This is a genomic window from Streptococcus mitis, from assembly GCF_946190275.1.
Taxonomy (GTDB): domain Bacteria; phylum Bacillota; class Bacilli; order Lactobacillales; family Streptococcaceae; genus Streptococcus; species Streptococcus mitis_DC.
In genome coordinates this window covers 1-57,671 of sequence record NZ_CAMHZQ010000002.1, presented here as the reverse complement: position 1 = coordinate 57,671, position 57,671 = coordinate 1, and the positions used below count along the sequence as shown (strand labels likewise).

Annotated in this window: 54 protein-coding genes, 2 tRNA genes, 1 pseudogene and 1 other annotated feature (1 of these 58 running past the window's edge); of the genes and pseudogenes, 52 read left to right on the top strand and 5 right to left on the bottom strand. The window is 40.9% G+C overall.

Going from position 1 to position 57,671, the window contains the following annotated elements; translation table 11 throughout:
• The 6 genes from deoC to N8M20_RS01700 all read left to right on the top strand — a co-directional run.
• Nucleotides 1-423: the 3' portion of a deoxyribose-phosphate aldolase gene (gene deoC / locus N8M20_RS01725; protein ID WP_261078855.1), read on the top strand. The gene continues 240 nt to the left of window position 1, outside the view; only the last 423 of its 663 coding nucleotides appear in the window; its start codon lies off the left edge, out of view; it ends in the stop codon at nucleotides 421-423.
• Nucleotides 410-799 carry a cytidine deaminase gene (locus N8M20_RS01720; protein ID WP_000246088.1) on the top strand — a complete coding sequence of 130 codons (390 nt, stop codon included), beginning with the start codon at nucleotides 410-412 and terminating at the stop codon, nucleotides 797-799. The genes deoC and N8M20_RS01720 overlap by 14 nt, the downstream gene beginning before the upstream one ends.
• Nucleotides 800-887: 88 nt before the next feature.
• On the top strand, nucleotides 888-1,940 hold the full coding sequence (locus tag N8M20_RS01715; RefSeq protein WP_049539385.1) for a BMP family lipoprotein: 1,053 nt from the start codon (nucleotides 888-890) through the stop codon (nucleotides 1,938-1,940).
• A gap of 142 nt (nucleotides 1,941-2,082) precedes the next feature.
• Entirely contained in the window at nucleotides 2,083-3,618 is a 1,536-nt protein-coding gene (locus tag N8M20_RS01710) for an ABC transporter ATP-binding protein (RefSeq protein ID WP_153210102.1), read from the top strand.
• Entirely contained in the window at nucleotides 3,611-4,669 is a 1,059-nt protein-coding gene (locus N8M20_RS01705; protein WP_261078854.1) for an ABC transporter permease, read from the top strand. Before N8M20_RS01710 ends, N8M20_RS01705 begins: the two co-directional genes overlap by 8 nt.
• Before the next feature lie 2 nt (nucleotides 4,670-4,671).
• Entirely contained in the window at nucleotides 4,672-5,628 is a 957-nt protein-coding gene (locus tag N8M20_RS01700) for an ABC transporter permease (protein WP_261078853.1), read from the top strand.
• A 37-nt stretch (nucleotides 5,629-5,665) separates the two neighbouring features.
• On the opposite strand, the gene plsY is transcribed toward N8M20_RS01700, so the two are convergent.
• A complete protein-coding gene (plsY, locus tag N8M20_RS01695; RefSeq protein WP_070527256.1) occupies nucleotides 5,666-6,307 on the bottom strand; it encodes a glycerol-3-phosphate 1-O-acyltransferase PlsY in 642 nt (213 codons plus the stop codon).
• Nucleotides 6,308-6,442: 135 nt separating this feature from the next.
• Between plsY and parE the strand changes: the two genes are divergently transcribed.
• The 19 genes from parE to sufB all read left to right on the top strand — a co-directional run bounded on the left by parE (nucleotide 6,443) and on the right by sufB (nucleotide 27,881).
• Nucleotides 6,443-8,386, top strand: a complete 1,944-nt coding sequence (gene parE, locus N8M20_RS01690; RefSeq protein WP_261078852.1) for a DNA topoisomerase IV subunit B — start codon at nucleotides 6,443-6,445, stop codon at nucleotides 8,384-8,386.
• Nucleotides 8,387-8,413: 27 nt separating this feature from the next.
• Nucleotides 8,414-9,241, top strand: a complete 828-nt coding sequence (locus N8M20_RS01685) for an aminoglycoside 6-adenylyltransferase (protein WP_261078851.1) — start codon at nucleotides 8,414-8,416, stop codon at nucleotides 9,239-9,241.
• A gap of 29 nt (nucleotides 9,242-9,270) precedes the next feature.
• Nucleotides 9,271-9,831, top strand: coding sequence for a nucleotidyltransferase family protein (locus N8M20_RS01680; protein ID WP_261078850.1), 561 nt, complete (start codon nucleotides 9,271-9,273; stop codon nucleotides 9,829-9,831).
• Nucleotides 9,832-10,173: 342 nt separating this feature from the next.
• Nucleotides 10,174-12,654: a DNA topoisomerase IV subunit A gene (gene parC, locus N8M20_RS01675; RefSeq protein ID WP_261078849.1), complete on the top strand. Its 2,481-nt coding sequence runs from the start codon at nucleotides 10,174-10,176 to the stop codon at nucleotides 12,652-12,654.
• 330 nt (nucleotides 12,655-12,984) lie between these two features.
• Nucleotides 12,985-15,018 (top strand): thiol-activated cytolysin family protein, encoded by a 2,034-nt coding sequence (locus N8M20_RS01670; protein ID WP_261078848.1) that lies wholly within the window; start codon nucleotides 12,985-12,987, stop codon nucleotides 15,016-15,018.
• Nucleotides 15,019-15,159: 141 nt separating this feature from the next.
• The gene (locus tag N8M20_RS01665; protein WP_261064841.1) at nucleotides 15,160-16,182 is read left to right on the top strand and encodes a branched-chain amino acid aminotransferase; all 1,023 of its coding nucleotides are present in this window, start codon (nucleotides 15,160-15,162) and stop codon (nucleotides 16,180-16,182) included.
• 22 nt (nucleotides 16,183-16,204) lie between these two features.
• Nucleotides 16,205-18,172, top strand: coding sequence for a peptide ABC transporter substrate-binding protein (locus tag N8M20_RS01660; RefSeq protein WP_261078847.1), 1,968 nt, complete (start codon nucleotides 16,205-16,207; stop codon nucleotides 18,170-18,172).
• 98 nt (nucleotides 18,173-18,270) lie between these two features.
• Nucleotides 18,271-18,501: a DUF2969 domain-containing protein gene (locus N8M20_RS01655; RefSeq protein WP_000037110.1), complete on the top strand. Its 231-nt coding sequence runs from the start codon at nucleotides 18,271-18,273 to the stop codon at nucleotides 18,499-18,501.
• 49 nt (nucleotides 18,502-18,550) lie between these two features.
• A tRNA-Tyr gene (locus N8M20_RS01650) sits at nucleotides 18,551-18,631 on the top strand.
• Between the two features lie 9 nt (nucleotides 18,632-18,640).
• Nucleotides 18,641-18,712, top strand: a tRNA-Gln gene (locus N8M20_RS01645).
• Between the two features lie 161 nt (nucleotides 18,713-18,873).
• Entirely contained in the window at nucleotides 18,874-20,076 is a 1,203-nt protein-coding gene (gene rpsA / locus N8M20_RS01640; RefSeq protein WP_001001630.1) for a 30S ribosomal protein S1, read from the top strand.
• A gap of 85 nt (nucleotides 20,077-20,161) precedes the next feature.
• Nucleotides 20,162-20,659: a GAF domain-containing protein gene (locus N8M20_RS01635; RefSeq protein WP_261078846.1), complete on the top strand. Its 498-nt coding sequence runs from the start codon at nucleotides 20,162-20,164 to the stop codon at nucleotides 20,657-20,659.
• On the top strand, nucleotides 20,659-22,314 hold the full coding sequence (gene dnaX, locus N8M20_RS01630) for a DNA polymerase III subunit gamma/tau (RefSeq protein ID WP_261078845.1): 1,656 nt from the start codon (nucleotides 20,659-20,661) through the stop codon (nucleotides 22,312-22,314). Before N8M20_RS01635 ends, dnaX begins: the two co-directional genes overlap by 1 nt.
• A 27-nt stretch (nucleotides 22,315-22,341) precedes the next feature.
• Complete coding sequence (locus tag N8M20_RS01625; protein ID WP_001081602.1) at nucleotides 22,342-22,536, top strand: DUF3272 domain-containing protein; 195 nt, start codon at nucleotides 22,342-22,344, stop codon at nucleotides 22,534-22,536.
• A gap of 150 nt (nucleotides 22,537-22,686) precedes the next feature.
• Nucleotides 22,687-23,457, top strand: coding sequence for a Fe-S cluster assembly ATPase SufC (gene sufC / locus N8M20_RS01620; RefSeq protein ID WP_261078844.1), 771 nt, complete (start codon nucleotides 22,687-22,689; stop codon nucleotides 23,455-23,457).
• Between the two features lie 27 nt (nucleotides 23,458-23,484).
• Nucleotides 23,485-24,747, top strand: coding sequence for a Fe-S cluster assembly protein SufD (gene sufD, locus N8M20_RS01615; protein ID WP_261078843.1), 1,263 nt, complete (start codon nucleotides 23,485-23,487; stop codon nucleotides 24,745-24,747).
• A 10-nt stretch (nucleotides 24,748-24,757) separates the two neighbouring features.
• On the top strand, nucleotides 24,758-25,984 hold the full coding sequence (locus N8M20_RS01610) for a cysteine desulfurase (protein ID WP_261078842.1): 1,227 nt from the start codon (nucleotides 24,758-24,760) through the stop codon (nucleotides 25,982-25,984).
• A complete protein-coding gene (sufU, locus tag N8M20_RS01605) occupies nucleotides 25,971-26,411 on the top strand; it encodes a Fe-S cluster assembly sulfur transfer protein SufU (protein WP_261078841.1) in 441 nt (146 codons plus the stop codon). The genes N8M20_RS01610 and sufU overlap by 14 nt, the downstream gene beginning before the upstream one ends.
• A 57-nt stretch (nucleotides 26,412-26,468) precedes the next feature.
• On the top strand, nucleotides 26,469-27,881 hold the full coding sequence (gene sufB, locus N8M20_RS01600; RefSeq protein WP_261078840.1) for a Fe-S cluster assembly protein SufB: 1,413 nt from the start codon (nucleotides 26,469-26,471) through the stop codon (nucleotides 27,879-27,881).
• An 85-nt stretch (nucleotides 27,882-27,966) separates the two neighbouring features.
• Here sufB and pbp3 read toward each other — a convergent pair whose 3' ends face one another.
• Nucleotides 27,967-29,208, bottom strand: coding sequence for a D-alanyl-D-alanine carboxypeptidase PBP3 (gene pbp3 / locus N8M20_RS01595; protein WP_261078839.1), 1,242 nt, complete (start codon nucleotides 29,206-29,208; stop codon nucleotides 27,967-27,969).
• 102 nt (nucleotides 29,209-29,310) lie between these two features.
• Here pbp3 and N8M20_RS01590 point away from each other — a divergent pair, with 102 nt between their 5' ends.
• Both N8M20_RS01590 and tuf read left to right on the top strand, forming a co-directional pair.
• On the top strand, nucleotides 29,311-30,420 hold the full coding sequence (locus N8M20_RS01590; RefSeq protein ID WP_261078838.1) for an AI-2E family transporter: 1,110 nt from the start codon (nucleotides 29,311-29,313) through the stop codon (nucleotides 30,418-30,420).
• Between the two features lie 206 nt (nucleotides 30,421-30,626).
• Nucleotides 30,627-31,823: an elongation factor Tu gene (gene tuf / locus N8M20_RS01585; RefSeq protein ID WP_261078837.1), complete on the top strand. Its 1,197-nt coding sequence runs from the start codon at nucleotides 30,627-30,629 to the stop codon at nucleotides 31,821-31,823.
• Nucleotides 31,824-31,975: 152 nt separating this feature from the next.
• Here tuf and N8M20_RS01580 read toward each other — a convergent pair whose 3' ends face one another.
• Nucleotides 31,976-33,058: a DEAD/DEAH box helicase gene (locus tag N8M20_RS01580; RefSeq protein ID WP_261078836.1), complete on the bottom strand. Its 1,083-nt coding sequence runs from the start codon at nucleotides 33,056-33,058 to the stop codon at nucleotides 31,976-31,978.
• Nucleotides 33,055-34,032 carry a Gfo/Idh/MocA family protein gene (locus tag N8M20_RS01575; RefSeq protein ID WP_261078835.1) on the bottom strand — a complete coding sequence of 326 codons (978 nt, stop codon included), beginning with the start codon at nucleotides 34,030-34,032 and terminating at the stop codon, nucleotides 33,055-33,057. The genes N8M20_RS01580 and N8M20_RS01575 overlap by 4 nt, the downstream gene beginning before the upstream one ends.
• 141 nt (nucleotides 34,033-34,173) lie before the next feature.
• Here N8M20_RS01575 and N8M20_RS01570 point away from each other — a divergent pair, with 141 nt between their 5' ends.
• The 4 genes from N8M20_RS01570 (at nucleotide 34,174) to rpmA (ending at nucleotide 36,045) form a co-directional block, all read left to right on the top strand.
• On the top strand, nucleotides 34,174-34,878 hold the full coding sequence (locus tag N8M20_RS01570; protein WP_261078834.1) for a YoaK family protein: 705 nt from the start codon (nucleotides 34,174-34,176) through the stop codon (nucleotides 34,876-34,878).
• 58 nt (nucleotides 34,879-34,936) lie between these two features.
• Nucleotides 34,937-35,024: a sequence feature (ribosomal protein L21 leader region), on the top strand.
• Nucleotides 35,025-35,060: 36 nt separating this feature from the next.
• Nucleotides 35,061-35,375, top strand: a complete 315-nt coding sequence (rplU, locus tag N8M20_RS01565; protein WP_000109141.1) for a 50S ribosomal protein L21 — start codon at nucleotides 35,061-35,063, stop codon at nucleotides 35,373-35,375.
• A 15-nt stretch (nucleotides 35,376-35,390) separates the two neighbouring features.
• Nucleotides 35,391-35,735 carry a ribosomal-processing cysteine protease Prp gene (locus N8M20_RS01560; RefSeq protein ID WP_000613699.1) on the top strand — a complete coding sequence of 115 codons (345 nt, stop codon included), beginning with the start codon at nucleotides 35,391-35,393 and terminating at the stop codon, nucleotides 35,733-35,735.
• A gap of 16 nt (nucleotides 35,736-35,751) precedes the next feature.
• Nucleotides 35,752-36,045, top strand: a complete 294-nt coding sequence (gene rpmA, locus N8M20_RS01555; RefSeq protein ID WP_000916509.1) for a 50S ribosomal protein L27 — start codon at nucleotides 35,752-35,754, stop codon at nucleotides 36,043-36,045.
• Nucleotides 36,046-36,211: 166 nt separating this feature from the next.
• On the opposite strand, the pseudogene N8M20_RS01550 reads toward rpmA, so the two are convergent.
• Nucleotides 36,212-36,283, bottom strand: a pseudogene (locus N8M20_RS01550) (AraC family transcriptional regulator); the annotation flags it as partial.
• On the opposite strand from N8M20_RS01550, the gene N8M20_RS01545 reads away from it, so the two are divergent.
• The 21 genes from N8M20_RS01545 to N8M20_RS01445 all read left to right on the top strand — a co-directional run.
• Nucleotides 36,276-37,184, top strand: coding sequence for a LysR family transcriptional regulator (locus N8M20_RS01545; protein WP_101782182.1), 909 nt, complete (start codon nucleotides 36,276-36,278; stop codon nucleotides 37,182-37,184). The pseudogene N8M20_RS01550 and the gene N8M20_RS01545 sit on opposite strands and share 8 nt — an antisense overlap.
• The gene (gene lspA, locus N8M20_RS01540) at nucleotides 37,181-37,642 is read left to right on the top strand and encodes a signal peptidase II (RefSeq protein WP_261078833.1); all 462 of its coding nucleotides are present in this window, start codon (nucleotides 37,181-37,183) and stop codon (nucleotides 37,640-37,642) included. Before N8M20_RS01545 ends, lspA begins: the two co-directional genes overlap by 4 nt.
• Complete coding sequence (locus N8M20_RS01535) at nucleotides 37,632-38,519, top strand: RluA family pseudouridine synthase (RefSeq protein WP_261078832.1); 888 nt, start codon at nucleotides 37,632-37,634, stop codon at nucleotides 38,517-38,519. The genes lspA and N8M20_RS01535 overlap by 11 nt, the downstream gene beginning before the upstream one ends.
• A 2-nt stretch (nucleotides 38,520-38,521) precedes the next feature.
• Nucleotides 38,522-40,405, top strand: coding sequence for a phosphorylcholine esterase CbpE (gene cbpE, locus N8M20_RS01530; RefSeq protein ID WP_261078831.1), 1,884 nt, complete (start codon nucleotides 38,522-38,524; stop codon nucleotides 40,403-40,405).
• A gap of 100 nt (nucleotides 40,406-40,505) precedes the next feature.
• Nucleotides 40,506-41,615: a glutamate 5-kinase gene (proB, locus tag N8M20_RS01525; protein ID WP_261078830.1), complete on the top strand. Its 1,110-nt coding sequence runs from the start codon at nucleotides 40,506-40,508 to the stop codon at nucleotides 41,613-41,615.
• Between the two features lie 9 nt (nucleotides 41,616-41,624).
• On the top strand, nucleotides 41,625-42,887 hold the full coding sequence (locus N8M20_RS01520; RefSeq protein WP_261078829.1) for a glutamate-5-semialdehyde dehydrogenase: 1,263 nt from the start codon (nucleotides 41,625-41,627) through the stop codon (nucleotides 42,885-42,887).
• 3 nt (nucleotides 42,888-42,890) lie between these two features.
• Nucleotides 42,891-43,688 carry a pyrroline-5-carboxylate reductase gene (gene proC / locus N8M20_RS01515; protein WP_261078828.1) on the top strand — a complete coding sequence of 266 codons (798 nt, stop codon included), beginning with the start codon at nucleotides 42,891-42,893 and terminating at the stop codon, nucleotides 43,686-43,688.
• Nucleotides 43,689-43,801: 113 nt separating this feature from the next.
• The gene (tmk, locus tag N8M20_RS01510; RefSeq protein ID WP_261078827.1) at nucleotides 43,802-44,440 is read left to right on the top strand and encodes a dTMP kinase; all 639 of its coding nucleotides are present in this window, start codon (nucleotides 43,802-43,804) and stop codon (nucleotides 44,438-44,440) included.
• Nucleotides 44,437-45,327 carry a DNA polymerase III subunit delta' gene (locus tag N8M20_RS01505; RefSeq protein WP_261078826.1) on the top strand — a complete coding sequence of 297 codons (891 nt, stop codon included), beginning with the start codon at nucleotides 44,437-44,439 and terminating at the stop codon, nucleotides 45,325-45,327. Before tmk ends, N8M20_RS01505 begins: the two co-directional genes overlap by 4 nt.
• 39 nt (nucleotides 45,328-45,366) lie before the next feature.
• Nucleotides 45,367-45,684, top strand: a complete 318-nt coding sequence (gene yabA / locus N8M20_RS01500; RefSeq protein WP_061813900.1) for a DNA replication initiation control protein YabA — start codon at nucleotides 45,367-45,369, stop codon at nucleotides 45,682-45,684.
• Between the two features lie 2 nt (nucleotides 45,685-45,686).
• On the top strand, nucleotides 45,687-46,565 hold the full coding sequence (gene rsmI, locus N8M20_RS01495) for a 16S rRNA (cytidine(1402)-2'-O)-methyltransferase (RefSeq protein WP_261078825.1): 879 nt from the start codon (nucleotides 45,687-45,689) through the stop codon (nucleotides 46,563-46,565).
• 186 nt (nucleotides 46,566-46,751) lie between these two features.
• A complete protein-coding gene (trmFO, locus tag N8M20_RS01490) occupies nucleotides 46,752-48,086 on the top strand; it encodes a methylenetetrahydrofolate--tRNA-(uracil(54)-C(5))-methyltransferase (FADH(2)-oxidizing) TrmFO (RefSeq protein WP_261078824.1) in 1,335 nt (444 codons plus the stop codon).
• 83 nt (nucleotides 48,087-48,169) lie between these two features.
• On the top strand, nucleotides 48,170-48,895 hold the full coding sequence (gene pyrH, locus N8M20_RS01485; RefSeq protein WP_000002995.1) for a UMP kinase: 726 nt from the start codon (nucleotides 48,170-48,172) through the stop codon (nucleotides 48,893-48,895).
• Between the two features lie 20 nt (nucleotides 48,896-48,915).
• Nucleotides 48,916-49,473: a ribosome recycling factor gene (gene frr / locus N8M20_RS01480; RefSeq protein ID WP_001262225.1), complete on the top strand. Its 558-nt coding sequence runs from the start codon at nucleotides 48,916-48,918 to the stop codon at nucleotides 49,471-49,473.
• Between the two features lie 62 nt (nucleotides 49,474-49,535).
• On the top strand, nucleotides 49,536-50,390 hold the full coding sequence (gene cvfB / locus N8M20_RS01475) for an RNA-binding virulence regulatory protein CvfB (RefSeq protein WP_261078823.1): 855 nt from the start codon (nucleotides 49,536-49,538) through the stop codon (nucleotides 50,388-50,390).
• Nucleotides 50,391-50,398: 8 nt separating this feature from the next.
• Entirely contained in the window at nucleotides 50,399-50,614 is a 216-nt protein-coding gene (locus N8M20_RS01470; RefSeq protein ID WP_084851727.1) for a YozE family protein, read from the top strand.
• 84 nt (nucleotides 50,615-50,698) lie between these two features.
• Nucleotides 50,699-51,703 (top strand): PhoH family protein, encoded by a 1,005-nt coding sequence (locus N8M20_RS01465; protein WP_261078822.1) that lies wholly within the window; start codon nucleotides 50,699-50,701, stop codon nucleotides 51,701-51,703.
• Between the two features lie 85 nt (nucleotides 51,704-51,788).
• Entirely contained in the window at nucleotides 51,789-52,358 is a 570-nt protein-coding gene (locus tag N8M20_RS01460) for a GNAT family N-acetyltransferase (RefSeq protein WP_261078821.1), read from the top strand.
• Nucleotides 52,359-52,424: 66 nt separating this feature from the next.
• Entirely contained in the window at nucleotides 52,425-53,072 is a 648-nt protein-coding gene (locus N8M20_RS01455; RefSeq protein WP_261078820.1) for a helix-hairpin-helix domain-containing protein, read from the top strand.
• Nucleotides 53,056-55,296, top strand: coding sequence for a DNA internalization-related competence protein ComEC/Rec2 (locus N8M20_RS01450; protein WP_261078819.1), 2,241 nt, complete (start codon nucleotides 53,056-53,058; stop codon nucleotides 55,294-55,296). Before N8M20_RS01455 ends, N8M20_RS01450 begins: the two co-directional genes overlap by 17 nt.
• 519 nt (nucleotides 55,297-55,815) lie before the next feature.
• A partial coding sequence (locus N8M20_RS01445; protein WP_261078818.1) for a YSIRK-type signal peptide-containing protein occupies nucleotides 55,816-57,671 on the top strand: 1,856 nt, incomplete at its 3' end.

The following is a 57,671-nucleotide window of genomic DNA, read 5'->3' as shown; positions in this document are numbered from 1 at the left end:
ATTCAAAATGGTGCAGACGAGATTGATATGGTGATCAATGTTGGAGCTCTCAAAACAGGTAATCTTGATTTGGTTGAGTCAGATATTCGCGCAGTAGTAGAAGCAAGTGGTGACAAGTTAGTGAAAGTCATTATTGAAGCTTGCCTTCTGACAGACCAAGAAAAAGTTGTGGCTTGCCAATTAGCTCAAAAAGCTGGAGCTGATTTTGTTAAAACATCTACTGGTTTTTCAACTGGTGGCGCTACGGTAGCAGATGTTAGATTAATGCGTGAAACGGTTGGACCAGAAATGGGTGTCAAGGCTGCTGGTGGAGCTCGTTCTTATGCAGATGCTCTTGCATTTGTGGAAGCAGGGGCGACCCGTATTGGAACATCAGCTGGGGTAGCCATTTTAAAAGGAGAATTGGCTGATGGCGACTACTGAGTTGATTGAACTGGCAATTGAAACCAGCAAACATGCCTACGTCCCCTATTCTCACTTTCCTATCGGAGCAGTTTTAGTAGCCAAAGACGGAAGTGTTTACACGGGAGTGAATATCGAAAATGCTAGCTATCCTTTGACCAATTGCGGTGAGAGAACAGCCATTTTTAAGGCTATATCTGAAGGGCAAAGAGAATTTTCAGAGCTGATTGTTTATGGTCAAACTGAAAAACCAATCTCACCATGTGGTGCTTGTCGCCAAGTAATGGTCGAATTTTTTGAACAAGATCTAAAAGTGACTTTAGTCGCAAAAGATAAATCGACGGTCGAGATGACGGTCGGGGAGTTACTTCCATACTCTTTTACAGACTTAAACTAGTCTGAGCCACTCTCTGAGTGCACGGTCCTTGTGGCCAATCAATCCATACTTGCAACATCGTTGCACATCTTATTTAGGAGGTTCAGTAATGAACAAGAAACAATGGCTAGGCCTTGGTCTAGTTGCAGTGGCAGCAGTTGGACTTGCTGCATGTGGTAACCGCTCTTCTCGTAACGCAGCTTCATCTTCTGATGTGAAGACAAAAGCAGCAATCGTCACTGATACTGGTGGTGTTGATGACAAATCATTCAACCAATCAGCTTGGGAAGGTTTGCAAGACTGGGGTAAAGAACACAATCTTTCAAAAGATAAAGGTTTCACTTACTTCCAATCAACAAGTGAAGCTGACTACGCTAACAACTTGCAACAAGCGGCTGGAAGTTACAACCTAATTTTCGGTGTTGGTTTTGCCCTTCACAATGCAGTTGAAGAAGCAGCAAAAGACCACTCTGACTTGAACTATGTCTTGATTGATGATGTGATTAAAGATCAAAAGAATGTTGCGAGCGTAACATTTGCTGATAACGAAGCTGCTTACCTTGCAGGTGTTGCAGCAGCTAAAACAACTAAAACAAAACAAGTTGGTTTTGTAGGTGGTATCGAGTCTGAAGTTATCTCACGTTTTGCAGCTGGATTTAAAGCTGGTGTTGAGTCAGTAGACCCATCTATCAAAGTACAAGTTGACTACGCTGGTTCATTTGGTGATGCCGCTAAAGGTAAAACAATTGCAGCAGCACAATACGCAGCTGGTGCAGACGTTGTTTACCAAGCAGCAGGTGGAACAGGTGCAGGTGTCTTTGCAGAAGCTAAATCACTCAACGAAAGCCGTTCTGAAAGTGAAAAAGTTTGGGTTATCGGTGTTGACCGTGACCAAGTAGGAGAAGGTAAATACACTTCTAAAGATGGAAAAGAATCAAACTTTGTTCTTGTATCTACTTTGAAACAAGTTGGTACAACTGTAAAAGATATTGCTAACAAGGCAGAAAAAGGTGAATTCCCTGGCGGTCAAGTGATCGTTTACTCATTGAAAGATAAAGGTGTTGACTTGGCAGTGACAAACCTTTCAGAAGAAGGTAAAAAAGCTGTTGAAGACGCTAAAGCTAAAATCCTTGACGGAAGTGTAAAAGTTCCTGAAAAATAATGGATGGAAGTCATTTCTTAGGAAGCGGCCCTCGGCCGCTTTTTAAGAGTTGAGGCAAGGTCATTTTGTCTCAGTAAAGCTTGCTACTAGACAAACTAGCAAGTTTTATTGAAATAAAATAAGACTCTGAAAGGAAGAGCACATGGCACACGAAAATGTCATTGAGATGCGTGATATTACCAAGGTGTTTGGGGAATTTGTTGCCAACGACAAAATCAACTTGCACCTACGAAAAGGTGAAATTCATGCACTTTTAGGAGAAAATGGGGCAGGAAAGTCCACGCTAATGAACATGTTAGCAGGCCTTCTTGAACCAACCAGTGGTGAAATTGCGGTCAACGGTCAAGTTGTCAACCTCGACTCGCCATCTAAAGCAGCTAGCTTGGGAATCGGAATGGTTCACCAGCACTTTATGTTGGTAGAGGCTTTCACAGTGGCTGAAAACATCATTTTAGGAAGTGAATTGACTAAAAATGGTGTGCTAGATATCGCTGGAGCTAGCAAAGAAATCAAGGCTCTTTCTGAACGTTATGGCTTAGCTGTTGACCCTTCTGCCAAGGTAGCAGATATCTCAGTTGGAGCCCAACAACGTGTAGAAATTTTAAAAACCCTTTATCGGGGGGCTGATATCCTTATCTTTGATGAACCAACGGCGGTTTTGACTCCATCAGAAATTGATGAGTTGATGGCTATTATGAAAAATCTTGTCAAAGAAGGAAAATCAATTATCTTGATCACCCATAAGTTGGATGAGATTCGTGCAGTTTCTGATCGCGTTACAGTTATCCGTCGTGGGAAATCAATTGAAACCGTCGAAATTGCAGGGGCTACCAATGCTGATCTGGCAGAAATGATGGTAGGTCGTTCTGTTTCCTTTAAGACAGAGAAGCAAGCCTCTCAACCAAAAGAAGTGGTCTTGTCAATCAAAGATTTGGTGGTCAATGAAAACCGTGGTGTCCCTGCTGTCAAAAATCTATCCTTGGATGTTCGTGCTGGAGAGATTGTTGGTATTGCGGGGATTGATGGAAATGGTCAATCTGAACTCATTCAAGCAATCACAGGTCTTCGCAAGGTTGAATCTGGTAGCATTGAGCTAAAAGGAGATTCAATTGTAGGCTTGCACCCACGTCAGATTACAGAGTTGAGTGTTGGGCACGTTCCAGAAGACCGTCACCGTGATGGATTGATCTTGGAAATGATGATTTCTGAGAATATTGCCCTTCAAACCTACTACAAAGAACCACATAGTAAAAATGGAATTTTGAACTATTCAAATATTACTTCTTATGCTAAAAAGCTAATGGAAGAGTTTGATGTTCGTGCTGCCAGCGAATTTGTTCCTGCGGCTGCACTCTCAGGAGGAAATCAACAAAAAGCAATTATTGCTCGTGAAATTGATCGTGATCCTGATCTCCTTATCGTCAGCCAGCCAACTCGTGGTTTGGATGTCGGTGCCATTGAATATATCCACAAACGCTTGATTGAAGAGCGTGATAACGGGAAGGCTGTCCTTGTTGTCAGCTTTGAATTGGATGAGATTTTAAACGTCTCAGACCGTATTGCCGTTATCCACGATGGAAAGATTCAAGGTATTGTATCACCAGAAACAACTAATAAACAAGAACTTGGTGTCTTGATGGCTGGTGGAAACTTGGGAAAGGAGAAGAGTGATGTCTAAAAAATTACAACAAATTTCGGTTCCCTTGATTTCTGTATTCCTAGGAATTTTACTCGGAGCCATTGTCATGTGGATCTTCGGTTATGATGCTATTTGGGGCTACGAAGAATTGTTCTATACAGCCTTTGGTAGTCTACGTGGGATTGGAGAAATCTTCCGTGCTATGGGTCCTCTGGTCTTGATTGGTCTTGGTTTTGCCGTTGCCAGTCGAGCTGGTTTCTTTAACGTCGGACTTCCTGGTCAGGCTTTGGCAGGTTGGATTCTCAGTGGTTGGTTTGCCTTGTCGCATCCAGATATGCCACGTCCCTTGATGATTCTAGCAACTATCGTGATTGCCTTGATTGCTGGTGGGATTGTCGGAGCGATTCCGGGTATTCTTAGAGCCTATCTAGGGACGTCAGAGGTTATCGTAACCATCATGATGAACTACATCGTCTTGTATGTAGGAAATGCCTTGATTCATGCCTTTCCTAAAGACTTCATGCAAAGTACAGATTCGACCATTCGTGTTGGGGCTAATGCAACCTACCAGACACCTTGGTTAGCTGAGTTGACTGGTAACTCACGGATGAATATTGGTATTTTCTTTGCCATCATTGCTGTTGCAGTTATTTGGTTCATGCTCAAGAAAACAACCCTTGGTTTTGAAATCCGTGCAGTTGGTCTTAATCCACATGCTTCAGAATATGCTGGTATTTCTGCCAAACGGACTATTATCCTATCTATGATTATTTCAGGTGCCTTGGCAGGTCTTGGTGGAGCTGTTGAAGGACTTGGAACCTTCCAGAACGTCTATGTTCAAGGGGCATCTTTAGCTGTTGGATTTAACGGTATGGCAGTTAGTCTACTTGCAGCAAACTCACCAATTGGTATTCTCTTTGCAGCCTTCCTGTTTGGTGTTCTCCAAGTTGGAGCCCCAGGTATGAATGCGGCGCAGGTACCGTCTGAGCTTGTCAGCATTGTAACAGCGTCTATTATCTTCTTTGTCAGTGTTCATTACCTTATCGAACGCTTTGTCAAATCGAAAAAACAAGTTAAAGGAGGTAAGTAAAGATGTCTATTACAACCTTGCTCACCCTCTTGGTGTCTTCTATGCTGATTTACTCAGCACCGCTCATCTTTACAAGTATCGGTGGTGTTTTCTCTGAACGTGGTGGTGTGGTAAACGTCGGCCTTGAAGGAATTATGGTTATTGGTGCCTTTTCTGGCGTTGTCTTTAACCTTGAATTTGCAGAACAATTTGGAGCAGCAACTCCATGGCTATCCTTGCTTGTAGCAGGATTGGTTGGTGGTCTCTTCTCTATCATCCACGCAGCAGCGACGGTTCATTTCCGTGCAGACCATGTTGTCAGCGGTACGGTATTGAACTTGATGGCGCCTGCCTTGGCTGTTTTCTTGGTGAAAGTGCTTTATAATAAGGGACAAACCGACAACCTAAGTCAGACTTTTGGACGCTTTGATTTCCCAGTCTTGGCAAATATCCCAGTTATCGGTGATATCTTCTTCAAGTCAACTAGTCTACTTGGTTATCTAGCGATTGCCTTCTCGTTCCTTGCTTGGTTTATCCTCTTTAAGACTCGCTTTGGTCTTCGTCTCCGCTCTGTCGGTGAACATCCTCAAGCAGCTGATACCTTGGGAATCAATGTCTACAAGATGAGATATTTAGGGGTTATTATTTCAGGTTTCCTAGGTGGAATTGGCGGAGCGATTTATGCTCAATCCATCTCAGTTAACTTCTCAGTGACAACTATTGTTGGACCTGGATTTATCGCCCTTGCTGCGATGATATTTGGGAAATGGAATCCAATCGGAGCTATGCTTTCTAGTCTTTTCTTTGGACTTTCACAAAGTTTGGCTGTTATCGGTTCTCAATTGCCATTCCTGCAAGGAGTGCCTGCGGTTTATCTTCAAATCGCACCTTATGTTTTGACAATTCTTGTCTTGGCAGCCTTCTTTGGAAAAGCAGTCGCACCAAAAGCAGATGGTATCAACTATATCAAATCAAAATAAGCATACAAAAAAACGTCAGTTCTGTTCAAACTGGCGTTTATTTTTTAGAATTTTGATGGGTTAAGTTTAATCCCCAAGGAACAAGATTTTCAGTCTTATTCTGGATACGTGTGATATTATCCTTATGCCGAATGATAATCAAGCTAGCAAGAGCTAGGATAATAGCGATGAAGAGAGGGTCATAGTTACTCAGGATAAAACCAAAAAGTGGAAAGAGTAGAACACCGATAACAGCTGCGATAGATGCTGTGACGCTAGATAGTGAAATCATACTACCAAGATAGAGGGTCCCAAAGAAAACAACTGCAAGGTAGAGACAGAAGACAGGTGCAAATCCGAAAATCACTCCAGCGCTAGTTGCGACAGCCTTGCCACCCTTAAATCCTGCAAAGATTGGAAAGGTATGGCCAATAACAGCCAAAAGTCCAAAGATGAGAGGAGAAACGCCTTGCAGATGAAACATAATCGGAAGAAGCGTTGCTAGGGTTCCTTTGAAAAAGTCAATGACAAAGGTTGCCATACCCGCTTTCTTACCTAAAATACGGAAGGTATTGGTCGTTCCAGTGTTACCAGAACCATGCTCTCGCAGATTGATTTGAAAGAATACTTGTCCAATCCAGAGACCAGACGGAATCGAACCCAGCAGATAGGCTAGGATTAATAAAACTATTGTAATCATACTCCTATTATATCATGAAATGGAGAAGAAAGGCAGAGAATCTCTTCTGAAATTGTCACAGCGGAGAAAGAAAAATTTTGCAAAATCCTTGGAAAACCTGTAGAATAGTAAAGATGAACGAATAGGAGGTTCCTTGTGTCAAAAAAGGAAATCAATATTAACAATTATAATGATGATGCCATTCAGGTGCTAGAAGGGTTGGATGCGGTCCGAAAACGTCCAGGGATGTATATCGGATCGACCGATGGTGCTGGTCTCCACCACCTCGTCTGGGAAATCGTCGATAATGCAGTCGATGAAGCCCTGTCTGGGTTTGGCGATCGTATTGATGTGACCATTAATAAAGACGGAAGTTTAACGGTTCAAGACCACGGACGTGGAATGCCAACTGGTATGCACGCGATGGGAATTCCAACTGTTGAGGTTATCTTTACCATTCTTCACGCCGGAGGGAAATTCGGTCAGGGTGGCTACAAGACATCTGGTGGTCTTCACGGGGTGGGTTCTTCCGTTGTTAACGCTCTTTCAAGTTGGCTGGAAGTTGAAATTACCCGTGATGGTGCAATCTACAAGCAACGTTTTGAAAATGGTGGAAAACCTGTTACGACCTTAAAGAAAATCGGTACAGCACCCAAGTCTAAGACAGGTACCAAAGTCACCTTCATGCCGGATGCGACTATCTTTTCTACGACAGACTTCAAGTACAATACCATCTCAGAGCGTCTTAATGAATCAGCCTTTCTCTTGAAAAATGTGACCTTGTCTCTAACGGATAAACGCACAGATGAGTCTGTTGAGTTTCACTATGAAAATGGGGTACAAGACTTTGTTTCTTATCTGAACGAAGACAAGGAGACCTTGACGCCAGTTCTGTACTTTGAAGGGGAAGACAATGGTTTTCAAGTGGAAGTAGCGCTTCAGTACAATGATGGATTTTCAGATAACATCTTGTCCTTTGTTAATAATGTTCGCACCAAGGACGGTGGAACGCATGAGACAGGACTCAAGTCTGCTATCACTAAGGTCATGAATGACTATGCGCGTAAGACGGGGCTTCTCAAGGAAAAAGATAAAAACCTTGAAGGTTCAGACTATCGTGAGGGACTAGCGGCCGTTCTTTCTATCTTGGTTCCAGAAGAACACCTCCAGTTTGAAGGACAGACCAAGGATAAGCTAGGAAGCCCTCTTGCCCGTCCCGTTGTGGATGGAATTGTGGCGGATAAGTTGACCTTCTTCCTTATGGAAAATGGTGAATTGGCTTCCAATCTCATTCGCAAGGCTATCAAGGCCCGTGACGCCCGTGAAGCGGCACGTAAGGCGCGTGATGAAAGTCGAAATGGTAAAAAGAACAAGAAAGACAAGGGCTTGTTGTCTGGGAAATTGACCCCAGCCCAGTCCAAGAATCCAGCTAAGAATGAACTCTATCTAGTTGAGGGGGACTCTGCCGGTGGCTCTGCCAAACAAGGCCGTGACCGCAAGTTCCAGGCTATCCTACCTCTTCGTGGTAAGGTTATCAATACAGCCAAGGCCAAGATGGCGGATATTCTCAAAAATGAAGAAATCAATACTATGATTTATACCATTGGTGCGGGTGTTGGGGCAGACTTCTCTATTGAAGATGCTAACTATGACAAGATCATTATCATGACCGATGCAGATACAGATGGAGCCCACATTCAAACACTTCTCTTAACCTTCTTTTATCGTTACATGCGTCCGCTAGTTGAGGCAGGTCATGTCTACATCGCCCTTCCGCCTCTTTACAAGATGTCCAAAGGAAAAGGCAAGAAAGAAGAAGTGGCTTATGCTTGGACGGACGGAGAACTAGAAGAACTCCGCAAACAGTTTGGTAAAGGTGCTACCCTCCAACGTTATAAAGGTCTTGGTGAGATGAATGCGGATCAACTCTGGGAAACAACTATGAACCCAGAAACGCGTACCCTTATCCGTGTCACTATCGAAGACCTAGCACGCGCAGAACGCCGCGTCAATGTCCTCATGGGTGACAAGGTCGAACCACGCCGTAAGTGGATTGAGGATAATGTCAGGTTTACGCTGGAAGAAGCGACAGTGTTTTAAGTCACTTTTTAATGAATGGGTATCAACATGAGATCTGAAACAGAAATGCTAGATCTGATTTTACAGACTGCCAAAATTTTACAAGTCAAAGCTGTCGCTATGTCTGGTTCACGGACAAACCAAAATGCTCCAAAAGATGAATTTCAAGACTACGATGTGGTCTATGTCGTGGATGATTTTGATAATCTGATGAGTGACCTTTCTTGGTTGGACTATTTCGGAAAACGAATTATAGAGCAAGAGGTTGTTCTTGACCACCGTCGCCTATATCTCATGCTTTTTGAAGATGGCAATCGGATTGATTTGACCCTCTGCCCCAAAGACCGCATTCAAGAGTGGGTGGATAGTGAGGCAGGATTCACCGTTTTAGAAGATCCTAATGGTTTGTTTGAACCTTATTCACCGAGTCCTCAACGCTTTTGGACAAATCCAGCTAGTGCGATAGATTTTGAAAATGCCTGCAATGAATTTTGGTGGGTGTCAGCCTACGTGGTTAAAGGGATTTGTCGCAATCAAATCATTTATGCTATTGATCATCTCTACGGCATTTGTCAACAAGAATTCTTGAAAATTTTGGCTTGGCAGGTTGCAAGTGCTAGGGGGAAAGTCGATATCGGCAAGAACTACAAGTACCTCTTTCAGTATTTGCCTGCTGAGAAAGAGAAAGAATTATCAAATCTGCTTGATTTTTCAAGTATAGAGAAACTCAGCCAGTCTTTATTGGCTACGATGCAACTTTTCCATAGAGAAGCTCAAAGACTTGCTCAAAAGCTGGGATTTGACTACGATAAAGAAGTGGCTGAGAAGATGATTGAGTATGCTGAGGAAAGAATGAAGAAGTTTGGGAATAACTAGAAAAATGAAAAAGCGAGAGGAGAAGACTCATGATTGAAAAAGTGGAACGCCTCATTACAGAGATTAATCGTATTCATCGAGAATATTCTAAAGATTATTTTGAAACGGGTAAGGTGGAAAAAATCAATCTCAAGCATACCTTTTCAAAAGTTCCGACTAAATCGATTTTGGCCTACCGTCTGAATTTACATGAGTCAATCAATGACTATCTGATGAAAGCGGATGTCCAAGATATTGCCTATGTTTATCGTGTTAAAACTTCTGAGTCTATTTTAGATAAAATTACACGTTTTTCAGAGCGTCAAGAGGGCTATCCTGTGAATTCCATTCTTAATGATATTTTTGGTGCTCGTATGATTTTAAGCTCCAAAGAGATAGCTCAAGTTATGGAGAAACTAGATGATTGGCAAGAGCTGTACGGACTAAAAAACTGGTATTTACGTGATAAAGATGGCTATGTCGGTATTCATATCTATTTTAAAAATAAAAGTAATTTTTATTATCCATGGGAACTCCAACTTTGGGATAAGAAAGATGTAGATAGTAATATCGCCAGCCATATCAAGTATAAACGAGGATTTGTGGAGTAGACATTTCAAGTGGAAATGACGATACAGGAATTGGATAAAATTCACTTACTCTATATTTTTTTTATAGCATTTACTCTCCATTCTTTGAAAGGAGTTAAACACGCCTTAAATGCTGTGTAAAATTCCTTATTACTCACTGAAGCAACAAATTTTAAACACAATAAACTACAGAAAGGATTGATTGTATCTGAAATCCTTTTTCTAGATAAAACTACTCTACATTCTTTGAAAGGAGTTGAACATGCCCTAATTGCTGTGTGAAAAAGATAAATTCTCTTGTGAGTTTTCTTACTTCAAGAATTTTATATTTTCACTTGGTGTTTTAAGGGCTCTGTATCCTATATGAGTAACATTCAAAACATGTCCCTGGAGGACGTCATGGGAGAGCGCTTTGGTCGCTACTCCAAGTACATTATTCAAGACCGGGCTTTGCCAGACATTCGTGATGGCTTGAAGCCGGTTCAGCGCCGCATTCTTTATTCGATGAATAAGGATGGCAATACCTTTGACAAGAGTTACCGTAAGTCGGCCAAGTCTGTCGGGAATATCATGGGGAATTTCCACCCACACGGGGATTCTTCTATCTATGATGCCATGGTTCGTATGTCTCAGGACTGGAAGAACCGTGAGATTCTAGTTGAAATGCACGGTAATAACGGTTCTATGGACGGAGATCCGCCTGCGGCAATGCGTTATACTGAGGCACGTTTGTCTGAAATTGCAGGCTACCTTCTTCAGGATATCGAGAAAAAGACAGTTCCTTTTGCTTGGAACTTTGACGACACGGAGAAAGAGCCGACGGTTTTACCAGCAGCATTTCCAAATCTCTTGGTAAATGGATCGACTGGTATTTCGGCTGGTTATGCGACAGATATTCCACCTCATAATTTAGCTGAGGTTATCGATGCGGCGGTTTACATGATTGACCACCCAACTGCAAAGGTTGATAAACTCATGGAATTCTTGCCGGGACCAGATTTTCCGACTGGAGGAATCATTCAGGGTCGTGATGAAATCAAGAAGGCCTATGAAACCGGGAAAGGGCGCGTGGTTGTTCGTTCCAAGACTGAGATTGAAAAGCTAAAAGGTGGTAAGGAACAAATCGTTATTACTGAGATTCCTTATGAAATCAACAAGGCTAATCTAGTCAAGAAAATCGACGATGTTCGTGTCAATAACAAGGTGGCTGGTATTGCTGAAGTTCGCGATGAGTCTGACCGTGATGGTCTTCGTATCGCTATTGAGCTAAAAAAAGATGCCAATACGGAGCTTGTTCTCAACTACCTATTTAAGTACACTGACCTACAAATCAATTACAACTTTAACATGGTGGCGATTGACAATTTCACACCTCGTCAGGTCGGGATTGTTCCAATCCTGTCTAGCTACATCGCCCACCGTCGCGAAGTGATTTTGGCTCGTTCCCGCTTTGACAAGGAAAAGGCTGAGAAACGTCTCCATATCGTCGAAGGTTTGATTCGTGTGATTTCAATTTTGGACGAAGTCATCGCCCTTATCCGTGCTTCTGAGAATAAGGCTGACGCCAAGGAAAATCTCAAGGTCAGCTATGATTTTACAGAAGAGCAGGCTGAGGCCATCGTTACCTTGCAACTTTACCGTTTGACCAATACAGACGTGGTTGTCTTGCAAGAAGAAGAAGCAGAACTTCGTGAGAAGATTGCCATGCTTGCGGCGATTATCGGTGATGAGCGGACTATGTACAATCTCATGAAGAAAGAACTTCGTGAGGTTAAGAAGAAGTTTGCGACTCCGCGTTTGAGTAGCTTAGAAGACACTGCGAAAGTAATTGAGATTGATACAGCTAGTCTGATCGCCGAGGAAGATACCTATGTCAGCGTTACCAAGGCAGGTTATATAAAGCGTACCAGCCCACGTTCTTTTGCAGCTTCAACGCTGGAAGAAATTGGCAAGCGTGATGATGATCGTTTGATTTTTGTTCAATCTGCCAAGACCACCCAGCATCTTCTGATGTTCACAAGTCTTGGAAATGTCATTTATCGACCAATCCATGAATTGGCAGATATTCGCTGGAAGGATATCGGAGAGCATCTGAGCCAAACCATTACCAACTTTGAAACTAACGAAGAAATCCTTTATGTTGAAGTAGTAGATCAGTTTGATGATGCGACAACTTACTTTGCTGTAACTCGTCTTGGTCAAATTAAACGCGTAGAACGTAAAGAATTCACTCCATGGCGGACCTATAAATCTAAGTCGGTTAAGTATGCTAAGCTTAAAGACGAGACAGACCAGATTGTAGCAGTAGCTCCGATTAAACTGGATGATGTTCTCTTGATTAGCCAAAATGGTTATGCCCTGCGTTTCAATATCGAAGAGGTTCCTGTTGTCGGTGCCAAGGCTGCAGGTGTCAAGGCTATGAACCTGAAAGAAGATGATGTCCTCCAATCTGCCTTTATTTGCAATACCTCATCCTTCTACCTCTTGACCCAACGTGGAAGCTTGAAACGTGTTTCTATTGACGAAATTCCAGCAACAAGCCGTGCCAAACGAGGACTTCAAGTCTTGCGTGAGTTGAAAAACAAACCGCATCGTGTCTTCTTAGCAGGAGCAGTCGCAGAACAAGGCTTCGTTGGTGACCTCTTTAGTACAGAAGTGGACGGGAATGACCAAACTCTGCTTGTTCAATCTAACAAAGGAACGATCTATGAAAGCCGATTACAAGACTTGAATCTGTCAGAACGAACCAGCAACGGAAGCTTCATCTCTGACACGATTTCAGATGAAGAAGTTTTTGATGCCTATCTTCAGGAAGTTTATAAAGAATTTGAATCTAAGAGATGATAAAAAACAATGAAAAGCTTTTCATTAAAAAATTTCTTAAGTTATAGATTTAAGAGTTGAATCTGATTATATATACAAAAACGAACAGTGCTGATTCCCAACTGATAGGGAATTAGGCCTGGTCGTTTTCCTGTTTTTAGTGGTATAGACCACTCGATGTTTAAATGTGAAATTAGTAACATATGGGCAACTATACAAGTTTAGCTAATAAAAAATAATAATTTTTTAAGAAAACGATTGCATCTATAATATTTTTATGTTATACTCTTATTGTTTCAAGAAAGCGCGTTCAAGAAATAATTCGTTCAAATATATATATAGGAGTTTTGTATGTCTCAAAACAAACAAGATAAAGGATTTCGTTTTTCTATTCGTAAACGTAGCGTTGGAGTATGTGGTGTTGCCATTGCAACATTTTTGCTAGGTTCTAGCCTTGTATTTCAAACAAATGTAGTAAAAGCAACAGAACCAAGCGTTGCTGCAGTTGCTGGTGAAAATATTGCTGCTCATAAGTCTGCAAGTCAGAGTTCGACTGCTTATGAAGGGGAGGCTTCTAGAGCAGTTGACGGTAATCGTGATAATGCCTGGGACAATCGTTCAGTTACTCATACAGATTTTCAAGATCATTCTTGGTGGAAAGTTGATTTAGCAAAAGAAGAAGGTGTGGGAACTGTTCGTATTTACAATCGTGGAGATGGAGTTGTAGCGAATCGTTTATCTAATTTTGATGTTATTTTGTTGGATAAAGATGGTAAGGAAGTTGCTCGTCAACATGTTGATACCCTAAATAATCAACCAACAGTTGATGTTCAATTCTCAGGAGTTAATGCACGATATGTAAAAATTGAATTAAATAAATCTAAAACTCCTCTTAGTTTAGCAGAAGTTGAAGTATATCGTGCTGTAAAAGAAGAAAAAGTAGTAGCAGATAAGAAAACAGAAAACAAAGCTAAAACAGACTTTACTGCAGAACTAAATAACTATTTATTTGGTTTAAATTACGATAAACTAAATATTTTGACTAGAAGAGGCGAAGCATTAGAAAATTACACTAATACAAGTACAAAACAACAAGGAAATGAATTTGTGGTTGTAGAAAAAGTGAAGAAAAACCTTTCTAATGGTTCTGCAGATGTTGCCATTAATGGTAACGGGGATATCTTCCTAGGTGCTTTGTTTAAAGCAAATCAAGACCTTCTAGAAAACAAACCACAACAAATTAGTTTAGATCGTAGCAAAGGTAGAATCAGTGTTGATTTACCAGGAATGGTAGGCGGAGATAGCTATGTAGATGCTAATCCAACTGCAAGTGGTATGCAGGAAGGTGTGAATACCTTGTTAAATCGTTGGCATGAAAAATATGCTGCGAAAAATCCTGCTCCAGCACGTATGCAGTACGAATCAACTTCTGCTTACAGCATGAATCAATTGAAAGCAAAATTCGGAAGTGATTTTGAAAAAGTCGGTGTTAATTTGAAAATTGACTTTGAGGCTGTGAACAAGGGTGAAAAACAAGTTGAAGTTGTTGATTTTAAACAAATTTACTATACTGCTAACTTTGATGCTCCAAAAAATCCATCAGATGTATTTGCTCCAGGAGTAACGGTTGATCAATTGAAAGAACGTGGAATTGATGACAAAACACCTCCTGTATACGTGTCAAGCGTTTCATACGGACGTCAAATGTATGTCAAATTTGAAACAACAAGCAAGAGTACAGAGTTGAAAGCAGCAATTAATGCTGTCATCAAAGGGGTGCCTATTAAACCAGAATCTGAATGGGCGCGTGTCTTGAAGAATACAACTGTAACAGTTTCAATCGTAGGTGGAAATGCTGATGGCGCTGCACGAGTTGTGACAGGTACAGTAGAAGATTTGAAGAAATTGATCCAAGAAGGAGCTACTTTCAGTACACAAAACCCTGCTGTTCCAATTTCTTATAAGACTGCATTCTTGAAAGATAATCAAGTAGCCACAATTCAAAGTAATACAGACTACATTGAAACTAAAGTGACTTCATATAAAAATGGTTACCTCAATTTACATCATAAGGGAGCTTATATCGCTCGTTACTATGTTTACTGGGATGAAGTAACTTATGATAAGGATGGAGTTGAAAGCATTCGCTCACGTCAATGGGAAGATAATGGTAAAAACAGAACAGCTGGCTTCCAAACTGAACTTCAATTTAAAGGAAATGTACGTAATATACGCGTGAAGATTCAAGAAAAAACAGGTCTTGTTTGGGAACCATGGCGTACAGTTTATAATCGAACAGACCTTCCTCTTGTTCAAAAACGTACCATTGTTAACTCAGGTACAACACTAAGACCAAAATACGATGAAAAAGTTGAAAATAACTAATTTTTCACTTGTAAAAGGAATCAGTTCTAAGAGCTGGTTCTTTTTATTGAAGAAATTTTCTGAAAATTACAAAATATACTTGCTATTTTAGAAAAAAAGTGTAGAATATAAGAAATAGGTTTTTAGAATAAGGAGTGGAATATGACAGTAACGATTGATTGGGAGAACCTTGGTTTCTCCTATATGAAATTACCTTATCGCTATATTGCTCATTTTAAAAATGGACAATGGGATCAAGGAGAGCTCACAGAGGATGCAACTTTGCATATTTCAGAGTCTTCTCCAAGTCTTCACTATGGTCAACAAGCCTTTGAAGGTTTGAAAGCTTACCGTACTAAGGATGGTAGTGTTCAACTTTTCCGTCCTGACGAAAATGCTAAACGTCTGCAACGTACTTGTAATCGTCTCTTGATGCCACAAGTTCCAACAGACATGTTTGTAGAAGCTTGTAAGGCAGTTGTCCGCGCCAATGAAGAATACGTACCACCATATGGAACAGGTGGAACCCTTTATCTTCGTCCACTTTTGATTGGTGTTGGAGATATTATCGGGGTTAAACCAGCAGAGGAATACATTTTCACCATCTTTGCTATGCCAGTTGGAAATTACTTTAAGGGTGGTTTGGTTCCAACCAACTTCTTGATTCAGGATGAATACGACCGTGCGGCTCCAAATGGTACAGGTGCGGCTAAGGTTGGTGGGAACTATGCTGCAAGTCTCTTGCCAGGGAAATTGGCCAAGTCACGCCACTTCTCAGATGTTATCTATCTAGACCCATCAACTCATACAAAGATTGAAGAAGTCGGTTCAGCTAACTTCTTTGGAATTACAGCTGATAATGAATTTGTAACACCATTGAGTCCATCTATCTTGCCATCTATTACTAAGTATTCTTTGCTTTATTTGGCAGAACACCGCTTGGGCTTGACTCCTATTGAGGGGGATGTCCCAATTGATAACCTTGACCGTTTTGTAGAGGCAGGTGCCTGTGGTACAGCAGCAGTTATTTCGCCAATTGGTGGAATTCAGCACGGTGATGATTTCCATGTATTCTATAGTGAAACAGAAGTTGGCCCTGTGACTCGTAAACTTTATGATGAATTGACAGGTATTCAGTTTGGTGATATTGAAGCGCCAGAAGGTTGGATTGTAAAAGTAGATTAAAATAAACAAAAGGAGATTTTTGATGAAATCGAAAAAGTGGCTCTTAACAGCAGGAGTGGTCCTGAGCACAACAGCTCTTTTAGTGGCTTGTGGAAAAGCTGATAAAGAAGCAGATGCACCGACAACATTTTCATATGTCTATGCAGTAGATCCAGCATCTTTGGACTATAGTATAGCGACTCGTACATCTACAACAGATGTCATCGGGAACGTGGTTGATGGCTTGATGGAAAACGACCAGTACGGAAATGTTATTCCTTCCTTGGCTGAGGATTGGTCTGTGTCAAAAGATGGGTTGACTTATACCTACAAACTTCGTAAAGGAGTTAAATGGTACACTTCTGAAGGTGAAGAATATGCAGAAGTAACAGCCCATGACTTTGTAACAGGATTGAAACACGTAGCTGACGGTAAGTCAGACGGTGTCTCTCTCATCCAAAATTCAATTAAGGGCTTGGATGCCTACATGACTGGTGAAACCAATGATTTCTCTACAGTTGGGGTTAAGGCATTGGACGATTACACAGTCGAATATACCCTAAACAAACCAGAAAGCTTCTGGAACTCTAAAGTTACAACAGCAACGATGTTGCCTGTAAATGAAGAGTTTTTGAAGGCATCAGGTAAAGATTATGGAGCGGTCACTCCAGCAGGGATTCTCTACAATGGTCCTTATATCTTGAAGACCTTGACTTCTAAATCGTTGATTGAATACGAGAAAAATCCAAACTACTGGGATAAAGAAAAGGTAAAAATTGAGAAGATTAAATTGACCTACTACGATGGTTCAGATCAGGAATCCTTGATTCGTAGCTTCTCTTCTGGTGCTTATACGACAGCCCGTCTCTTCCCAAGTAGCTCAAATTTTGCTTCAACTTTGGAACAATACGGAGATAAAATTACTTATAGCCCACAGGACTCAAGTAGTTATTACTTCACCTTTAACGTAAATCGTCAGTCATATAATAAAACTGCGAAAACAAGTGAAGAGCAGAAGACTTCTACAAAAGAAGCTATGCTGAATAAGGACTTCCGTCAGGCTATCAACTTTGCCTTCAACCGCCATTCTTATGCTGCCCAGCTAAATGGTGAAGACGGTGCGGACAAGATTATTCGTAACAGTCTCGTTCCAGATAACTTTGTACAAGCAGGCGGTAAGAACTTTGGTCACATCGCTCAAGCTGAGTTGGTGAACTATGGTGATCAATGGAAAGGTGTTGAGCTAGTCGATGGTAAGGATTCTATCTACAACCCTGACAAGGCTAAGGCAGCATTTGAAAAAGCTAAGAAAGACTTGGAATCTAAAGGGGTAAGCTTCCCAATTCACTTGGATGTCCCAGTTGAACAAACAGATACCATCGCCGTTCAACAAAGTAACTCTTTCAAACAGTCTATCGAATCAACTCTTGGTGCTGAAAATGTTGTCATCGATGTTCTTCAAATGACAGATAATGAAAAGGAAACAATCACTTCTCAAGCGCGTGTTCCTTCTCAAAAAGACTATGATTTGAACAGTACAGGATGGGCTCCAAGTTATCAAGACCCAGCATCTTACTTGAATATCATGGATCCTAAATCAGGTTCTGCTATGAAACACCTTGGTATTACGAAAGGAAAAGATAAGGATGTTGTAGCGAAACTTGGTTTGGACCAATATAAGAAATTATTGGATGATGCGGATTCAGAAACTACAAATCTTGAAGAACGCTATGAAAAATATGCTAAAGCTCAAGCTTGGTTGACTGATAGTTCATTATTGATGCCAACAGCCTCATCTGGTGGTTCTCCAGTTGTAAGTAATGTAGTGCCATTCTCAAAACCATACTCACAAGTTGGTATTAAGGGTGACCCATATATCTTTAAAGGAATGAAATTGCAAAAAGATATCGTTACAACAAAAGAATATGAAGAAGCACTGAAAAAATGGCAAAAAGAAAAATTGGAATCAAACGGTAAGTACCAAAAAGAACTAGAAAAACACATTAAATAAAGCAGAAAACTCTATATCAGACTTGGAATGATATAGAGTTTTTTCTTGCTAGTTTTGGGATTTTCTTGTAAAATAGAAAAAGTGAAGAGAGGTATGAAATGAGCAAGAAAGATAAAAAAATTGAAATTCAAGTGGCAGATGCCAAAGTTAAGGTAGGCAAAGACAGTTTTGAAGGTTATACCTTGACCATTGGTAAAAAAGTTATCGGAGAAATTGCCGAATTAGATGGACAATTTGCCATCATAAAGAATGGGAATGTCGATAGTTTTTATAAAAAATTGGAAAAAGCTGTGGAAATTTTGATTGAAAATTATAATTTAGCAAAATAAGTCTTGTTTTTTTGAAATTTTCATGATATAATAGTCCATGTTGATTGTAGGAGAGATAGCGAAGAGGCTAAACGCGGCGGACTGTAAATCCGCTCCTTCGGGTTCGGGGGTTCGAATCCCTCTCTCTCCATTTCATCAATGGGGTATAGCCAAGCGGTAAGGCAAGGGACTTTGACTCCCTCATGCGTTGGTTCGAATCCAGCTACCCCAGTTCTTAGGTAATGATCAAGATAAAAAGCAAAATATCTTAGGGTATTTTATTTTTATAATTGAAAGACGTGAACGATATGAACATGTCCTTGCGGGTGCTTAGGAAAAAAATTATAAGTATGTCAAGTTTAAGAAAAACTTGATTGTTGGAGGATTTTTTAGATGAACGAATTTGAAGATTTGCTAAATAGCGTTAGCCAAGTTGAGACTGGTGATGTTGTTAGTGCTGAAGTATTGACAGTTGATGCGACTCAAGCTAACGTTGCAATCTCTGGAACTGGTGTTGAAGGTGTCTTGACTCTTCGCGAATTGACAAACGATCGCGATGCAGATATCAATGACTTTGTTAAAGTAGGAGAAGTATTGGATGTTCTTGTACTTCGTCAAGTAGTTGGTAAAGATACTGATACAGTTACATACCTTGTATCTAAAAAACGCCTTGAAGCTCGCAAAGCATGGGACAAACTTGTTGGTCGCGAAGAAGAAGTTGTTACTGTTAAAGGAACTCGTGCCGTTAAAGGTGGACTTTCAGTAGAATTTGAAGGTGTTCGTGGATTTATCCCAGCTTCAATGTTGGATACTCGTTTCGTACGTAACACTGAGCGTTTTGTAGGTCAAGAATTTGATGCTAAAATCAAAGAAGTTGACGCTAAAGAAAACCGCTTCATCCTTTCACGTCGTGAAGTTGTTGAAGCAGCTACTGCAGCAGCTCGTGCTGAAGTATTCGGTAAATTGGCTGTTGGTGATGTTGTAACTGGTAAAGTTGCACGTATCACAAGCTTCGGTGCTTTCATCGACCTTGGTGGTGTTGACGGATTGGTTCACTTGACTGAATTGTCACATGAACGTAACGTATCACCAAAATCAGTTGTAACTGTTGGTGAAGAAATTGAAGTGAAAATCCTTGATCTTAACGAAGAAGAAGGACGTGTATCACTTTCACTTAAAGCAACAACACCTGGACCATGGGATGGCGTTGAGCAAAAATTGGCTAAAGGTGATGTAGTTGAAGGGACAGTTAAACGTTTGACTGACTTCGGTGCATTTGTTGAAGTATTGCCAGGTATCGATGGACTTGTTCACGTATCACAAATTTCACACAAACGTATTGAAAATCCAAAAGAAGCTCTTAAAGTTGGTCAAGAAGTTAAAGTTAAAGTTCTTGAAGTTAACGCAGATGCAGAGCGCGTATCACTTTCTATCAAAGCTCTTGAAGAGCGTCCAGCTCAAGAAGAAGGACAAAAAGAAGAAAAACGTGCTGCTCGTCCACGTCGTCCAAAACGTCAAGAAAAACGTGATTTCGAACTTCCAGAAACACAAACAGGATTCTCAATGGCTGACTTGTTCGGTGATATCGAACTTTAATCAAATTGAAAATTCACAAAATCCTTTGTTTACTAAACAAGGGATTTTTCTTTTGTCTGTAAGCCTTTTTTGATATAATAGTCCTATGTTAGAATCAGAAAAACAATCACGTTATCAAATGTTAAATGAAGAGCTCTCTTTTTTATTGGATGGTGAAACCAATGTTTTGGCTAATCTTTCCAACGCCAGTGCTCTTCTAAAATCACGCTTCCCTAATACCGTATTTGCAGGCTTTTATCTGTTCGATGGAAAGGAATTGGTTTTAGGTCCCTTTCAAGGAGGTGTTTCCTGCATCCGTATCTCACTAGGCAAAGGTGTTTGTGGGGAGGCAGCTCATTTTCAGGAAACTGTTCTGGTTGGTGATGTAACAACTTATCCCAACTATATTTCTTGTGATAGTCGAGCTAAAAGTGAAATTGTTGTGCCAATGATGAAGAATGGTCAATTGCTCGGGGTTCTGGATCTGGATTCTTCAGAGATTGATGATTATGATGCTATGGATCGAGATTATTTGGAACAATTTGTCGCTATTTTGCTTGAAAAGACAGAATGGGAATTTACAATGTTTGGGGAGAAAGCCTAATGTATCAAGCACTTTATCGAAAATATAGAAGTCAAAATTTCTCCCAGTTGGTTGGTCAAGAAGTTGTGGCTAAGACTCTTAAACAAGCGGTGGAGCAAGAGAAAATAAGTCATGCTTATCTTTTTTCTGGTCCTCGTGGAACGGGAAAAACCAGTGTAGCTAAGATCTTTGCCAAGGCTATGAACTGTCCCAATCAAGTGGGTGGTGAACCATGTAATAACTGTTATATTTGCCAGGCAGTGACGGACGGTAGTTTAGAAGATGTCATTGAAATGGATGCGGCCTCTAATAATGGAGTCGATGAAATCCGTGAAATTCGTGATAAATCTACCTACGCCCCTAGCCTTGCCCGTTATAAGGTTTATATCATAGATGAGGTTCACATGTTGTCTACAGGGGCTTTTAATGCTCTCCTAAAGACGCTGGAAGAGCCAACACAGAATGTGGTTTTTATTTTGGCCACTACTGAATTGCACAAGATTCCTGCCACTATTCTATCCCGTGTGCAACGTTTTGAATTTAAATCAATTAAGACACAGGATATTAAGGAACATATCCGCTATATCTTAGAAAAAGAAAATATCAGTTCTGAACCAGAGGCTGTGGAAATCATTGCCAGACGGGCTGAAGGTGGAATGCGAGATGCCTTGTCTATTTTGGATCAAGCCCTGAGTTTGACACAGGGAAACGAGTTGACGACTGCTATCTCTGAAGAAATTACTGGCACCATTAGCCTATCAGCCTTGGATGATTATGTGGCCGCCTTGTCTCAACAGGATGTTCCCAAGGCTTTGTCTTGCTTAAATCTTCTATTTGACAATGGTAAGAGCATGACTCGTTTTGTGACCGACCTTTTGCACTATTTAAGAGATTTGTTAATTGTTCAAACAGGTGGAGAAAACACTCATCATAGTCCAGTCTTTGTAGAGAATTTGGCACTTCCTCAAGAAAATCTGTTTGAAATGATTCGCTTAGCGACAGTGAGTTTAGGGGATATTAAGTCTAGTTTGCAGCCAAAGATTTATGCTGAGATGATGACCATCCGTTTGGCGGAGGTTAAACCTGAAGCAGCTCTTTCTGGGGCAGTTGAACATGAAATTGCTGCATTGAGACAGGAAGTTGCGCGTCTCAAACAAGAACTTGCCAATGTGGGAACCGTAGCTAAGCCAACAAATCCAGCTCCTAGTCGCCCAGCAGCAGGCAAGACGGTCTATCGTGTGGATCGCAATAAAGTGCAATCTATCTTGCAAGAGGCTGTCGAAAATCCTGATTTAGCACGTCAAAATCTGATTCGTTTGCAGAATGCCTGGGGAGAAGTAATTGAAAGTCTTGGTGGACCGGACAAGGCTCTGCTAGTTGGTTCTCAACCGGTTGCTGCCAATGAGCACCATGCTATTCTTGCTTTTGAATCTAACTTCAATGCTGGTCAAACCATGAAACGAGACAATCTCAATACCATATTTGGCAATATCCTCAGTCAGGCAGCAGGTTTTTCACCTGAGATTTTAGCCATTTCTATGGAGGAATGGAAAGAAGTTCGCGCAGCCTTTTCAGCCAAAGCCAAATCTTCTCAAACTGAAAAAGAAGCAGAAGAAAGCCTGATTCCAGAAGGATTTGAATTTTTGGCTGATAAAGTGAAGGTAGAGGAAGACTAAAGAAAGATTTCATGATACAATAAGTTTATGAATAGACAACAATTTATTATCATCGCGCTGTTTACAGCTGCTGAGACCTATTTTTTCAATGAAGCCTGGATGACTGGTCGTTATATTATGGCAGCCTTTTGGGCCATTTTGCTCTTTAGAAATTTCCGAGTTAGTTACTTGATGGGCAAGATTGTAGATGTCATTGACCAGCACTTGAAAGGAAAAGACTAGTCCTCAGCTTCTAGACAAAATCAAAGCCTTTTAGGCTTTTTTTTGTTATACTATAAAAGTATATTTATTGACCTTTTACCGTATTTTCTAGGGAAATCAAGTATGTTCCCAGTAAGAACTGTAAAGGCCTTGAAAAAGAAAGGAACTATCATGTCAGTATTAGAGATCAAAGAACTTCACGTTGAGATTGAAGGAAAAGAAATTTTAAAAGGGGTTAACCTGACCCTGAAAACAGGAGAAATTGCCGCTATCATGGGACCAAATGGTACTGGTAAATCAACTCTTTCTGCCGCTATCATGGGAAATCCAAACTATGAAGTAACCAAAGGTGAAGTCTTGTTTGATGGCGTAAACATCCTTGAGTTAGAAGTGGACGAGCGTGCGCGTATGGGACTTTTCCTTGCTATGCAATACCCATCAGAAATTCCTGGAATTACCAATGCTGAGTTTCTTCGTGCAGCTATGAATGCTGGTAAAGAAGACGATGAGAAGATTTCAGTTCGTGAGTTTATCACTAAATTGGATGAGAAGATGGAATTGCTCAACATGAAAGAAGAAATGGCTGAGCGTTACCTCAACGAAGGTTTCTCTGGTGGTGAGAAAAAACGTAATGAGATTCTTCAACTTTTGATGTTGGAACCAACTTTTGCCCTTTTGGATGAGATTGACTCTGGTCTTGATATTGACGCTCTTAAAGTTGTTTCTAAAGGTGTTAATGCTATGCGTGGTGAAGGCTTTGGTGCTATGATTATCACTCACTACCAACGTCTTTTGAACTACATCACACCTGATGTGGTACACGTCATGATGGAGGGGCGTGTTGTCCTTTCTGGTGGTCCAGAATTGGCTGCGCGTTTGGAACGTGAAGGATACGCAAAACTAGCTGAAGAACTTGGCTACGACTACAAGGAAGAATTGTAATTCCCTCGTATCTTTTAGGAGAAGTAAATGACTAAAGAAAATATTAAACTTTTTTCAGAAATGCACGCTGAACCAAGCTGGTTGGCTGATCTCCGTCAAAAAGCTTTTGACAAGATTGAGACTTTGGAATTACCAGTTATTGAGCGTGTCAAATTCCACCGTTGGAATCTGGGTGATGGAACGATTACAGAAAGTGAGCCATCAGCAAATGTTCCAGATTTCACTGCACTAGATAACCACTTGAAGTTGGTGCAAGTAGGAACTCAAACTGTTTTTGAGCAAACTCCAGTTGAGTTAGCTGAACAGGGTGTCGTCTTTACAGACTTCCACTCAGCTTTAGAAGAAATTCCAGAGCTTATTGAGGAATTCTTCATGTCATCTGTTAAGTATGACGATGACAAGTTGGCAGCCTACCATACAGCTTATTTCAACAGTGGTGCTGTTCTCTACATTCCTGATAATGTTGAGATTAAAGAACCAATTGAAGGAATTTTCTATCAAGACAGCGATAGCGATGTGCCGTTTAACAAGCATATTATGATTATCGCTGGTAAAAATTCTAAGATTAGTTACCTGGAGCGTCTAGAGTCACGTGGTGAAGGAAGTGTCAAAGCAACTGCCAATATTACAGTAGAAGTGATTGCACGTTCTGGTGCGCAAGTGAAGTTTGCTGCGATCGACCGTCTAGGTGAAAACGTCACTGCCTACATTAGCCGTCGTGGTAAATTAGGCAACGATGCAAGTATTGACTGGGCAATCGGTGTCATGAACGAAGGGAACGTCGTTGCGGACTTTGATAGTGACTTGATTGGTAACGGTAGCCATGCAGATCTCAAGGTTGTAGCTCTTTCAAGTGGTCGTCAGGTACAAGGGATTGATACCCGAGTGACTAACTATGGTTGCAACTCAATCGGAAATATCCTACAACATGGGGTTATTCTTGAAAAAGCAACCTTGACCTTCAATGGTATCGGCCACATCATCAAGGGTGCTAAGGGAGCAGATGCGCAACAAGAGAGCCGTGTTCTTATGCTTTCAGACCAAGCGCGTTCAGATGCCAATCCAATTCTTTTGATTGATGAAAATGACGTAACTGCAGGACACGCGGCTTCTATCGGTCAGGTAGATCCAGAAGATATGTATTACCTCATGAGCCGTGGCTTGGATAAGGCAACTGCAGAACGTTTGGTTGTCCGTGGTTTCCTTGGATCTGTTATCGTTGAGATTCCAGTCAAGGAAGTTCGTGATGAAATGATTGCAACTATCGAAGAAAAATTGTCAAAACGCTAAGGGGTAGCCTATGTTAGATGTAGAAGTGATTCGCAAGGATTTTCCAATTTTAGATCAGATTGTTAACGATGAACCTCTGGTTTATCTGGATAATGCCGCGACGACACAAAAACCACTAGCAGTTCTGGAAACGATTAACCGCTATTATGAGCAGGACAATGCCAATGTTCATCGTGGGGTTCATACCTTGGCGGAGCGGGCGACTGCTTCCTATGAAGCTGCTCGTGAAACCATTGGTAAGTTTATCAATGCAGGGTCTACAAAGGAAGTTCTCTTTACTAGAGGAACGACGACCAGTCTGAACTGGGTGGCGCGCTTTGCAGAGGAAGTCTTGACTGAGGGAGACCAGGTTTTGATTTCTGTCATGGAACACCATTCCAACATCATTCCTTGGCAGGAAGCCTGCCGCAAGACTGGAGCGGAGCTTGTCTATGTCTATATTAAGGACGGTGCCTTGGATATGGAGGACTTGCAAGCTAAATTGACTGATAGAGTCAAGTTTGTTTCGCTAGCTCACGCCTCAAATGTTCTTGGTGTAGTCAATCCGATTAAAGAAATCACGCAAATGGCCCACCAAGTTGGAGCCATCATGGTGGTGGATGGTGCTCAATCTACACCTCATATGAAGATTGATGTCCAGGATTTGGATGTGGACTTCTTTGCCTTTTCGGGTCACAAGATGGCTGGTCCGACTGGTATTGGTGTCCTTTATGGTAAAGAAAAATATCTGGAACAAATGTCACCCCTTGAATTTGGTGGTGAGATGATTGATTTCGTCTATGAGCAATCTGCTAGCTGGAAAGAATTGCCTTGGAAATTTGAGGCTGGAACACCCAATATGGCTGGTGCAATCGGACTGGCAGCAGCAGTAGATTATCTAGAAAAGATTGGTATGGATGCCATTGAAGCCCATGAACAAGAATTGATTGCATACGTCTATCCAAAACTGCAGGCGATTGAAGGATTGACCATTTATGGTTCACAGGACTTGGCTCAACGTTCAGGTGTCATTGCTTTTAACCTAGGCGACCTTCATCCTCACGACCTTGCGACTGCTTTGGATTATGAAGGAGTGGCTGTTCGAGCGGGTCACCACTGTGCCCAACCCTTGCTCCAGTATTTGGATGTTCCAGCAACAGCTCGTGCAAGTTTTTATATCTACAATACCAAGGCAGATTGCGACAAGCTAGTCGATGCCTTACAAAAGACAAAGGAGTTTTTCAATGGCACTTTCTAAACTAGATAGCCTCTATATGGCAGTGGTAGCGGACCATTCGAAAAATCCACATCATCAAGGGAAGTTGGATGATGCCGAGCAAATCAGTCTCAATAATCCGACCTGTGGAGATGTCATCAATCTCTCTGTCAAATTTGATGTAGATGACCGTTTGGAAGATATCGCTTTTCTAAACTCAGGTTGTACCATCTCAACTGCCTCTGCTAGCATGATGACAGATGCCGTTTTAGGAAAAACCAAAGAAGAAATCTTAGAACTTGCGACTATTTTTTCTGAAATGGTTCAAGGGCAAAAAGATGAGCGTCAAGACCAACTAGGTGATGCAGCTTTCTTGTCAGGTGTTGCCAAATTCCCTCAACGAATCAAGTGTGCAACCTTAGCTTGGAACGCCCTCAAGAAAACAATTGAAAATCAAGAAAACAAGTAAGGCAAGTTTCTTTTGTCTTATGAATCAGTAGAAATGAAGAATGAAAGAAAGGATATTATGGCTGAAGAAAGAGTAGAACCAAAACCAATTGACCTTGGTGAATATAAATTTGGTTTCCATGATGATGTAGAGCCTGTCCTATCGACAGGAAAAGGATTGAACGAAGATGTCATTCGTGAACTATCAGCTGCTAAGGGAGAACCTGAGTGGATGTTAGAATTCCGTTTGAAGTCTTATGAAACCTTCAAAAAAATGCCCATGCAAACTTGGGGAGCAGACTTGTCAGAGATTGATTTTGCTGACTTGATCTACTACCAAAAACCATCTGATAAACCAGCTCGTTCATGGGATGAGGTTCCTGAAAAAATTAAAGAAACCTTTGAGCGTATCGGGATTCCTGAAGCTGAGCGTGCTTATCTAGCCGGTGCTTCTGCCCAGTACGAGTCAGAAGTGGTTTACCACAACATGAAGGAAGAGTTCCAAAAATTGGGGATTATCTTTACAGATACGGATTCTGCCCTCAAGGAATACCCAGATTTGTTTAAACAATACTTTGCTAAGTTGGTACCGCCAACAGATAACAAGTTGGCTGCCCTCAACTCGGCAGTATGGTCAGGTGGAACCTTTATCTACGTACCAAAAGGAGTCAAGGTAGATATTCCTCTTCAAACTTACTTCCGTATCAATAACGAAAATACTGGTCAGTTTGAACGTACCTTGATCATTGTAGATGAGGGAGCAAGTGTTCATTACGTAGAAGGATGTACAGCGCCAACTTATTCAAGTAACAGCTTGCATGCTGCCATCGTAGAAATCTTTGCCTTGGACGGAGCTTACATGCGTTATACGACCATCCAAAACTGGTCTGACAATGTCTATAACTTGGTAACGAAACGTGCTAAAGCTCAAAAGGATGCCACTGTTGAGTGGATTGATGGAAACTTGGGTGCCAAAACAACTATGAAATACCCATCTGTTTACCTTGATGGAGAAGGGGCGCGTGGTACTATGCTCTCTATCGCTTTTGCCAATGCAGGGCAACACCAGGATACTGGAGCTAAGATGATCCACAACGCTCCACATACAAGCTCGTCTATCGTGTCTAAATCCATCGCTAAGGGTGGAGGAAAGGTTGACTATCGTGGACAAGTAACCTTTAATAAAAACTCTAAGAAATCTGTTTCTCACATTGAGTGTGATACCATTATCATGGATGACTTGTCAGCATCAGATACCATTCCGTTTAATGAAATTCACAACTCGCAAGTTGCTTTGGAACACGAAGCTAAGGTATCTAAGATTTCAGAAGAACAACTCTATTACCTCATGAGCCGTGGATTGTCAGAATCTGAGGCAACTGAGATGATTGTTATGGGATTTGTAGAACCATTTACAAAAGAGCTTCCAATGGAGTATGCTGTTGAGCTGAACCGCTTGATTAGCTATGAAATGGAAGGGTCAGTTGGGTAAAATTTGTTTTTAGATTTACTAAAAATCAAGGACTTTGAAGATGAACTTGTAATAAAAAAATCGCGGTTTAAAATCGCGATTTTTTTTATAATTTTTCGTTTATGAAGCGGATAAACTGATTCCACCAAACTTTTAAGAAGAAGGCTTTTTCAACTTTCTTTTCTGCTAGCATTTCGAAACTAGGACGTTCAGCGGTAATGTAACCTTGACCAATCAAATCCTTGTCTTCGTAAGTCAAATGGCCAACCACTGTTCCGGCTTCAAGTGGTGCTGGGATTGCTTTAGAATCAGGTGTGAATTGAATAGATTGGGAAGATTGACCCCCAACACGTTCAATTAGATAGATATCCTCTGGGGCCACTGCAGTGACCGTATCTTCTTTTCCATCTTGTACAGGGACTTTGCTATCTTGATAGGCATCGCCTTGTTGAACGATTTTGCGAAGTGTGAATGTAGAAGAGATATAATCCATTAGTGAAGATGTAGCTGTGAAACGAGCGTAAGGATTATTGTCTTGATGGTCTGCATTCAAAACAACTGTAATAACCCTCATTCCTTTCTCGACAGTAGTTCCAACAAAAGATTCACCAGCTTTGTCTGTCGTTCCTGTTTTAAGGCCATCAAAACCACCTCGATAAGCAGGCATGCCTTCTAACATGTAGTTGGTAGAAGTGATTGTCATTCCAGCAAAAGTAGAAGAAGGTTTTTTCGTGATTTCCAAGACTTGTGGGTATTTTTTGATGAGGTTACGAGCAACGATAGCAACATCATAAGCACTTAGCTTATTTTCATCATCTTTATTAGACCCTGGGTAAATATTATCTCCGAGAGTTTCGTTGTTCAGACCAGTTGTATTGACAACAGTGGCATCTTTGATTCCCCATTCCAAGAGTTTTGCTCGCATCATATCAACGAAGTTTTTTTCTGAGCCAGCAATTTTCTCAGCTAGGGCAATAGCGGCGCTGTTGGCACTAGATACTAGAGTTGCTTCAAGTAACTCTTCGACAGTATAATTACGGGCCTCCATAGGAACATTACTGGCTTCAGAATTTGTCGTCAATTGATAAGGATAATCAGAAATATCTACTGGGGTGGATAGTGTGATACTTCCATTTTCGAGTGCTTCATAGACCAGGTAAACGGTAAGTAGTTTTGTTATAGAAGCAATTTCGACAGGTTGCGTTGCATCTTTTTCATATAGAATTTTACCAGTATTGGCCTCAACAGCAATGGCATGTTTTGCAGCAATATTAAAATCTTGGGCAGCAACAGTAGAAGCTGATCCAATAAGGGATAGGCTTAGTAGAGTTAAAATGATTTTTTTCATAGTAAGTTTATTCTAACATAAAGAAAAAAATATTCCCAGTTTCATGATAGAAGAAAGAAGCTTTTTTGAAAGTATGGTAAAATAGATGAATGGAGGTAGCTCATGTTTCGTAAGAATAAATTATTTTTTTGGACCAGTGAGATTTTATTATTAACAGTCATTTTTTATTTATGGAGAGAGATGGGGGCTATTATCACGCCTTTTGTAAGCGTCGCAAACACCATCATGATTCCTTTTCTTCTAGGTGGCTTTTTATATTATTTGACCAATCCTATTGTAAATTTTTTACAAAAGTATTTCAAAATTAATCGTATCATTGGTATTCTACTAACCTTGTGTGCTTTGGTTTGGGGGCTTGTCATTGGGGTAGTCTATCTCTTACCGATTTTGGTCAATCAGTTGACCAGCTTGATTGCGACTAGCCAGACTATCTATAGTCGTTTACAAGATTTGATTGTGGATTTATCTACTTATCCAGCCTTTCAAAATTTGGATATTCAAGCGACTATTCAACAATTAAATCTATCCTATGTAGATATTTTACAAAATATCCTAAATAGCGTTACCAATAGTGTCGGAAGTGTCCTATCAGCTCTCTTTAGTACCGTTTTGATTATTATTATGACCCCTGTGTTTTTGGTTTATTTTTTGTTAGATGGTAACAAATTTTTGCCGATGCTTGAGCGCACTGTTTTAAAGAGAGATAAGTTGCATATTGCAGGTCTTTTAAAGAATTTGAATGCAACAATTGCTCGCTATATTAGTGGAGTCGCAATTGATGCGATTATTATCGGTTGTTTGGCCTTTATCGGATATAGCGTGATTGGTTTGAAATATGCTTTGGTCTTTGCCATCTTTTCAGGATTGGCCAATCTCATTCCTTATGTGGGACCAAGTATTGGCTTGATTCCGATGATTATTGCCAATGTCTTTACTGATCCTCATAGAATGCTAATTGCAGTTGTTTACATGCTAATCATTCAACAAGTGGATGGAAATATCCTTTACCCTCGAATCGTTGGTGGCGTGATGAAGGTCCATCCAATAACAATTTTAGTATTACTTTTGTTATCAAGCAATATCTATGGGGTCATTGGCATGATTGTCGCAGTACCAACCTATTCTATCTTAAAAGAAATTTCTAAGTTCTTATCACGTTTGTATGAAAATCATAAAACAATGAAAGAACGAGAAAGAGAATTAGCTAAGTAAAAGTCAGGAAATTCCTGATTTTTCTTTTTCTTTAGGTAAATTATAGGAGTAGAAGTGCCATTTAGATTAGCCGATTAAGAATAATTCACAAAAACTTTGTAAAACACTTGCAATTTAGCTGAAATTTGATAAAATAGTAAGGAAAGTTAGACTGTATTGCCTACTGTCTATCTATAAAATATATTTTATTGGAGGCTTTTACTCAAATGGCAAAAGAAAAATACGATCGTAGTAAACCACACGTTAACATTGGTACTATCGGACACGTTGACCACGGTAAAACTACCCTAACTGCAGCTATCACAACTGTTTTGGCACGTCGCTTGCCTTCATCAGTTAACCAACCTAAAGACTATGCGTCTATCGATGCTGCTCCAGAAGAACGCGAACGCGGTATCACTATCAACACTGCGCACGTTGAGTACGAAACTGAAAAACGTCACTACGCTCACATCGACGCTCCAGGACACGCGGACTACGTTAAAAACATGATCACTGGTGCCGCTCAAATGGACGGAGCTATCCTTGTAGTAGCTTCAACTGACGGACCAATGCCACAAACTCGTGAGCACATCCTTCTTTCACGTCAGGTTGGTGTTAAACACCTTATCGTCTTCATGAACAAAGTTGACTTGGTTGACGATGAAGAATTGCTTGAATTGGTTGAAATGGAAATCCGTGACCTATTGTCAGAATACGACTTCCCAGGTGACGATCTTCCAGTTATCCAAGGTTCAGCTCTTAAAGCCCTTGAAGGTGACACTAAATACGAAGACATCGTTATGGAATTGATGAACACAGTTGATGAGTACATCCCAGAACCAGAACGTGACACTGACAAACCATTGCTTCTTCCAGTCGAAGACGTATTCTCAATCACTGGACGTGGTACAGTTGCTTCAGGACGTATCGACCGTGGTATCGTTAAAGTCAACGACGAAATCGAAATCGTTGGTATCAAAGAAGAAACTCAAAGAGCAGTTGTTACTGGTGTTGAAATGTTCCGTAAACAACTTGACGAAGGTCTTGCCGGAGATAACGTAGGTGTCCTTCTTCGTGGTGTTCAACGTGATGAAATCGAACGTGGACAAGTTATCGCTAAACCAGGTTCAATCAACCCACACACTAAATTTAAAGGTGAAGTCTACATCCTTACTAAAGAAGAAGGTGGACGTCACACTCCATTCTTCAACAACTACCGTCCACAATTCTACTTCCGTACTACTGACGTTACAGGTTCAATCGAACTTCCAGCAGGTACTGAAATGGTAATGCCTGGTGATAACGTGACAATCGACGTTGAGTTGATCCACCCAATCGCCGTAGAACAAGGTACTACATTCTCTATCCGTGAGGGTGGACGTACTGTTGGTTCAGGTATGGTTACAGAAATCGAAGCTTAATTCGATTTAGTTCCCAGAAGAACAATTATTTAAGTCAGACACTAAAAGAATCTTGCTTTGCAAGGTTCTTTTTTCTGATATTGAACTAAAATTGAAGAATTGTTTACATAAAAAAGCTCCATACACCGGATGTGCATAGAGCAAAGGGGGCTTCATTTGATATAGAGTTCTTGGTTTTTCAAGACAATTTCACGTACGCTTGCAAACTTTTTGAGTTTTTTGATTTCTTCTGGATGAGTGACGAGAGTGATAACATAGCCTTCTTTACCCATGCGACCTGTACGGCCAGCACGGTGAGTGTAGGTTTCAATATCTCTAGGAACATCAAAGTTTACGACACATTCTAGGCTATCAATATCAATCCCTCGTGCCAGAAGGTCTGTTGCAAGAAGCAGGGTTAGTTGCTTATCTTTAAACTTTTCTAAGATGACTTTTCTAAATTTGACATTAACATCACTAGCGAGGGAAACAGCCAAGATATCCCGATACTGTAGTTTTTCTTCTGCACTTCCAAGGTCTGATAGGCTGTTAAAGAAGACAAGACCTCGGAAATCCTCTACATGAGCCAGTTTTCGTAGCATATCCACTCGGTGACGTTGGTCTACCTGCATGTAGAAGTGCTGGATGTTGTCCAATTTTTGGTCAGAAAGATCAATGGTACGTGTGTTAGGCGCAATATTCTTTTGGTCAAACTTGGTCGTAGCACTCATATAGACAAGTTGGTGGTCACGAGGTGCGTAGTGAGTTATTTTCTCAACAAAATGAATTTGAGAATCATCAAGCAATTGGTCAAATTCATCCAGGATGATGGTTTCTACGTTCATCATCTTGATTTTTTTCAATTTAATTAGTTCAAAGATACGGCCAGGGGTTCCAATCAGAATTTCTGGTCCTTTTTTGAGTCGTTCAATTTGACGTTTATGACTTGAACCTGATAGGAAGAGTTGGGCTGTCAAACCGATAGTTTCAGCCCACGTTTTACATACATCAAAAATCTGTCCAGCAAGCTCAGTATTTGGTGCTAGAATCAAGAGTTGTTGGGCTTTTTTCTTTTGTAGTCTGAGAAGACTTGGTAGAAGGTAAGCTAGGGTCTTACCAGTTCCTGTTGGGCTCACTCCTAGGAGGTTTTCTCCAGCAAGAAGGGGCTCAAATAGTTGGGTTTGAATGGGAGTGAATTCTTGGAAACCGAGTTGGTCACTCAGTTCTTGCCATTCAGTCGGTAGTTTGTTTTTCATTTTTCTGCCTCAAATCTAATGCCAGCAGTCTGGCGCATGGTATATAGTAGGTCATGAACAGAGCTTGCATCGTCCAGCCAATTCTGGTAGAGTGTCTGGTCTGGTTGCTGAATCATCTGTGCAAATGCAGAGACTTCCTCAGTCATCGTATGGGGAGCTTGTTGGATAGGGAGCTGGACTTGATTTCCTTGGTGGTCGGTAAAAATAGCCGAGCTGACATGTTCGATAGTGTTGAGGGTCAAGGTTCCATCTGTCGTATAAATCTCGCAAGGAAGATTGGAAGTGATGTTTTTCCCAGCCTTGATGTGAACTTGAAAGTCTGGGTATAAGAGGATACCATCTCCATTTAGGTCAATGCTATTGTCAAGCTGTTGAGCCTGATAGGTTGCGTCTTGAGCTTTTCCAAAGAGACGAACGGCAACGTAGAGAGGATAAATCCCCAAATCCATAAGAGCTCCACCAGCAAAACGGTCTGAGAAGACATTTGGTGTCTCCCCAGTCAACAAGTTAGGCATTTTGGAAGAATACTTGGCATAGTTGAAACCTGCTCCCAAAATTTGTTTGTCTGCTAAAAAGTTTTTGATGATAGTGAAAGCTTTTTCATGGTAATTGCGAGCTGCTTCGAATATAAAACAGTTATTTTTCTCAGCTGTATGTCTCAAATCTAGCCATTCTTGTGGCTGAGTGACAGCTGGCTTTTCAAGAATGACATGCTTACCTGCAGTCAATGCAGCTTTTGCCTGAGCAAAATGCAAGGAGTTTGGGCTAGCAATATAGACCACATCAAAGGAGCTCTTGAAGAAGTCCTCTACTTGATCAAAGAGTTGGATATTCTGATAGCGAGAAGCAAAGGTTGCCGCAGTTTCTAGTTTTCTAGAATAGACTGCGACCAACTGGTATTCTCCACTGGTATGGGCTGCTTCTATGAAGTGATGGCTGATAGCGCCTGTTCCGATGACACCTAATTTAAGCATAGTTACTCCTTTTCCGATTTCAAATCCTTCTTTCATTATAACATAGATAGACGGGACTATCCAACAGAGGGTAAAAAATTTCAAATAAGCTACTAGGTCTTTTCCAAAGAAAGTGGTACAATAATGAGATGAGTAAATGAAATGGGAGGGAAAATGAGGTTATTACCTATAAGAAAAATATCACGTCAGTCTAAGAGGCTAGCGCTTTTTTTGACTTTTTGTGCAGGTTATGTAGATGCCTATACGTTTATTGTGCGAGGGAATACTCTTGTTGCTGGACAAACTGGAAATGTCGTATTGCTATCAGTGGGACTCATTCAACACAATGTGTCAGATGCCAGTGCCAAAGTAATGACCTTACTAGCTTTTATGATGGGGGTCTTTTTACTAACGATTTATAAGGAAAAATTGAGAATTGTGAAAAAGCCCATTCTGTCATTGATTCCTTTGGCAATCTTATCAATCATTATTGGTTTTGTGCCGCAAACTGTAGATAATATTTATCTAGTACCGCCCTTAGCCTTTTGTATGGGCTTGGTGACAACTGCTTTTGGTGAGGTTTCGGGTATTGCCTATAATAACGCTTTTATGACAGGGAATATCAAACGGACCATGCTGGCTTTTGGAGATTATTTCCGAACCAAGCACACTCCTTTTTTACGTGAAGGGATTATCTTTGTAAGCCTGCTTAGTAGTTTTGTCCTTGGCGTTGTCTTTTCAGCTTATTTGACGATTTTCTATCATGAAAAGACCATTCTTGGTGTTCCTATTATGATGAGCATTTTTTACCTCAGCATGCTTTTTGCCTCTTGGCAGAAAAAAGTAAAAGAAAAAGCTTCATTTTAGGTGTTATTACTTGTAAGAAAATAGGAGATATGCTATACTTGAAGAGTTGACTATGCACGATCCTGTGCAACCGCACGAACATCGTTGCTTGATTATTCAAGTTTAAGTGGTTTGTCCCACGATGCTAGGCGAGTCTTCACAAAAAAATCGGGGTAACCCATAAAAATCATAGGAGGTGCATAATGAGCACATACGCAATTATCAAAACTGGCGGAAAACAAGTTAAAGTTGAAGTTGGTCAAGCAGTTTACGTTGAAAAATTGAACGTTGAAGCTGGTCAAGAAGTTACTTTTAACGAAGTTGTTCTTGTTGGTGGTGAAAACACTGTTGTCGGAACTCCACTTGTTGCTGGAGCTACTGTAGTTGGAACTGTTGAAAAACAAGGAAAACAAAAGAAAGTTGTTACTTACAAGTACAAACCTAAAAAAGGTAGCCACCGTAAACAAGGTCACCGTCAACCATATACAAAAGTTGTCATCAACGCAATCAACGCTTAATTTTAAGGAGAACACATGATACAAGCAGTCTTTGAGAGAGCCGAAGATGGCGAGCTGAGGAGTGCGGAAATTACTGGACACGCCGAGAGTGGCGAATACGGCTTAGATGTCGTGTGTGCATCGGTTTCTACGCTTGCCATTAACTTTATCAATTCAATTGAGAAATTTGCAGGCTATGAACCAATCCTAGAATTAAACGAAGATGAAGGTGGCTATCTGATGGTTGAAATTCCAAAAGATCTTCCTTCACACCAGAGAGAAATGACCCAGTTATTCTTTGAATCATTTTTCTTAGGTATGGCAAACTTATCGGAGAACTCTTCTGAGTTCGTCCAAACCAGAGTTATCACAGAAAACTAACACGGAGGAAAACATTATGTTAAAAATGACTCTTAACAACTTGCAACTTTTCGCCCACAAAAAAGGTGGAGGTTCTACATCAAACGGACGTGATTCACAAGCGAAACGTCTTGGAGCTAAAGCAGCTGACGGACAAACTGTAACAGGTGGATCAATCCTTTACCGTCAACGTGGTACACACATCTATCCAGGTGTAAACGTTGGACGTGGTGGAGACGATACTTTGTTCGCTAAAGTTGAAGGCGTAGTACGCTTTGAACGTAAAGGACGCGATAAAAAACAAGTTTCTGTTTACCCAATCGCTAAATAAAAAGGTCCAGTGAACCTTTTTATCCCGAGCCTTGAAGTATAAAGGCGAGGAAGCTAGAAACGGCTTAAAATAAGGCTTTCCGAGTTTTCGGAGAGCCTCTTTTTTTGTTTTGATACCCATGATTTTTTCGTTCTTAGTGTAGATGAATTTTATGAGTGATATTATTTTTCTTCGATGGAAAACTTCTAAAATATGGTATAATGAAAAGATAAAGAAGTTGGGGGTAGAAGATGAACATTCAACAATTACGCTATGTTGTTGCCATTGCCAATAGTGGTACTTTCCGTGAAGCTGCTGAAAAGATGTATGTTAGTCAGCCGAGTCTGTCCATTTCTGTTCGTGATTTGGAAAAAGAGTTGGGTTTTAAGATTTTCCGTCGGACCAGCTCAGGGACTTTCTTGACTCGTCGTGGTATGGAATTCTATGAAAAAGCGCAAGAACTGGTTAAAGGATTTGATATTTTTCAAAATCAGTATGCCAATCCTGAAGAAGAAAAAGATGAATTTTCCATTGCTAGTCAGCACTATGACTTCTTGCCACCAACCATTACGGCCTTTTCAGAGCGCTATCCTGATTATAAGAACTTCCGTATTTTTGAATCGACTACTGTTCAAATCTTAGATGAAGTAGCGCAAGGGCATAGTGAGATTGGGATTATCTACCTCAACAATCAAAATAAAAAGGGGATTATGCAACGGGTTGAAAAGCTAGGTCTGGAGGTCATTGAGTTGATTCCCTTCCATACCCATATTTATCTCCGTGAGGGGCATCCTTTGGCTCAGAAAGAGGAATTGGTTATGGAGGATTTAGCGGACCTACCAACAGTTCGTTTCACTCAAGAAAAAGACGAGTACCTTTATTATTCGGAGAATTTTGTCGATACCAGCGCTAGCTCACAGATGTTCAATGTGACAGACCGTGCTACTTTGAATGGTATTTTGGAGCGGACAGATGCTTATGCAACAGGTTCTGGATTTTTAGATAGTGACAGTGTTAATGGCATTACAGTTATTCGTCTCAAGGATAACCTAGATAATCGCATGGTCTATGTTAAACGTGAGGAAGTGGAGCTTAGTCAGGCTGGAACTCTTTTCGTAGAAGTCGTGCAAGAATATTTTGATCAGAAGAGGAAATCATGAAAAAAAGAGGAATAGTGGCAGTCGTTGTACTACTTTTGATTGGGCTGGATCAGTTAGTCAAATCCTATATCGTCCAGCAGATTCCACTGGGTGAAGTACGCTCTTGGATTCCTAATTTCGTTAGCTTGACCTATCTGCAAAATAGAGGGGCAGCCTTTTCTATCTTACAAGATCAGCAGTTGTTATTCGCTGTCATTACTCTGGTTGTCGTGGTAGGTGCCATTTGGTATCTACATAAACACATGGAGGACTCGCTCTGGATGGTCTTGGGTTTGACCTTGATTATCGCAGGTGGTCTTGGAAACTTTATTGACAGGATCAGTCAGGGATTTGTTGTGGATATGTTCCACCTTGACTTTATCAATTTTGCAATTTTCAATGTTGCAGATAGCTATCTGACGGTTGGAGTGATTATTTTATTGATTGCAATGCTAAAAGAGGAAATAAATGGAAATTAAAATTGAAACTGGTGGTCTGCGTTTAGATAAGGCTTTGTCGGATTTGACAGAATTATCACGCAGTCTCGCGAATGAACAAATCAAATCAGGTCAGGTCTTGGTCAATGGCCAAGTCAAGAAAGCTAAATACACTGTCCAAGAGGGCGATGTTGTCACTTACCATGTACCAGAGCCAGAGGTCTTAGAGTATGTAGCTGAGAATCTTCCGTTAGAAATCATCTACCAAGATGAGGATGTGGCTGTCATCAACAAGCCTCAGGGGATGGTGGTGCATCCGAGTGCTGGTCATACTAGTGGGACCCTAGTAAATGCCCTTATGTACCATATTAAGGACTTGTCTGGTATCAATGGGGTTTTGCGTCCAGGAATTGTTCATCGTATTGATAAGGATACGTCAGGTCTTCTTATGATTGCTAAAAACGATGAGGCGCATCTAGCGCTTGCTCAAGAACTCAAGGATAAAAAGTCTCTCCGCAAATATTGGGCGATTGTTCATGGAAATCTGCCTAATGATCGTGGTGTGATTGAAGCTCCGATTGGTCGTAGTGAAAAAGACCGTAAGAAACAGGCTGTGACTGCTAAAGGGAAGACTGCAGTGACTCGTTTCCACGTCTTGGAACGCTTTGGCGATTATAGCTTAGTGGAGTTACAACTGGAGACAGGGCGTACCCATCAAATCCGTGTCCACATGGCTTATATTGGTCATCCAGTCGCTGGTGATGAAGTCTATGGTCCACGCAAGACTTTGAAAGGGCATGGGCAATTTCTTCATGCCAAGACTCTAGGGTTTACTCATCCGAGAACAGGTGAGACCTTAGAATTTACAGCAGATATCCCAGAGATTTTTAAGGAAACTTTGGAGAGATTAAGGAAGTAAGAATGAAGAAGAAATTGATTAGTTTAGCACTTGCAAGCACTTTTTTAGGATTGTCATGGTATGGAAATGTTCAAGCTCAAGAAAGTTCAGGAAATAAAATCCACTTTATCAATGTTCAAGAAGGTGGCAGTGATGCGATTATTCTTGAAAGCAATGGACATTTTGCCATGATTGATACAGGAGAAGATTATGATTTCCCAGATGGAAGTGATTCTCGCTATCCATGGAGAGAAGGAATTGAAACGTCTTATAAGCATGTTCTAACAGACCGTGTCTTTCGTCGTTTGAAGGAATTGGGTGTCCAAAAACTTGATTTTATTTTGGTGACCCATACTCACAGTGATCATATTGGAAATGTTGATGAATTACTGACTACCTATCCAGTTGACCGAGTCTATCTTAAAAAATATAGTGATAATCGTATTACTAATTCTGAACGTTTATGGGATAATCTGTATGGCTATGATAAGGTTTTACAGACTGCCGCTGAAAAAGGTGTTTCAGTTATTCAAAATATCACACAAGGGGATGCTCATTTTCAGTTTGGGGACATGGATATTCAACTCTATAACTATGAAAATGAAACTGATTCCTCAGGTGAATTAAAGAAAATTTGGGATGACAATTCCAATTCCTTGATTAGCGTGGTGAAAGTCAATGGTAAGAAAATTTACCTTGGGGGCGACTTAGATAATGTTCATGGAGCAGAAGACAAGTATGGTCCTCTCATTGGAAAAGTTGATTTGATGAAGTTTAACCATCACCGTGATACCAATAAATCAAACACCAAGGATTTCATTAAACATTTGAGTCCGAGTTTGATTGTTCAAACCTCGGATAGTTTACCTTGGAAAAATGGTGTTGATAGTGAGTATGTTAATTGGCTCAAAGAACGAGGAATTGAGAGAATCAACGCAGCCAGCAAAGACTATGATGCAACAGTTTTTGATATTCGACAAGATGGTTTAGTAAACATTTCAACTTCCTACAAGCCGATTCCAAGTTTTCAAGCTGGTTGGCATAAGAGTGCATATGGGAATTGGTGGTATCAAGCACCTGATTCTACAGGAGAGTATGCTGTCGGTTGGAATGAAATTAAGGGTGACTGGTATTACTTTAACCAAACGGGTATCTTGTTACAGAATCAATGGAAAAAATGGAACAATCATTGGTTCTATTTAACAGACTCTGGTGCTTCTGCTAAAAATTGGAAGAAAATTGATGGAATCTGGTATTATTTCAACAAAGAAAATCAGATGGAAATTGGTTGGGTAAATACTGGAGGTCAGTCCTATTATTTATCAAACGATGGCTCTATGAAGACAGGGTGGCTTCAATATAAGGGGCAATGGTATTACTTTGCTCAATCGGGAGAAATGAAAACGGGTTGGGTAAAAGATAAAGAAATCTGGTACTATATGGATTCTACTGGTATCATGAAGACAGGCGAGATAGAAGTTGCTGGTCATCATTACTATCTGGAAGATTCAGGAGCTATGAAGCAAGGCTGGCTTAAAAAGGCAAATGCTTGGTATTTCTACAAGACAGACGGTTCACGAGCTGTGGGTTGGATCAAAGACAAGGATAAATGGTACTTCTTGAAAGAAAATGGTCAATTACTTGTGAATGGTAAGACACCAGAAGGCTATACTGTTGATTCAAGTGGTGCCTGGTTAGTGGATGTTCCGGTCGAGAAATCTGCTACAACTAGAGTTACAAGTAATTCAGAAATAAAAAAATCCAATGAAGTAGTGACAAAAGATCTTGAAAATAAAGAAATTAGACAGAATGAAGGTGTTACAAGCGCTTCAACTAGTCAAGATTTGACTTCTTCAACTTCACAAAGCTCTGAAACGAGTGCAAACAAATCGGAATCAGAACAGTAGTAAAAAAGAAGGTTTTAGGGCCTTCTTTTTCCTATCAACTCTTTTCTATTTCCTGCCATTCATGTTATAATGGATAAATATGAAGAATCGGAGTGAGACTATGAAATACAAACGGATTGTCTTTAAGGTGGGGACTTCTTCTCTGACAAATGAGGATGGAAGTTTATCACGTAGTAAGGTAAAGGCTATTACCCAGCAGTTGGCTATGTTGCACGAGGCTGGTCATGAATTGATTTTGGTGTCGTCGGGTGCCATTGCTGCAGGCTTTGGAGCCTTAGGATTTAAAAAGCGTCCGACTAAGATTGCTGATAAACAGGCTTCAGCAGCGGTAGGGCAAGGCCTTTTGTTGGAAGAATACACGACCAATCTTCTCTTGCGCCAAATCGTTTCTGCACAAATCTTGCTGACCCAGGATGACTTTGTGGATAAGCGTCGTTATAAAAATGCCCATCAAGCTTTGTCAGTTCTACTTAGCCGTGGAGCGATTCCTATCATCAACGAGAATGACAGTGTCGTTATTGATGAGCTCAAGGTTGGGGACAATGACACTCTTAGTGCACAGGTGGCGGCTATGGTCCAAGCAGACCTTTTAGTTCTCTTGACAGACGTAGACGGTCTCTATACAGGAAATCCTAATTCAGATCCAAGAGCCAAACGCTTGGAGAAAATCGAGACTATCAATCGTGAGATTATTGATATGGCTGGTGGAGCTGGCTCGTCAAATGGAACTGGAGGCATGCTAACAAAAATCAAGGCTGCGACTATCGCGACAGAATCAGGAGTTCCAGTTTATATCTGTTCATCCTTGAAGGCGGATGCCATGATTGAGGCAGCTGAGGTGACTAAGGATGGTTCCTACTTTGTTGCCCAAGAGAAGGGACTTCGTACCCAGAAACAATGGTTGGCCTTTTATGCTCAGAGCCAAGGTTCTATTTGGGTTGATAAAGGGGCTGCTGAAGCTCTCTCTCAACATGGCAAGAGTCTCCTTTTATCTGGTATTGTTGACGCAGAAGGAGCCTTTTCTTACGGTGATATTGTGACAGTATTTGACAAGGAAAGTGGAAAATCACTTGGAAAAGGACGCGTGCAATTTGGAGCATCTGCTTTGGAGGATATGTTGCGTTCTCAAAAAGCCAAGGGTGTCCTGATTCACCGTGATGACTGGATTTCCATTACTCCTGAAATCCAACTACTCTTTACAGAATTTTAGAGGTAAACTATGGTAAGTACACAAGAACAATTTGAACAGGTACAGGCTGTTAAAAAATCGATCAATACAGCTAGTGAAGAGGTGAAAAACCAAGCCTTGCTAGCCATGGCTAATCACTTAGTGGCTGCTACTGAGGAGATTTTAGCGGCCAATGTCCTCGATATGGAAGCGGCCAAAGGTAAAATCTCAGATGTGATGCTGGATCGTCTTTATTTGGATGCAGGGCGTATAGAAGCAATGGCAATTGGGATTCGTGAAGTGGTTGCTTTACCAGATCCAATCGGTGAAGTTTTAGAAACCAATCATCTTGAAAATGGTTTGGTTATCACAAAGAAACGGGTGGCTATGGGGGTTATTGGTATTATCTATGAAAGTCGTCCAAATGTGACGTCTGACGCGGCTGCTCTGGCTCTCAAGAGTGGAAATGCAGTTGTTCTTCGTAGTGGTAAGGATGCCTATCAAACAGCACATGCTATTGTCACAGCCTTGAAAAAGGGCTTGGAGACGACTACTATTCACCCAGATGTGATTCAACTGGTGGAAGATACCAGCCGAGAAAGCAGCTATGCCATGATGAAGGCCAAGGGCTATCTAGACCTTCTCATTCCTCGTGGAGGAGCTGGTTTGATCAATGCAGTGGTTGAAAATGCTATTGTACCAGTCATCGAGACAGGAACTGGGATTGTCCATGTTTATGTCGATAAGGATGCAGATGAGGATAAGGCACTGTCTATTATCAACAATGCTAAAACTAGTCGTCCTTCTGTCTGCAATGCCATGGAGGTTCTACTTGTTCATGAAGACAAAGCAGCAAGTTTCCTTCCTCGCTTGGAGCAAGTTCTAGTTGCAGAGCGTAAGGAAGCTGGACTGGAGCCAATTCAATTCCGCTTGGATGAGAAAGCAAGTCAGTTTGTTTCAGGTCAAGCAGCTGAGGCCCAAGACTTTGACACTGAGTTTTTAGACTATGTCCTAGCTGTTAAGGTTGTGAGCAGTTTAGAAGAAGCAGTTGAGCATATTGAAACCCACAGTACCCATCATTCGGATGCCATTGTGACGGAAAATTCTGAAGCTGCAGCTTACTTTACAGATCAAGTGGATTCTGCAGCGGTCTATGTCAATGCCTCAACTCGTTTCACCGATGGTGGCCAATTTGGTCTTGGTTGTGAAATGGGGATTTCTACTCAGAAATTGCACGCGCGTGGTCCAATGGGCTTGAAAGAGTTGACCAGCTATAAGTATGTGGTTACTGGTGACGGACAGATAAGGGAGTAAGAGATGAAGATTGGATTTATCGGTTTGGGGAATATGGGAGCTAGTTTGGCCAAGGCTGTCTTGCAGATCAAGACAGGTGATCAAATTCTCCTTGCCAATCGAACCCAAGCCAAGGTGGATGTTTTTATTGCTGACTTTGGCGGTCAAGCTTCTAGCAATGAAGAAATTTTTGCAGAAGCAGATGTGATTTTTCTAGGAGTAAAGCCTGCACAGTTCTCAGACTTGCTTTCTCAATATCAGACTATCCTTGAAAAACGAGAAAGTCTTCTTTTGATTTCTATGGCAGCTGGATTGACCTTGGAAAAACTGGCTAGTCTTCTTCCAAGTCAGCACAGAATTATTCGTATGATGCCAAATACCCCTGCTTCTATTGGTCAAGGAGTGATTAGTTATGCCTTGTCTCCTAATTGCAGGGCTGAGGACGGTGAGCTATTTTGTCAACTTTTAACTAAGGCTGGTCTCTTGGTTGAACTAGGAGAAGGCTTAATCGACGCAGCGACAGGTCTTGCAGGCTGTGGACCGGCTTTTGTCTATCTCTTTATTGAGGCCTTGGCAGATGCAGGTGTTCAGACAGGATTGCCACGAGAAATAGCTTTAAAAATGGCAGCACAAACTGTGGTAGGAGCTGGGCAATTGGTCCTTGAAAGTCAGCAACATCCTGGGGTCTTAAAAGATCAAGTTTGTAGCCCAGGTGGTTCGACTATCGCTGGTGTAGCAAGCCTAGAAGCGCATGCTTTTCGAGGAACGGTCATGGATGCAGTTGGTCAAGCTTACAAACGAACACAAGAACTAGGTGAATAAGAGGTGGATGTGTCTGCCTCTTTTATGGTGTTTGAAATGCGAAGACAAAAAGATTATCACAAACCCCCATTTTTTTGATAGAATAGAAGTAGTAAAAAAGAAATGAGTTAGACATGTCAAAAGGATTTTTAGTCTCTCTTGAGGGACCAGAGGGAGCAGGCAAGACTAGTGTTTTAGAGGCTCTGCTACCAATTTTAGAGGAAAAAGGAGTAGAGGTGCTGACGACCCGTGAACCTGGCGGAGTTTTGATTGGGGAGAAGATTCGGGAAGTAATTTTGGATCCAAGTCATACTCAGATGGATCCTAAGACAGAGCTCCTTCTCTATATTGCTAGTCGCAGACAGCACTTGGTGGAAAAAGTTCTTCCAGCCCTTGAAGCTGGCAAGTTGGTCATTATGGACCGCTTCATCGATAGTTCCGTTGCCTATCAGGGATTTGGTCGTGGCTTGGATATCGACGCCATTGATTGGCTCAATCACTTTGCGACAGACGGCCTTAAACCCGATTTGACATTCTATTTTGACATCGAGGTGGAAGAAGGACTGGCTCGCATTGCTGCTAATAGCAATCGTGAGGTCAATCGTTTGGACTTGGAAGGGTTGGACTTGCATAAAAAAGTTCGTAAAGGCTATCTTTCTCTTCTGGACAAAGAAGGAAATCGCATTGTCAAGATTGATGCGAGTCTCCCTTTGGAGCAGGTTGTGGAAACTACCAAGGCTGTCTTGTTTGATAGAATGGGATTAGCTAAATGAAACAAGATCAACTAAAGGCCTGGCAGCCAGATCAGTTTGACCGATTTGTCCGTATTCTAGAACAAAACCAGCTCAATCACGCCTATCTCTTTTCAGGTTTTTTTGGAAGCTTGGAAATGGCTCAATTTTTGGCTAAGAGCCTCTTTTGTACGGATAAGGTAGGTGTGTTGCCATGTGAGAAATGTCGAAATTGTAAGCTGATTGAACAGGAAGAATTTCCCGATGTCACTTTGATTAAGCCAGTCAATCAGGTTATTAAGACAGAGCGGATTCGAGAATTGGTGGGGCAGTTTTCTCAAGCAGGGATTGAAAGCCAGCAGCAGGTCTTTATTATCGAGCAAGCTGAGAAAATGCATCCTAACGCAGCCAATTCTCTGCTCAAGGTCATCGAAGAACCCCAGAGTGAGGTTTATATTTTCTTCCTGACCAGCGATGAAGAAAAGATGTTACCGACCATCCGAAGTCGGACCCAGATTTTCCACTTTAAAAAGCAAGAAGAAAAACTCATCCATCAATTAGAACAAGCAGGTCTGGTCAAGAAAAAAGCGACTCTCCTAGCTCAGTTTAGTCAATCGCGAGCTGAAGCAGAAAAGTTGGCAAATCAGGCAGGCTTTTGGACCTTGGTCGATGAAAGTGAACGCCTGCTGACTTGGTTAGTAGCTAAGAAAAAAGAAAGTTATTTGCAAGTTGCTAAACTAGCTAGCTTGGCAGAAGACAAGGAAAAACAAGATCAGGTTTTACGGATTCTTGAAGTTCTCTGTGGACAAGATATCCTACAAGCAAGAGTAAGAGTGATTCTACAAGATTTGCTAGAAGCTAGAAAAATGTGGCAAGCTAATGTCAGCTTTCAAAATGCCATGGAATATCTGGTCTTGAAAGAAATATAAACTCAAAAATGAATGATAAAGAAAGGAAAGGGCTGTTTTATGGACAAAAAAGAATTATTTGACGCGCTGGACGATTTTTCCCAACAGTTACTAGTGACCTTGGCTGATGTGGAAGCCATCAAGAAAAATCTCAAGGGCCTGGTAGAGGAAAATACAGCTCTTCGCTTGGAAAATAGTAAGTTGCGAGAACGCTTGGGTGAGGTGGAAGCAGACGCTCCCGTCAAGGCCAAGCATGTTCGCGAAAGTGTCCGTCGCATTTACCGTGATGGATTTCACGTATGTAATGATTTTTATGGACAACGTCGAGAGCAGGATGAGGAATGTATGTTCTGTGACGAGTTGTTATACAGGGAGTAGGCATGCAGATTCAAAAAAGTTTTAAGGGGCAGTCTCCCTATGGCAAGTTGTATCTAGTGGCAACGCCGATTGGCAATCTAGATGATATGACCTTTCGTGCTATCCAGACCTTGAAAGAAGTGGCTTGGATTGCTGCTGAAGACACGCGCAATACAGGACTTTTGCTAAAGCATTTTGACATTTCAACCAAGCAGATTAGTTTTCATGAGCACAATGCCAAGGAAAAAATTCCTGATTTGATTGGTTTCCTGAAAGCAGGGCAAAGTATTGCTCAGGTATCCGACGCGGGTCTGCCTAGTATCTCAGACCCTGGTCATGATTTGGTCAAGGTAGCTATTGAGGAAGAAATTGCGGTTGTGACTGTTCCAGGTGCCTCTGCAGGAATTTCTGCTTTGATTGCCAGTGGTTTAGCGCCACAGCCACATATCTTTTACGGCTTTTTACCGAGAAAATCAGGCCAGCAAAAGCAATTTTTCGACTCGAAAAAAGATTATCCTGAAACTCAGATTTTCTATGAATCTCCCCATCGTGTGGCAGATACGTTAGAAAATATGCTAGAAGTCTACGGTGACCGCTCGGTCGTCTTGGTCAGGGAATTGACTAAAATCTATGAAGAATACCAAAGAGGTACAATCTCTGAATTGCTGGAAGGCATCTCTGAAACGCCACTCAAGGGAGAATGCCTTCTCATCGTTGAAGGTGCCAGTCAGGATGTGGAGGAAAAAGACGAGGAGGACTTGTTCTTAGAAATCCAAGCTCGTATCCAGCAAGGCATGAAGAAAAATCAAGCTATCAAGGAAGTAGCTAAGTTTTACCAGTGGAATAAAAGTCAGCTCTATGCTGCCTACCACGACTGGGAAGAAAAGCAAGAAAATGACTAAACAGGGAAGTTTGCCTTCTTCCCTTTTTTTGTTATACTAGTAGAAGAAAAAATTAGAAAGATTTGTGGGAGTGAAAAAGTCTGGGGGACTTTTTCAGCCTGAGCCAAGAAATTCGAAAACTCTTAAGTCCGATTGGCTTTTTCAATGTGAAACTTGTCTTCACACTCCCAAAGAGGTATTAGTGTCGTGTCTCAATCTTATATCAATGTTATCGGTGCTGGTTTGGCAGGTTCTGAAGCAGCCTACCAAATCGCAGAGCGTGGTATTCCAGTTAAACTTTATGAAATGCGTGGTGTCAAGTCAACACCCCAGCACAAAACAGACAATTTTGCAGAGTTGGTTTGTTCCAATTCTCTTCGTGGGGATGCTTTGACAAATGCAGTGGGTCTCCTCAAGGAAGAAATGCGTCGCTTGGGTTCAGTTATCTTAGAATCTGCTGAAGCAACCCGTGTTCCTGCAGGTGGTGCTCTTGCGGTGGACCGTGATGGTTTCTCCCAAATGGTGACCGAAAAAGTTACCAACCATCCCTTGATTGAAGTGGTTCGTGATGAAATTACAGAATTACCGACAGATGTTATCACAGTTGTCGCTACTGGTCCCTTGACCAGCGATGCCCTGGCTGAAAAGATTCATGCTCTTAATGACGGCGATGGTTTCTATTTCTACGATGCGGCAGCCCCTATTATCGATGTCAACACTATCGATATGAGCAAGGTTTATCTCAAGTCTCGTTATGATAAGGGAGAAGCCGCTTATCTCAACGCTCCCATGACCAAGCAGGAGTTTATGGATTTCCATGAAGCCTTGGTCAATGCAGAAGAAGCACCGCTCAATTCCTTTGAAAAAGAAAAGTACTTTGAAGGCTGTATGCCTATCGAAGTTATGGCCAAACGTGGCATTAAAACTATGCTTTATGGTCCTATGAAACCAGTCGGTTTGGAGTATCCAGACGACTACACAGGACCTCGTGATGGAGAATTTAAAACACCTTATGCGGTGGTTCAGCTTCGTCAGGACAATGCAGCTGGTAGCCTATACAATATTGTTGGTTTCCAGACCCACCTCAAATGGGGAGAACAAAAGCGTGTTTTCCAAATGATTCCAGGTCTTGAAAATGCTGAGTTTGTTCGTTATGGTGTCATGCACCGCAATTCTTATATGGATTCACCAAATCTTCTTGAGCAAACCTATCGTTCCAAGAAACAGCCAAACCTCTTCTTTGCTGGTCAAATGACGGGTGTGGAAGGCTATGTAGAGTCAGCGGCTTCAGGCTTGGTTGCGGGAATTAACGCGGCTCGTCTTTTTAAGGGAGAAAGCGAGTCTATTTTCCCAGAGACAACAGCGATTGGTAGTTTGGCTCATTATATCACCCATGCGGACAGCAAACACTTCCAACCAATGAATGTCAATTTCGGAATTATCAAGGAGTTGGAAGGCGAGCGTATTCGTGATAAGAAGGTTCGTTATGAAAAAATTGCAGAGCGTGCTCTTTCTGACTTAGAGGAATTTTTAACTGTCTAATTTTTTTGAAAGAATTGCTCATGATACTATAAAAATCTTAGAAATTGTGATAAAATAGGTAGGATAAAAAAAGGAGAGTGAAAATGGCGAATCCCAAGTATAAACGTATTTTAATCAAGTTATCAGGTGAAGCCCTTGCCGGAGAACGTGGCGTAGGGATTGATATCCAAACAGTTCAAACAATCGCAAAAGAGATTCAAGAAGTTCATAGCTTAGGTATCGAAATTGCCCTTGTTATTGGTGGAGGAAATCTCTGGCGTGGAGAACCTGCAGCAGAAGCAGGTATGGACCGCGTTCAGGCAGATTACACAGGAATGCTTGGGACTGTTATGAATGCTCTTGTGATGGCAGATTCATTGCAACAAGTTGGTGTCGATACGCGTGTACAAACAGCTATTGCCATGCAACAAGTGGCAGAGCCTTACGTACGTGGACGTGCCCTTCGTCACCTTGAAAAAGGCCGTATCGTTATCTTTGGTGCTGGAATTGGTTCACCTTACTTCTCAACAGATACAACAGCGGCCCTTCGTGCAGCTGAAATCGAAGCGGATGCCATCCTTATGGCTAAAAATGGGGTCGATGGTGTTTACAATGCCGATCCTAAGAAGGACAAGACAGCCGTTAAATTTGAAGAATTGACCCACCGTGATGTTATCAATAAAGGTCTCCGTATCATGGACTCAACAGCTTCAACTCTCTCAATGGATAACGACATTGACTTGGTTGTCTTCAACATGAACCAACCAGGCAACATCAAACGTGTCGTATTTGGTGAAAATATCGGAACAACAGTTTCAAATAATATCTAAGAAAAGGAATAAGAAAGATTATGGCTAACGCAATTATTGAAAAAGCTAAAGAGAGAATGACCCAGTCTCACCAATCACTTGCTCGTGAATTTGGTGGTATCCGTGCTGGCCGTGCCAATGCAAGCTTGCTTGACCGTGTACATGTAGAATACTACGGAGTCGAAACTCCTCTTAACCAAATCGCTTCAATTACCATTCCAGAAGCGCGTGTTTTGTTGGTAACACCATTTGACAAGTCTTCATTGAAAGACATCGAACGTGCCTTGAACGCTTCTGATCTTGGTATCACACCAGCTAATGACGGTTCTGTGATTCGCTTGGTTATCCCAGCTCTTACAGAAGAAACTCGTCGTGACCTTGCTAAAGAAGTGAAGAAGGTCGGCGAAAATGCTAAAGTGGCTGTCCGCAATATCCGTCGCGATGCTATGGACGAAGCTAAGAAACAAGAAAAAGCAAAAGAAATCACTGAAGACGAATTGAAGACTCTTGAAAAAGACATTCAAAAAGTAACAGACGATGCTGTTAAACACATCGACGACATGACTGCCAACAAAGAGAAAGAACTTTTGGAAGTCTAAAAATAAAAAACAGAAAAACTCAGTTGGCATTGCTGGCTGAGTTTTATTCGAAAGAAGGAAATATGAATACAAATCTTGCAAGTTTTATCGTTGGACTGATTATCGATGAAAACGACCGTTTTTACTTTGTGCAAAAGGATGGTCAAACCTATGCTCTTGCTAAGGAAGAAGGTCAGCATACAGTAGGGGATACGGTTAAAGGTTTCGCCTATACAGATATGAAGCAAAAGCTCCGCTTGACCACTCTAGAAGTGACTGCAACTCAGGACCAATTTGGTTGGGGCCGTGTCACAGAAGTTCGTAAGGACTTGGGTGTCTTTGTGGATACAGGTCTTCCTGACAAGGAAATCGTTGTGTCACTTGATATCCTCCCTGAGCTTAAGGAACTCTGGCCAAAGAAGGGGGATAAACTCTACATCCGTCTAGAAGTGGACAAGAAAGACCGTATCTGGGGCCTCTTGGCTTATCAAGAAGACTTCCAACGTCTGGCTCGTCCTGCCTACAACAACATGCAGAACCAAAACTGGCCAGCCATTGTTTACCGCCTCAAGCTGTCAGGAACTTTTGTTTACCTGCCAGAAAATAACATGCTTGGTTTTATCCATCCTAGCGAGCGTTACGCAGAGCCACGTTTGGGGCAAGTATTAGATGCGCGCGTTATTGGGTTCCGTGAAGTGGACCGTACCTTGAACCTTTCCCTTAAACCACGTTCTTTTGAGATGTTGGAAAATGATGCTCAGATGATTTTGACTTATTTGGAAAGTAATGGCGGTTTCATGACCTTGAATGACAAGTCATCTCCAGACGACATCAAGGCAACCTTTGGCATTTCTAAAGGTCAGTTCAAGAAAGCACTTGGTGGTTTGATGAAGGCTGGTAAAATCAAGCAAGACCAGTTTGGTACAGAATTGATTTAGGGAGACTTATGAGAAAATCATTTTACACTTGGCTCATGACCGAGCGCAATCCTAAAAGTAACAGTCCCAAAGCTATCTTGGCAGACCTAGCTTTTGAAGAGTCAACCTTTCCAAAACACACAGATGATTTTGATGAGGTGAGTCGCTTTCTGGAAGAACATGCCAGTTTCTCTTTTAACCTAGGAGACTTTGACGCTATCTGGCAAGAATACTTAGAACACTAGCATGATTCATTGGGTTTGGGCTAGTAATTTCTCCACCCCTTTGCTATAATAAAAAGAAATAAAAGGATTAGAGAGGTTCTTTATTTGAAGGAACATTCAATAGACATTCAACTGAGTCATCCAGATGACTTGTTTCATCTTTTTGGTTCCAATGAACGCCATCTTCGTTTGATGGAAGAAGAGCTGGATGTGGTGATTCATGCCCGTACGGAGATTGTCCAGGTTTTGGGAGAAGAGACTGCCTGTGAGGAAGCCCGTCAGGTTATTCAGGCTTTGATGGTCTTGGTGAACCGTGGGATGACCGTTGGTACGCCAGATGTGGTGACTGCAATTAGCATGGTCAAAAACGATGAAATTGATAAGTTTGTCGCCCTTTACGAAGAAGAAATTATCAAGGACAATACAGGGAAGCCTATCCGTGTCAAAACACTGGGTCAAAAACTTTATGTGGATAGTGTTAAACAGCATGATGTGACCTTTGGAATCGGACCAGCAGGGACAGGGAAGACCTTTCTTGCAGTGACCTTGGCAGTGACAGCCCTTAAACGTGGGCAGGTTAAGCGGATTATCCTAACACGCCCGGCAGTGGAAGCTGGAGAGAGTCTAGGTTTTCTTCCGGGTGATCTTAAGGAGAAGGTAGATCCTTACCTTAGACCTGTTTATGATGCCTTGTATCAGATTCTGGGGAAAGACCAAACGACTCGTCTCATGGAGCGTGAAATTATTGAAATTGCGCCCCTTGCCTATATGCGTGGACGAACCTTGGATGATGCCTTTGTCATTCTCGATGAGGCGCAAAATACGACCATCATGCAGATGAAGATGTTCTTGACGCGTTTAGGTTTTAATTCTAAGATGATTATCAATGGAGATATCAGTCAGATTGACTTGCCACGCAATGTCAAGTCAGGTTTGATTGATGCCCAAGAGAAACTCAAGAACATTCACCAGATTGACTTTGTTCATTTTTCAGCCAAGGATGTGGTTCGTCATCCAGTTGTCGCTCAGATTATCCGAGCCTATGAACCAGTACCAGTTAAAAAAGCAGAGAGTGAAGAATTAGATCCTCAACCTCTATCTGAAGGATAGTTCTTTTGTATTTTAAGTTATCTCAATGCAATGTTTCATTCAATATCCTTATATTAGTTAGAAACTTTTCAAGTGGTGGAAACCTATGGAATCAATCTTTTTAAAACTATCTCAGTATCCCATAGTGGAGACTGAGCGTTTATTGCTTAGACCTGTAACTTTGGATGATGCGGAAGAAATGTTTGACTATGCCTCGGACATAGAAAATACGCGCTACACTTTTCCAACCAATCAAAGCTTGGAAGAAACCAAAAATAATATTGCTCAGTTCTACTTGGCTAATTCCTTGGGACGTTGGGGAATAGAACTAAAAAGCAATGGCAAATTTATCGGAACAATTGATTTGCACAAGATTGATCCTGTTCTTAAGAAGGCAGCTATTGGTTACATTATCAATAAAAAATATTGGAATCAAGGATTGACGACAGAAGCCAATCGTGCTGTGATTGAGCTAGCTTTTGAGAAGATTGGAATGAACAAGTTGACCGCCCTTCACGATAAGGACAATCCTGCATCTGGAAAGGTCATGGAGAAATCAGGAATGCGTTTTTCCCACGAAGAAGCTTATGCTTGTATGGACCAGCATGAAGAAGGTCGAATCGTGACAAGAGTTCATTATGTCTTGACTAAGGAAGACTATTTTGCAAATAAATAAGCAGTTGAGAAGAAATTTTCAACTGTTTTTTCTTCCTCTTACGAATAATTTAAGAGAGGAGAAAATATGGAAGTAATTATCGAGAAAATCAAAGAGTATAAAATTATTGTCATCTGTACTGGTCTGGGCTTGCTTGTAGGCGGATTTTTCCTGCTAAAGCCAGCTCCACACACACCTGTCAAAGAAACGAATTTACAGGCAGAAGTTGTAGCTGTTTCCAAGGGTTCATCGACCGAAAAGGAAGTGAAGGAAGAAAAGGAAGAACGCCTTGAACAAGATCTAATTACAGTAGATGTGAAAGGTGCTGTAAAATCACCAGGGATTTATGATTTGCCTGTAGGTAGTCGAGTCAATGACGCTGTTCAGAAGGCTGGTGGCTTGACAGAACAAGCAGATAGCAAGTCGCTCAATCTAGCTCAGAAAGTTAGTGACGAGGCTCTGGTTTACGTTCCCACTAAGGGAGAAGAGGCAGCTAGTCAACAGACTGGTTCTGGAGTGGCTTCTTCAACAAGCAAAGAAAAGAAGGTCAATCTCAACAAGGCCAGTCTGGAAGAGATTAAACAGGTCAAAGGACTAGGTGGCAAACGAGCTCAGGACATTATCGACCATCGTGAAACAAATGGGAAATTCAAATCGGTTGATGAACTTAAGAAGGTCTCTGGCATTGGTTCTAAAACGATAGAAAAGCTAAAAGACTATGTTACAGTGGATTAAGAATTTCCCCATTCCCCTAGTTTACCTGAGTTTTCTGTTACTTTGGCTTTATTACGCTATTTTCTCAGCATCCTATCTTGCTTTGTTGGGCTTTGTTTTTCTGCTAGTCTGTCTCTTTATCCAATTTTCTTGGAAATTAGCAGGCAAAGTTCTAGTGATTTGTGGAATCTTTAGTTTCTGGTTTCTGTTTCAAACTTGGCAACAGAGTCAAGCTAGTCAAAACCTAGCGGGCTCTGTTGAAAGGGTACGGATTTTGCCTGACACTATTAAGGTTAATGGTGATAGTCTATCCTTTCGTGGTAAGTCTGATGGACGCATTTTTCAAGTTTATTATAAACTCCAGTCCGAGGAGGAAAAAGAAGTCTTTCAAACCTTGACAGACCTTTATAATATAGAACTAGAAGGGAAGATTTCGGAGCCAGAAGGGCAGAGAAATTTTGGTGGATTTGACTACCAAGCCTATCTGAAGACTCAGGGAATTTATCAAACTCTCAATATCAAAAAAATCCAGTCACTTCAAAAGGTTGGCAGTTGGGATATAGGTGAAAATCTATCCAGCTTACGTCGAAAGGCTGTAGTTTGGATTAAGACACACTTTCCAGATCCAATGCGTAACTACATGACTGGGCTCTTACTAGGACATCTGGACACAGATTTTGAGGAGATGAATGAGCTTTATTCTAGTTTAGGAATTATCCACCTTTTTGCTTTGTCTGGCATGCAGGTAGGTTTTTTCATGGATGGCTTTAAGAAACTTCTCTTACGATTGGGCTTGACTCAAGAAAAGTTGAAATGGCTGACTTATCCCTTTTCTCTTATCTATGCTGGGCTGACAGGATTTTCAGCTTCGGTCATTCGCAGTCTCCTGCAAAAGTTACTGGCTCAACATGGTGTTAAGGGCTTGGATAATTTTGCCTTGACGGTGCTTGTATTCTTTATCATCATGCCAAACTTTTTCTTGACAGCAGGAGGAGTCTTGTCCTGCGCTTATGCTTTTATCTTGACCATGACCAGCAAAGAAGGGGAGGGGCTTAAGGCTATTGCCAGAGAAAGTCTAGTCATTTCCTTGGGCATATTGCCCATTCTATCCTTCTATTTTGCGGAATTTCAGCCTTGGTCCATCCTTTTGACTTTTGTCTTTTCCTTTCTTTTTGACTTGGTCTTCTTACCGCTCTTGTCTGTCTTATTTGTCCTTTCCTTTCTCTATCCAGTCATTCAGCTGAATTTTATTTTTGAATGGTTGGAGGGGATGATTCGATTGGTATCACAGGTGGCAAGTAGACCTCTGGTCTTTGGACAACCCAATGCATGGCTGTTGATACTACTATTAATTTCTTTGGCTTTAGTCTATGATTTGAGGAAAAACATTAAAAGGCTAATAGTATTGAGTTTATTGATTACAGGGCTCTTTCTCCTGACCAAGTATCCACTAGAAAATGAAATCACCATGCTGGATGTGGGGCAAGGCGAAAGTATTTTCCTACGGGATGTAACTGGGAAAACCATTCTCCTAGACGTAGGTGGCAAGGCAGAATCTGATAAGAAAATAGAAAAATGGCAAGAAAAGGCGACGACCAGCAATGCTCAGCGAAGCTTGATACCCTATCTTAAAAGTCGCGGAGTAGCCAAGATTGACCAGCTGATTTTGACAAATATGGACAAGGAACATGTTGGAGATTTGTTGGAGGTGACCAAGGCTTTCCATGTAGGGGAGATTTTAGTATCAAAAGGCGGTTTGAAACAGAAGGAATTTGTGACAGAACTACAAGCGACCCAAACAAAAGTTAGAAGTATAACAGCAGGAGAGAATTTGTCAATTTTCGGAAGTCAGTTAGAAGTCCTATCTCCAAGGAAAATTGGAGACGGAGGTCATGAAGATTCCCTGGTTCTGTATGGGAAACTCTTGGATAAGCACTTTCTCTTCACGGGAAATTTGGAGGAGAAAGGAGAGAGGGACTTGCTGAAGCAGTATCCTGACCTAGAAGTGGATGTTTTGAAAGTTGGCCAACATGGCTCTAAAAAATCATCAAGTTCAGCCTTTTTAGAACAGCTCAAACCAGAGATGACTCTCATCTCAGTTGGAAAGAACAATCGAACGAAACTCCCCCATCAGGAAACCTTGACACGACTGGAGGGTATCAATAGCAAAGTTTACCGAACTGATCAGCAAGGTTCTATACGCTTTAAGGGGTGGAATAGTTGGAAAATCGAAAGCGTTCGATAGGAAGAACAAATGTTGAAAAGGTGTTAGATTTCTATTCCCACTTAATTATTACTTCATGTAATCAAAAATAAGAATGAAAATCTTTTAATAATAAAACGCATAATATCAAGTTTTTAGATAACTGATACTATGCGTTTTTACTGATTTTAAAGAATTTTTGTCTAGCCTTGAAAAAATTTTTTAATGTGAATTTGATGGTTATCATTGTAGATGATACTTTTATATAACAAAACAGACTCAATAGAAATCAAGGGATAAAATATAAAAATTAACAAGTTGAATATTATAGTTTTTTGGAATTTGAAAATGTTATAAAAACGTAATTTTTCAGACAATAGATATTTATTTGCATTAAATGTAATAATTATAAAACAAAAGCAGTAAATATCCGTATATATATATATATATATACGGATATAGTTCGTTTGGTGATATAAAATTTTGAAAATAATCTATTGATTTATTAGATGAAAAGAGTATTATAAAATATAATAAGATATTTAAAATGGAGGAAATCAGATGTTTTATAAAGATAATCACAATCGTGAAAAACAATTACGTTTTTCTATTCGTAAAGTAAGTTTTGGTGCTGCTTCAGTAGCTGTAGCGGCTCTTTTGATGTTTCTAGGAAATGGTGCTGTAGAGGCATCAGAGCAACAAAATTCTACGAACGAAGCTATTTTGGGAGTTACAAGCGCAAATAGAGATGAAAGTATATCGACTGACTCTAAAATAAAAGAAGGAAATAAGGAGGCTGATAAAAAAAATTCCGTAGAAGAAAACAAGCAACCTCTTGCTAAATCTGAAAAAGAAAATAGGGAATCAGTAATTCCTACTGATACTCCAACAACATTGAATACTGAGACAAATCAAGAGAAACCTGCGGTTTTGAAACGAGTTCGTAGATCAAATCCAGATAGTGGGATGGATAGTTCTACCACTAATGATGATCCTTCTGCAAATAAAGTATTTGAAGAGCCAGCAGAGGGAGCTAGTCTGGATGAATTGAAAGCAAAACTAAACGAATTGGAAAATTCAGTTGAAAATAATGACAAAATTAGAGATATGGACACTGTTGGTAACTCTAAACAAGTAGAAAAAGGAGCGGTTAATGAAATTAATGAATTTGGTGGCTGGAAAGCTGTAACAGATAATGGAGAAACAGGAAAATTTGCAATTGCAAGAAAAACAGAAGGTGGAGTTTTTCCATTAGAAACAGTAAATACTGTTCGTACAATCAAAGGAAATTACGAATACTATTATGACACATATGTTAGAGAACAAGCATTTGATCGAACTGGTGACTATATGCTATTTCTATCAAAAGTTAGAACTTTAGCGGACCGAGAGGAAAAAACATTTGATGGTCAACCGTATAAAGAAGACAAAGAAGGAAATGGTATTGCAAGAGGTGTTAAGGGATTTAATGGTATTGAAAAGACATTTAAAGCCTACTCCTCTGAAACTGGTTCTACAGTAAAAATTTCCTTTAAGACAGGGTATTCTGGTGATATCAATGGAGGAAAAGCAAAATATAAAGTAGAAGTTATGATTGATGAAAATGGGGTGAAGAAAACAATTTATACTAACACTTTTGCTCCAACGGATACTAGAGATGATAGTGAAGCAATTATAACACCGGCGAGAGACGGAAATAAGACAGAGTATATAAGAAGTGCATATAATAATAAGACACTAGATAAAAAGCAAGTTGAAGCAAAAATGGCAGAGGAGACGAACAAGCCAAACGGTACACCAGGGAAATTTACAAGTAAAAATATTGTTCTACCAAAAGGAGTAACAGATTATACTGTTCGTATTAGTTCTGCTGATAATCAACATTTAGGAATGGGATATCAATCGCCTCATAATCATTATGCACTTCCTATTTCTGGATTAGAATTTAGTATTAGTCAGGATACGAGTAACCTAGCTAAGAATCTCTTGCAGAGAATATATAATAAATTAAAAGAAACAGAGTCTACAGATAAAAGCCAAAAGACAGGTGATAGTGCTAGCAATTATGAAAATAAATTAAATGAGATCGATGCTTTATTGAAATCTAGTGATTTAAAAACAACAGCAGAATATAAAAGATTATCTTTGGATTTATTAAATGCTAAGGAACAGTTAAAAGAAGTTACGCCAGATGCGCCAGCTGTAGCAGTTGATTCAGATAAGGCACAAGTAACAGTTACCCCAAGTAACAATGCGGATCGTCTTGAAGTCAGTGTCGGTAATGACAAGGTAGTCGCAACGAAGACAGATTCAACATGGAGTCTAGCAACTCCTAAGGACGGCGTAAGCATCGATGCCAACACAGGTGTCGTGACAGTCGCTCATAACGCCGCAGATGCCAATACAGTGATTAGTGC

Bases quoted from the DNA above. Each gene is read 5' to 3' on its own strand.
- N8M20_RS01720 (WP_000246088.1), top strand. From the start codon at position 410: ATGGCGACTACTGAGTTGATTGAACTGGCAATTGAAACCAGCAAACAT.
- N8M20_RS01715 (WP_049539385.1), top strand. From the start codon at position 888: ATGAACAAGAAACAATGGCTAGGCCTTGGTCTAGTTGCAGTGGCAGCA.
- N8M20_RS01710 (WP_153210102.1), top strand. From the start codon at position 2,083: ATGGCACACGAAAATGTCATTGAGATGCGTGATATTACCAAGGTGTTT.
- N8M20_RS01705 (WP_261078854.1), top strand. From the start codon at position 3,611: ATGTCTAAAAAATTACAACAAATTTCGGTTCCCTTGATTTCTGTATTC.
- N8M20_RS01700 (WP_261078853.1), top strand. From the start codon at position 4,672: ATGTCTATTACAACCTTGCTCACCCTCTTGGTGTCTTCTATGCTGATT.
- plsY (WP_070527256.1), bottom strand. From the start codon at position 6,307: ATGATTACAATAGTTTTATTAATCCTAGCCTATCTGCTGGGTTCGATT.
- N8M20_RS01685 (WP_261078851.1), top strand. From the start codon at position 8,414: ATGAGATCTGAAACAGAAATGCTAGATCTGATTTTACAGACTGCCAAA.
- N8M20_RS01680 (WP_261078850.1), top strand. From the start codon at position 9,271: ATGATTGAAAAAGTGGAACGCCTCATTACAGAGATTAATCGTATTCAT.
- parC (WP_261078849.1), top strand. From the start codon at position 10,174: ATGAGTAACATTCAAAACATGTCCCTGGAGGACGTCATGGGAGAGCGC.
- N8M20_RS01670 (WP_261078848.1), top strand. From the start codon at position 12,985: ATGTCTCAAAACAAACAAGATAAAGGATTTCGTTTTTCTATTCGTAAA.
- N8M20_RS01665 (WP_261064841.1), top strand. From the start codon at position 15,160: ATGACAGTAACGATTGATTGGGAGAACCTTGGTTTCTCCTATATGAAA.
- N8M20_RS01660 (WP_261078847.1), top strand. From the start codon at position 16,205: ATGAAATCGAAAAAGTGGCTCTTAACAGCAGGAGTGGTCCTGAGCACA.
- N8M20_RS01655 (WP_000037110.1), top strand. From the start codon at position 18,271: ATGAGCAAGAAAGATAAAAAAATTGAAATTCAAGTGGCAGATGCCAAA.
- rpsA (WP_001001630.1), top strand. From the start codon at position 18,874: ATGAACGAATTTGAAGATTTGCTAAATAGCGTTAGCCAAGTTGAGACT.
- N8M20_RS01635 (WP_261078846.1), top strand. From the start codon at position 20,162: ATGTTAGAATCAGAAAAACAATCACGTTATCAAATGTTAAATGAAGAG.
- dnaX (WP_261078845.1), top strand. From the start codon at position 20,659: ATGTATCAAGCACTTTATCGAAAATATAGAAGTCAAAATTTCTCCCAG.
- N8M20_RS01625 (WP_001081602.1), top strand. From the start codon at position 22,342: ATGAATAGACAACAATTTATTATCATCGCGCTGTTTACAGCTGCTGAG.
- sufC (WP_261078844.1), top strand. From the start codon at position 22,687: ATGTCAGTATTAGAGATCAAAGAACTTCACGTTGAGATTGAAGGAAAA.
- sufD (WP_261078843.1), top strand. From the start codon at position 23,485: ATGACTAAAGAAAATATTAAACTTTTTTCAGAAATGCACGCTGAACCA.
- N8M20_RS01610 (WP_261078842.1), top strand. From the start codon at position 24,758: ATGTTAGATGTAGAAGTGATTCGCAAGGATTTTCCAATTTTAGATCAG.
- sufU (WP_261078841.1), top strand. From the start codon at position 25,971: ATGGCACTTTCTAAACTAGATAGCCTCTATATGGCAGTGGTAGCGGAC.
- sufB (WP_261078840.1), top strand. From the start codon at position 26,469: ATGGCTGAAGAAAGAGTAGAACCAAAACCAATTGACCTTGGTGAATAT.
- pbp3 (WP_261078839.1), bottom strand. From the start codon at position 29,208: ATGAAAAAAATCATTTTAACTCTACTAAGCCTATCCCTTATTGGATCA.
- N8M20_RS01590 (WP_261078838.1), top strand. From the start codon at position 29,311: ATGTTTCGTAAGAATAAATTATTTTTTTGGACCAGTGAGATTTTATTA.
- tuf (WP_261078837.1), top strand. From the start codon at position 30,627: ATGGCAAAAGAAAAATACGATCGTAGTAAACCACACGTTAACATTGGT.
- N8M20_RS01580 (WP_261078836.1), bottom strand. From the start codon at position 33,058: ATGAAAAACAAACTACCGACTGAATGGCAAGAACTGAGTGACCAACTC.
- N8M20_RS01575 (WP_261078835.1), bottom strand. From the start codon at position 34,032: ATGCTTAAATTAGGTGTCATCGGAACAGGCGCTATCAGCCATCACTTC.
- N8M20_RS01570 (WP_261078834.1), top strand. From the start codon at position 34,174: ATGGGAGGGAAAATGAGGTTATTACCTATAAGAAAAATATCACGTCAG.
- rplU (WP_000109141.1), top strand. From the start codon at position 35,061: ATGAGCACATACGCAATTATCAAAACTGGCGGAAAACAAGTTAAAGTT.
- N8M20_RS01560 (WP_000613699.1), top strand. From the start codon at position 35,391: ATGATACAAGCAGTCTTTGAGAGAGCCGAAGATGGCGAGCTGAGGAGT.
- rpmA (WP_000916509.1), top strand. From the start codon at position 35,752: ATGTTAAAAATGACTCTTAACAACTTGCAACTTTTCGCCCACAAAAAA.
- N8M20_RS01545 (WP_101782182.1), top strand. From the start codon at position 36,276: ATGAACATTCAACAATTACGCTATGTTGTTGCCATTGCCAATAGTGGT.
- lspA (WP_261078833.1), top strand. From the start codon at position 37,181: ATGAAAAAAAGAGGAATAGTGGCAGTCGTTGTACTACTTTTGATTGGG.
- N8M20_RS01535 (WP_261078832.1), top strand. From the start codon at position 37,632: ATGGAAATTAAAATTGAAACTGGTGGTCTGCGTTTAGATAAGGCTTTG.
- cbpE (WP_261078831.1), top strand. From the start codon at position 38,522: ATGAAGAAGAAATTGATTAGTTTAGCACTTGCAAGCACTTTTTTAGGA.
- proB (WP_261078830.1), top strand. From the start codon at position 40,506: ATGAAATACAAACGGATTGTCTTTAAGGTGGGGACTTCTTCTCTGACA.
- N8M20_RS01520 (WP_261078829.1), top strand. From the start codon at position 41,625: ATGGTAAGTACACAAGAACAATTTGAACAGGTACAGGCTGTTAAAAAA.
- proC (WP_261078828.1), top strand. From the start codon at position 42,891: ATGAAGATTGGATTTATCGGTTTGGGGAATATGGGAGCTAGTTTGGCC.
- tmk (WP_261078827.1), top strand. From the start codon at position 43,802: ATGTCAAAAGGATTTTTAGTCTCTCTTGAGGGACCAGAGGGAGCAGGC.
- N8M20_RS01505 (WP_261078826.1), top strand. From the start codon at position 44,437: ATGAAACAAGATCAACTAAAGGCCTGGCAGCCAGATCAGTTTGACCGA.
- yabA (WP_061813900.1), top strand. From the start codon at position 45,367: ATGGACAAAAAAGAATTATTTGACGCGCTGGACGATTTTTCCCAACAG.
- rsmI (WP_261078825.1), top strand. From the start codon at position 45,687: ATGCAGATTCAAAAAAGTTTTAAGGGGCAGTCTCCCTATGGCAAGTTG.
- pyrH (WP_000002995.1), top strand. From the start codon at position 48,170: ATGGCGAATCCCAAGTATAAACGTATTTTAATCAAGTTATCAGGTGAA.
- frr (WP_001262225.1), top strand. From the start codon at position 48,916: ATGGCTAACGCAATTATTGAAAAAGCTAAAGAGAGAATGACCCAGTCT.
- cvfB (WP_261078823.1), top strand. From the start codon at position 49,536: ATGAATACAAATCTTGCAAGTTTTATCGTTGGACTGATTATCGATGAA.
- N8M20_RS01470 (WP_084851727.1), top strand. From the start codon at position 50,399: ATGAGAAAATCATTTTACACTTGGCTCATGACCGAGCGCAATCCTAAA.
- N8M20_RS01460 (WP_261078821.1), top strand. From the start codon at position 51,789: ATGGAATCAATCTTTTTAAAACTATCTCAGTATCCCATAGTGGAGACT.
- N8M20_RS01455 (WP_261078820.1), top strand. From the start codon at position 52,425: ATGGAAGTAATTATCGAGAAAATCAAAGAGTATAAAATTATTGTCATC.
- N8M20_RS01450 (WP_261078819.1), top strand. From the start codon at position 53,056: ATGTTACAGTGGATTAAGAATTTCCCCATTCCCCTAGTTTACCTGAGT.